42 protein-coding genes and 5 tRNA genes (1 of these 47 running past the window's edge) are annotated in these 57,671 nt (G+C 51.5%); 8 read left to right on the top strand and 39 right to left on the bottom strand.

The genetic code is table 11. The features are described from left to right. Positions 1–286 precede the first annotated feature (286 nt). From SAQUA_RS01005 to trxA, 18 genes are all read right to left on the bottom strand, one after another. Positions 287–363, bottom strand: a tRNA-Pro gene (locus SAQUA_RS01005). A gap of 75 nt (positions 364–438) precedes the next feature. After that, a tRNA-Leu gene (locus SAQUA_RS01000) sits at positions 439–525 on the bottom strand. A gap of 47 nt (positions 526–572) precedes the next feature. Continuing rightward, positions 573–648 (bottom strand) — tRNA-His (locus SAQUA_RS00995). A 57-nt stretch (positions 649–705) separates the two neighbouring features. Then, positions 706–782, bottom strand: a tRNA-Arg gene (locus SAQUA_RS00990). Positions 783–1,004: 222 nt separating this feature from the next. Continuing rightward, positions 1,005–1,745: a lipopolysaccharide N-acetylmannosaminouronosyltransferase gene (wecG, locus tag SAQUA_RS00985; protein ID WP_380673766.1), complete on the bottom strand. Its 741-nt coding sequence runs from the start codon at positions 1,743–1,745 to the stop codon at positions 1,005–1,007. Positions 1,746–1,753: 8 nt separating this feature from the next. Continuing rightward, on the bottom strand, positions 1,754–3,121 hold the full coding sequence (wzyE, locus tag SAQUA_RS00980; protein WP_380673767.1) for an ECA oligosaccharide polymerase: 1,368 nt from the start codon (positions 3,119–3,121) through the stop codon (positions 1,754–1,756). Next, a complete protein-coding gene (locus SAQUA_RS00975) occupies positions 3,118–4,203 on the bottom strand; it encodes a TDP-N-acetylfucosamine:lipid II N-acetylfucosaminyltransferase (protein ID WP_380673768.1) in 1,086 nt (361 codons plus the stop codon). The genes wzyE and SAQUA_RS00975 overlap by 4 nt, the downstream gene beginning before the upstream one ends. Next, entirely contained in the window at positions 4,200–5,450 is a 1,251-nt protein-coding gene (gene wzxE / locus SAQUA_RS00970; RefSeq protein WP_380673873.1) for a lipid III flippase WzxE, read from the bottom strand. The genes SAQUA_RS00975 and wzxE overlap by 4 nt, the downstream gene beginning before the upstream one ends. Position 5,451: 1 nt before the next feature. Beyond that, on the bottom strand, positions 5,452–6,582 hold the full coding sequence (rffA, locus tag SAQUA_RS00965) for a dTDP-4-amino-4,6-dideoxygalactose transaminase (protein ID WP_380673769.1): 1,131 nt from the start codon (positions 6,580–6,582) through the stop codon (positions 5,452–5,454). Continuing rightward, on the bottom strand, positions 6,569–7,288 hold the full coding sequence (gene rffC / locus SAQUA_RS00960) for a dTDP-4-amino-4,6-dideoxy-D-galactose acyltransferase (protein WP_380673770.1): 720 nt from the start codon (positions 7,286–7,288) through the stop codon (positions 6,569–6,571). Before rffC ends, rffA begins: the two co-directional genes overlap by 14 nt. Further along, positions 7,266–8,147 (bottom strand): glucose-1-phosphate thymidylyltransferase RfbA, encoded by an 882-nt coding sequence (gene rfbA / locus SAQUA_RS00955; protein ID WP_380673771.1) that lies wholly within the window; start codon positions 8,145–8,147, stop codon positions 7,266–7,268. Before rfbA ends, rffC begins: the two co-directional genes overlap by 23 nt. Positions 8,148–8,346: 199 nt before the next feature. After that, positions 8,347–9,414 carry a dTDP-glucose 4,6-dehydratase gene (gene rffG / locus SAQUA_RS00950; protein ID WP_380673772.1) on the bottom strand — a complete coding sequence of 356 codons (1,068 nt, stop codon included), beginning with the start codon at positions 9,412–9,414 and terminating at the stop codon, positions 8,347–8,349. Further along, positions 9,411–10,673 carry a UDP-N-acetyl-D-mannosamine dehydrogenase gene (gene wecC, locus SAQUA_RS00945; protein ID WP_380673773.1) on the bottom strand — a complete coding sequence of 421 codons (1,263 nt, stop codon included), beginning with the start codon at positions 10,671–10,673 and terminating at the stop codon, positions 9,411–9,413. Before wecC ends, rffG begins: the two co-directional genes overlap by 4 nt. Then, the gene (wecB, locus tag SAQUA_RS00940) at positions 10,670–11,800 is read right to left on the bottom strand and encodes a non-hydrolyzing UDP-N-acetylglucosamine 2-epimerase (protein ID WP_380673774.1); all 1,131 of its coding nucleotides are present in this window, start codon (positions 11,798–11,800) and stop codon (positions 10,670–10,672) included. Before wecB ends, wecC begins: the two co-directional genes overlap by 4 nt. A 90-nt stretch (positions 11,801–11,890) precedes the next feature. Continuing rightward, entirely contained in the window at positions 11,891–12,943 is a 1,053-nt protein-coding gene (wzzE, locus tag SAQUA_RS00935) for an ECA polysaccharide chain length modulation protein (protein WP_380673874.1), read from the bottom strand. 20 nt (positions 12,944–12,963) lie between these two features. Beyond that, on the bottom strand, positions 12,964–14,061 hold the full coding sequence (wecA, locus tag SAQUA_RS00930; RefSeq protein ID WP_380673775.1) for a UDP-N-acetylglucosamine--undecaprenyl-phosphate N-acetylglucosaminephosphotransferase: 1,098 nt from the start codon (positions 14,059–14,061) through the stop codon (positions 12,964–12,966). 315 nt (positions 14,062–14,376) lie between these two features. After that, positions 14,377–15,636 carry a transcription termination factor Rho gene (gene rho / locus SAQUA_RS00925; protein WP_021181558.1) on the bottom strand — a complete coding sequence of 420 codons (1,260 nt, stop codon included), beginning with the start codon at positions 15,634–15,636 and terminating at the stop codon, positions 14,377–14,379. 525 nt (positions 15,637–16,161) lie between these two features. Beyond that, entirely contained in the window at positions 16,162–16,488 is a 327-nt protein-coding gene (gene trxA, locus SAQUA_RS00920; RefSeq protein ID WP_156293301.1) for a thioredoxin TrxA, read from the bottom strand. Between the two features lie 131 nt (positions 16,489–16,619). On the opposite strand from trxA, the gene rhlB reads away from it, so the two are divergent. Together rhlB and ppx are read left to right on the top strand one after the other, a co-directional pair. Further along, the gene (gene rhlB, locus SAQUA_RS00915; protein WP_380673776.1) at positions 16,620–17,906 is read left to right on the top strand and encodes an ATP-dependent RNA helicase RhlB; all 1,287 of its coding nucleotides are present in this window, start codon (positions 16,620–16,622) and stop codon (positions 17,904–17,906) included. 9 nt (positions 17,907–17,915) lie between these two features. Beyond that, positions 17,916–19,409, top strand: a complete 1,494-nt coding sequence (gene ppx / locus SAQUA_RS00910) for an exopolyphosphatase (RefSeq protein ID WP_380673777.1) — start codon at positions 17,916–17,918, stop codon at positions 19,407–19,409. Positions 19,410–19,428: 19 nt separating this feature from the next. Here ppx and rep read toward each other — a convergent pair whose 3' ends face one another. Continuing rightward, complete coding sequence (gene rep / locus SAQUA_RS00905; RefSeq protein WP_380673778.1) at positions 19,429–21,453, bottom strand: DNA helicase Rep; 2,025 nt, start codon at positions 21,451–21,453, stop codon at positions 19,429–19,431. A 143-nt stretch (positions 21,454–21,596) separates the two neighbouring features. On the opposite strand from rep, the gene ppiC reads away from it, so the two are divergent. Then, entirely contained in the window at positions 21,597–21,878 is a 282-nt protein-coding gene (gene ppiC / locus SAQUA_RS00900; protein ID WP_380673779.1) for a peptidylprolyl isomerase PpiC, read from the top strand. A 30-nt stretch (positions 21,879–21,908) separates the two neighbouring features. Here the strand turns inward: ppiC and SAQUA_RS00895 are convergent, their stop codons facing one another. The 9 genes from SAQUA_RS00895 to bcsR form a co-directional block, all read right to left on the bottom strand. Beyond that, positions 21,909–23,405 carry a M16 family metallopeptidase gene (locus SAQUA_RS00895; RefSeq protein WP_380673780.1) on the bottom strand — a complete coding sequence of 499 codons (1,497 nt, stop codon included), beginning with the start codon at positions 23,403–23,405 and terminating at the stop codon, positions 21,909–21,911. A gap of 293 nt (positions 23,406–23,698) precedes the next feature. Continuing rightward, positions 23,699–24,991: a dicarboxylate/amino acid:cation symporter gene (locus tag SAQUA_RS00890; RefSeq protein ID WP_380673781.1), complete on the bottom strand. Its 1,293-nt coding sequence runs from the start codon at positions 24,989–24,991 to the stop codon at positions 23,699–23,701. Positions 24,992–25,213: 222 nt separating this feature from the next. Beyond that, positions 25,214–26,737, bottom strand: coding sequence for an EAL domain-containing protein (locus tag SAQUA_RS00885; protein ID WP_380673782.1), 1,524 nt, complete (start codon positions 26,735–26,737; stop codon positions 25,214–25,216). Positions 26,738–27,178: 441 nt separating this feature from the next. After that, positions 27,179–30,646 (bottom strand): cellulose synthase complex outer membrane protein BcsC, encoded by a 3,468-nt coding sequence (gene bcsC, locus SAQUA_RS00880; RefSeq protein WP_380673783.1) that lies wholly within the window; start codon positions 30,644–30,646, stop codon positions 27,179–27,181. Then, positions 30,628–31,749, bottom strand: coding sequence for a cellulose synthase complex periplasmic endoglucanase BcsZ (gene bcsZ, locus SAQUA_RS00875; protein ID WP_380673784.1), 1,122 nt, complete (start codon positions 31,747–31,749; stop codon positions 30,628–30,630). Before bcsZ ends, bcsC begins: the two co-directional genes overlap by 19 nt. After that, on the bottom strand, positions 31,749–34,058 hold the full coding sequence (gene bcsB / locus SAQUA_RS00870) for a cellulose biosynthesis cyclic di-GMP-binding regulatory protein BcsB (protein ID WP_380673785.1): 2,310 nt from the start codon (positions 34,056–34,058) through the stop codon (positions 31,749–31,751). Before bcsB ends, bcsZ begins: the two co-directional genes overlap by 1 nt. Positions 34,059–34,122: 64 nt before the next feature. Next, positions 34,123–36,726 carry a UDP-forming cellulose synthase catalytic subunit gene (bcsA, locus tag SAQUA_RS00865; RefSeq protein ID WP_380673786.1) on the bottom strand — a complete coding sequence of 868 codons (2,604 nt, stop codon included), beginning with the start codon at positions 36,724–36,726 and terminating at the stop codon, positions 34,123–34,125. Next, on the bottom strand, positions 36,723–37,460 hold the full coding sequence (gene bcsQ, locus SAQUA_RS00860; protein WP_380673787.1) for a cellulose biosynthesis protein BcsQ: 738 nt from the start codon (positions 37,458–37,460) through the stop codon (positions 36,723–36,725). The genes bcsA and bcsQ overlap by 4 nt, the downstream gene beginning before the upstream one ends. Before the next feature lie 3 nt (positions 37,461–37,463). Next, entirely contained in the window at positions 37,464–37,658 is a 195-nt protein-coding gene (gene bcsR / locus SAQUA_RS00855; protein ID WP_380673788.1) for a cellulose biosynthesis protein BcsR, read from the bottom strand. Between the two features lie 194 nt (positions 37,659–37,852). Here bcsR and bcsE point away from each other — a divergent pair, with 194 nt between their 5' ends. Genes bcsE through bcsG form a run of 3 tightly spaced genes read left to right on the top strand, consistent with a single transcriptional unit; the run spans position 37,853 to position 41,266 of the window. Beyond that, on the top strand, positions 37,853–39,415 hold the full coding sequence (gene bcsE / locus SAQUA_RS00850; protein WP_380673789.1) for a cellulose biosynthesis protein BcsE: 1,563 nt from the start codon (positions 37,853–37,855) through the stop codon (positions 39,413–39,415). Next, positions 39,412–39,618 (top strand): cellulose biosynthesis protein BcsF, encoded by a 207-nt coding sequence (gene bcsF / locus SAQUA_RS00845; protein ID WP_380673790.1) that lies wholly within the window; start codon positions 39,412–39,414, stop codon positions 39,616–39,618. The genes bcsE and bcsF overlap by 4 nt, the downstream gene beginning before the upstream one ends. Continuing rightward, a complete protein-coding gene (bcsG, locus tag SAQUA_RS00840) occupies positions 39,611–41,266 on the top strand; it encodes a cellulose biosynthesis protein BcsG (protein ID WP_380673791.1) in 1,656 nt (551 codons plus the stop codon). The genes bcsF and bcsG overlap by 8 nt, the downstream gene beginning before the upstream one ends. 81 nt (positions 41,267–41,347) lie before the next feature. Here bcsG and dppF read toward each other — a convergent pair whose 3' ends face one another. The 10 genes from dppF to bglF all read right to left on the bottom strand — a co-directional run bounded on the left by dppF (position 41,348) and on the right by bglF (position 54,665). Further along, the gene (dppF, locus tag SAQUA_RS00835) at positions 41,348–42,337 is read right to left on the bottom strand and encodes a dipeptide ABC transporter ATP-binding subunit DppF (RefSeq protein ID WP_380673792.1); all 990 of its coding nucleotides are present in this window, start codon (positions 42,335–42,337) and stop codon (positions 41,348–41,350) included. After that, a complete protein-coding gene (gene dppD, locus SAQUA_RS00830) occupies positions 42,334–43,314 on the bottom strand; it encodes a dipeptide ABC transporter ATP-binding protein (RefSeq protein ID WP_380673793.1) in 981 nt (326 codons plus the stop codon). Before dppD ends, dppF begins: the two co-directional genes overlap by 4 nt. 13 nt (positions 43,315–43,327) lie before the next feature. Next, complete coding sequence (gene dppC / locus SAQUA_RS00825; RefSeq protein ID WP_380673794.1) at positions 43,328–44,230, bottom strand: dipeptide ABC transporter permease DppC; 903 nt, start codon at positions 44,228–44,230, stop codon at positions 43,328–43,330. Between the two features lie 11 nt (positions 44,231–44,241). Next, the gene (dppB, locus tag SAQUA_RS00820) at positions 44,242–45,261 is read right to left on the bottom strand and encodes a dipeptide ABC transporter permease DppB (RefSeq protein WP_380673795.1); all 1,020 of its coding nucleotides are present in this window, start codon (positions 45,259–45,261) and stop codon (positions 44,242–44,244) included. Between the two features lie 290 nt (positions 45,262–45,551). Continuing rightward, positions 45,552–47,159, bottom strand: coding sequence for a dipeptide ABC transporter periplasmic-binding protein DppA (dppA, locus tag SAQUA_RS00815; RefSeq protein ID WP_380673796.1), 1,608 nt, complete (start codon positions 47,157–47,159; stop codon positions 45,552–45,554). A gap of 556 nt (positions 47,160–47,715) precedes the next feature. Then, a tRNA-Pro gene (locus SAQUA_RS00810) sits at positions 47,716–47,792 on the bottom strand. Between the two features lie 127 nt (positions 47,793–47,919). Further along, a complete protein-coding gene (eptB, locus tag SAQUA_RS00805) occupies positions 47,920–49,614 on the bottom strand; it encodes a kdo(2)-lipid A phosphoethanolamine 7''-transferase (protein WP_380673797.1) in 1,695 nt (564 codons plus the stop codon). Between the two features lie 205 nt (positions 49,615–49,819). Then, positions 49,820–51,190: a carbohydrate porin gene (locus tag SAQUA_RS00800; protein WP_380673875.1), complete on the bottom strand. Its 1,371-nt coding sequence runs from the start codon at positions 51,188–51,190 to the stop codon at positions 49,820–49,822. Between the two features lie 179 nt (positions 51,191–51,369). Beyond that, positions 51,370–52,770, bottom strand: a complete 1,401-nt coding sequence (locus SAQUA_RS00795; RefSeq protein ID WP_380673798.1) for a glycoside hydrolase family 1 protein — start codon at positions 52,768–52,770, stop codon at positions 51,370–51,372. Between the two features lie 23 nt (positions 52,771–52,793). Beyond that, positions 52,794–54,665: a PTS beta-glucoside transporter subunit IIABC gene (gene bglF / locus SAQUA_RS00790; RefSeq protein WP_380673876.1), complete on the bottom strand. Its 1,872-nt coding sequence runs from the start codon at positions 54,663–54,665 to the stop codon at positions 52,794–52,796. Between the two features lie 657 nt (positions 54,666–55,322). On the opposite strand from bglF, the gene SAQUA_RS00785 reads away from it, so the two are divergent. Beyond that, on the top strand, positions 55,323–56,072 hold the full coding sequence (locus tag SAQUA_RS00785; RefSeq protein ID WP_380673799.1) for an NAD-dependent epimerase/dehydratase family protein: 750 nt from the start codon (positions 55,323–55,325) through the stop codon (positions 56,070–56,072). A gap of 176 nt (positions 56,073–56,248) precedes the next feature. Here the strand turns inward: SAQUA_RS00785 and SAQUA_RS00780 are convergent, their stop codons facing one another. Next, positions 56,249–56,485: a DUF4282 domain-containing protein gene (locus SAQUA_RS00780; protein ID WP_380673800.1), complete on the bottom strand. Its 237-nt coding sequence runs from the start codon at positions 56,483–56,485 to the stop codon at positions 56,249–56,251. Between the two features lie 491 nt (positions 56,486–56,976). On the opposite strand from SAQUA_RS00780, the gene SAQUA_RS00775 reads away from it, so the two are divergent. Continuing rightward, positions 56,977–57,671, top strand: partial view of a hypothetical protein gene (locus SAQUA_RS00775; RefSeq protein WP_380673801.1) — the 5' portion only. Its footprint extends 1,459 nt past the window's final position; only the first 695 of its 2,154 coding nucleotides appear in the window; it begins with the start codon at positions 56,977–56,979; its stop codon lies off the right edge, out of view.

Raw genomic sequence — 57,671 nt, 5'->3', positions numbered from 1 at the left:
GTACTATCAATCTCTGATCGTCCGCGTAATGCAAGCTTGAAATAACATGACCTGAATCTGGAGCAATGCCAACTTCCGGCTGAAGTGCTCCAGAAGGTCGAGCTTATTTATACTGTTCCAAACCCCACCTTTTGTTCTTCCCAGCACCTTGCATAACAATGAGCTTTAAAATCCCAAAAGCAAAAAAACCGTTCATTGCTGAGCGGGTTTTCAAATTTGGTTGGCCTTCGCGCATCTTAAACTACAGACGTAAAAAAGCCCGCTTAAAAGCGGGCTTTCTTGAAATTGGTCGGCGAGAGAGGATTCGAACCTCCGACCCACTGGTCCCAAACCAGTTGCGCTACCAAGCTGCGCTACTCGCCGATTTCTTGTTGCTGATGCTACTGAATTTTCTAGCTTATGTCTATGTAAATATTAAAATTTATCAGACATTTTGTGTGGTGCGAAGAGAGGGACTTGAACCCTCACGTCCGTAAGGACACTAACACCTGAAGCTAGCGCGTCTACCAATTCCGCCACCTTCGCACAGCCACAAAAACGCTTTCAATTCTTTACTTTACCACCAGGTAAAGTGGGGTGGCTAATGGGACTCGAACCCACGACAACTGGAATCACAATCCAGGGCTCTACCAACTGAGCTATAGCCACCATTACTACTACTTCACGCGGTAATCATACCACCGCAGCTCCTGCGCACAAACTTAATGGCGCGCCCGACAGGATTCGAACCTGAGACCTCTGCCTCCGGAGGGCAGCGCTCTATCCAGCTGAGCTACGGGCGCGTAGCGCCGTTGCGGGTGGGGATACTACGGTTTTATACCAATCCTGTCTAGTGCTTTTTCGCAGAAATGTTGTGTTTGATTACGCTTTGCTCACTATCGCACCATAATGGGCAATCAAGGGCAGCTTCTCTGGCATTATCGCTGATTTTCCGCCCAGTTTTCAAACTGATGTTGTCCGACCAAACCGAAGTAGAACAGCACGGATTTACTCCTGCGCCCCAACTACATCCTGCCGGTGTAGTAGTAGCCAACGAATTTAAGCAGCCTGAGCTGGCGCCGAATACGGCTTGGCTGGCTGAGCAGGCGATAGAGCCACTCCAGGCCAAGATTCTGCCATATCTTAGGTGCACGCTTCACATGGCCAGTAAACACGTCGTAAGTGCCTCCTACACCCATATAGAGCGCCTGTGGGTGTACCTTGCGGCAGTCACGCATCAGGATCTCCTGTTTGGGTGATCCCATTGCCACCGTCACAATTGCTGCACCACTGGCGCGGATCCGTTCAAACAGCGCATCACGCTGTTCCGGTTTGAAATAACCATCCTGGCTCCCCACCAGGTTAACGTTCCATTGGCTACGCAGCTTGTGCTCGGTTTCTGCCAATACCTCAGGCTTGCCACCCACCAGAAACACCGGAGCGCCTTCCTGCCCGGCACGTTGCATCATCGCTTCCCACAAATCTGCCCCAGCAACGCGAGAAACGTCCGCACCAGGGTACTTACGGCGGATCGAACGTACCATGCTGATACCATCTGCATACTTATACTCTGCCTCGTCCAGAAGCGCGTGCAGAGCGGGATCGGTTTCTGCGTTGAGGATTTTCTCCGCGTTCATCGCCACCAATGTGCCCTGTTTTACCTCACCTGCCTCAAACAGAAAATCCATGCACTGCGCCATATTACGAAATCCCCACAGGCTAAAACCACGTAGCTCATATTTGGGAACCGAAATTTTTGCTTCCATTGTTACTCTTACCTTTGCAGAAGGGTACTGACGGTGGGAACCTGTGCACGCTTACGCATGCTGCGTGCTTTGATCAGCCCGGCAGTATCAAACATCCAGTACAATAATTTTGCCAAAACCAGACAGAGACCAAAAATGAGGCAGAAGAACACCACTCGAGAAACGAACGAGTCCACCCCTTCACGCGCCAGCACGATGATATTGAACACCGCACCAAAGCAGAATCCCTGTAAAATAGCCGCCTTATAACGGTTCTGTTCGTTTTTCCCCATTTCATACAGCCAGTCGAACCACTTGATAATCAACCCTACCACGATGGCTCCCAGCGGAATAAACAGAACCCCCCCCATGACCACCAGAGATCCGATCAGCGTAGGCGAGATCGCCAGCCCTGAGTGGTTATCCAGCACTTCCCAAGTAAAGTAGTTAGCGGTATTGAGTACCAGATCCGGTCGCCCAGGCCATAGCCAGGTGGGGATAAACACATAGAAATCGCGCACAATCGGCGCCAGCCCCTGGAAATCGATCTTGTCGTAATTTTGCAGTAACAGTGCCAGATTTTCCCACGGCGAGAAGGTATCGCGAGTCAGATACAGGAAGGTGTAAAACGCCTCCGGGCCGCTGACATCAAGGCTGTAGCGTTTCAGAGCCAGCCAGAACATCCCTACGATACCGAACACGCCGGCGGCCACCAGCATCCACAACGAGATCCAACCACGAACGATACCTATGAACAGGAACAACGCAAAAGCGATGATAATATTGGCGCGGGTGCCCCCCACAATCACATAAGTCAGAATGCCAAAAGCTACCGTCGCCGCCAGGAAGAACAACCAGCCGCGCACATCCTGCCGCAGGAAGTAGACCACCAACATGGCAGGGATGAAGAAGTAGAAGAAGCGTTTGAGCGCCACCCCTGACACATCACTGGAGAAGATCTGGCTGTAGGAATTCAGCTTGAACAGTAGGAAACCGTTTTGCATGAAGAAGATACCAACGGTACCGATCGCCACCAACGCCAGCAGTATCCAGGTCAAATGCGTTTCCACTCTGGTCATGGTGAAAAGCGGCTTCGGAGGTTGGTTTTGTCGTTTACGCAACCGTGTCTTGTAACTAACGTAGTAAATCGCGTAAAAACAGGTAGCAGAGAGAATGGCATACAGCAGAAATTCTACCGGTACCACCTCAACATCGAACCGGAAGACCAGCAGGCAGGTCAGTGGAAAACCAAAGTAAAACGTTAGCAGGTAAAGCAAGGAAAAGAACACGTTAAAGTTAAAACGAACGCGACGAAATTCCTGATAGGTCAGGGTAAGTACAAACAGCGCCCCGATCAAATAGACAACGAATAACCCGCCAAACTGTGCCAGCGTCATGGATTTTCTCCCGCAGCCAGTGTCAATGCCTGCTCCCAGCCAGTAACATAGTTCGGATTGAAAAAGGCAATTGACCGTTTATCCAACGTCGCCAGTTGGCGCTGTGACTCACGAACCACGGCTTCATCCAGAGAGTCGCCATAGAACAATACCGGCAGATGTTGCTCAGCCAAATCTTGCCAAAATGGGTTCTTGCGACTGAGGACAAACGGTACGCCAAACTGGATCAACAGACACAGAGTGCCCACTCCCTGTTGGCGATCAAAAATAAAATAGCCAAGATCGCATTCACGCAGGATATTCAGATAATCATCAAACGCTATTTGCTGGGTCAGCAATTGCAACCGTTGCTCATCAAACAGTTTCAATCCCGCCTCACGCACCTGTGCAATATAGGCGTCGTTATTGGCCGGATAACCCATGGGGACGATCACCCGAACATTGTCACCAAATTGCTGATGGATCGCCTGCAGCGCCTCTATATGGCGGTTGGTCTTATCACCAGAGTTTCCCACCAGGATCGTCATCGGCCCAGCCAGGTTCTTTTCCACCTCAATCCCGGTTAATGCCGGATCCATTCGCGTCGGGAAATAAAGCAATGATGCCGGAACGCGAGCATGCCGCTGATTGTAATGGATCAGATCGCCACGCGTCGCAAACACGCGACCAACCCGCCCCTGAGCAATACGGCGCAGAATATAAAACAGGCGGAATTTCCAACTGGTGGCATTTTCATACAGATCGGCCCCCCAAATATGCCAGCTCACCTGTCGTGCTTTGATTTTGCCACTCAGCAAGGCCAACCACAGCGCTGCGTTAAACTGGCCGTGCAGGAAGAAACGGCTATTGCGGTTAGCCTGAGCGCGAGCAATCACTGCCTCGGCCAAGCGCTTTTTACCTGAAAAAGTATCGATAGTCAGTTTGGGAAATTCGCCTAACGCCGCGACATCCTTGGCTGCCACCATAAAGTGACACACTTGTTCAGCAGGCAGTCGTTCGGCCAGCACATCATTGAAAAAGCGCAGCACCGTCTGATTATGATGCGGGATATCAGATCCCAGTACGTGGATCAGTATGGTCATACTCGTCTACGATAAAGAATGAATACGCAGCAACAAAGCGCGAAATACACGATGTAGGTTGCCATATAGGCCTGAGCAGCACCCAATGCGCCATGCAGCGGGATAAGCCAGTGCGAAAACAGCGTCAGCAAGGTAAATTGGCTGACCTCTGTCAGAATATAAAAGCGCAGCGATGCTTTAGCGATCACCAGATAGCCAAAGACATAAGCGCCAACCTTCAGCACATCCCCCACCAGTTGCCAGGCAAACAGATCGCGCATGGCGACAAATTTTTCTGAGAACAACAGCCAAATGGCGAAATCACGCAGCAGCCAAACGGTAAAACTGGCTGCCGCCACTGCGGGCAACACAAACTTCAGTGAGCGCACGATTTCCTGTGAAATGGCGCTTTTCTCCTGCAGGCGCGACAACGTTGGCAGCAGGTAAACGGTGAAAGAAGCGGTAATAAATTGCAGATAGGCATCGGAGATACTGCTCACGCCTTGCCAAATCCCCACCTCGTCCCAACTGTAGTGGGTCGCCAGCAGGTTACGCATCATGACATAGGCTACCGGCAAGGTCACAGAGGTGATCAGTGCCATAATGGTAAACTTGCCAAGATGGCTGGCCAGGGCTTTGTCCCAGGCCAGTGCCAGATAGCTTAATGGTAACACTTTGCGACGCCACAGCAAGAAACTTGCCGGTAACACCACCAATGCCGGAACCAATGCCAACCCGGCCAGTGCGCCTTCGTAACCGCCCAAGGTAAAGCACAGCGTGAAAGCGACCACGCCGATCAGGCTACCGAGGATCACCGCTAGGGCATTCCCCATCGCGTCGCGGTAACCTTTGAGTATTGCCAGGAAAAGGTTGGCGTAGGCGATCCCCATTTGGATAAAGGCCACTGCACGTACCACATTCACATATTCAGCATGCCCGAACAGGCCGCGGCTGATTGGCTCTGCGGCAAACAGAAAGACCAACGCCAGCAGGGTTGAAAAACCCAGGACAATACTGGAAGCAGTGCCCACGGCCATGCGTAAACGCTGAGGATCCTGATGGTACTCCGCCACATACTTGGTAATACCATTAAAAATCCCGGCCCCGGACAGCACGCCCAACACGGTAATCAGTTGGCGGAAGTTACCCGCCTGCCCGACACCGCTTGGGCCGAAAGCCACCGCCAACATTTTAACCACCAACAGCCCCACGCCAATTTTAATCAGTGTGGAGCCTGCGGTCCAAATCGATGCTTTTGCCAGAGACATATCAGGCAAAGAAGCTCAGGATAGTATTGATCACCGAACGTTGATTGACGTCAGACATGTTATAGAACAACGGCAAACGGGCCAGACGTTCGCTTTCCTTGGTGGTGAAGCGGTCTTCGCCAACAAAGCGGCCAAACTTCTCACCTGCTGGGCAGGCATGCAGAGGAATATAGTGGAAGACCGACATAATCTCCGCCTCTTTCAGGTAGGCAATAAACGCGGTACGTTCCTGTACGTCTTTCAGTTTTACATAGAACATATGGGCATTATGCACGCAGTCCGCCGGGATCACCGGCAAGGTGATACGGCCTGCATCGGCCAGCGGTTTGAACGCGTCATAATAGTTCTGCCACAGTTCAAGACGGCGCTGGTTGATCAGCTCGGCAGCGTCCAATTGCGCCCACAGATAAGCAGCTTGCAGGTCCGACATCAGATAGCTGGAGCCAATATCACGCCAGGTGTATTTATCCACCTGACCGCGGAAGAACTGGCTACGGTTGGTCCCTTTCTCACGAATAACTTCGGCACGGTCGATCAGTGACGGATCGTTAATCAACGTTGCACCACCTTCACCACCGGCGGTGTAGTTCTTGGTTTCGTGGAAACTGTAGCAACCAATGTGCCCGATAGTGCCCAAAGCTTTACCTTTGTAGGTCGACATCACGCCCTGCGCCGCATCTTCAACCACAAACAGATTGTACTTCTTAGCCAACGCCATGATGGTGTCCATTTCGCAGGCTACACCGGCGTAATGAACAGGCACAATCGCGCGGGTTTTGTCGGTAATGGCCGCTTCGATTTTAGTTTCATCAATGTTCATGGTATCTGGACGTACGTCGACAAATACCACTACGGCGCCACGCAGCACAAAGGCGTTAGCGGTAGATACGAAAGTGAAGCTCGGCATGATGACTTCATCACCCGGCTGAATGTCCAGCAGGATAGCCGCCATTTCCAATGAAGCAGTACAGGACGGCGTCAGTAAAACTTTCGGGCTACCAAAACGTTGTTCCATCCACTGCTGGCAGCGGCGGGTAAAACCGCCGTCACCGCACAATTTACCGCTGCTCATTGCAGCCTGCATGTAATCGAGTTCGGTGCCAACAACCGGTGGTGCATTAAATGGAATCATGTAAACCTCTATAGAACCAATAAGCGGTGCTTTCTATGTTGGCACCGTGCCGTTGATAGAGCCGTAACGCGGCAAGATTACTTATCTGCGTCGCGATGCGCAGGCGCTGCAGCCGTTTCTGCTGACACCAGGCAATCGCGGCCGCCATCAGCCGTGAACCGGTCCCTTTCCCTTGTGTTCCGGGGAGTGCCGCCAGCAGACCGATACGAGCCTCTTGCTGGCCAATATCACGCAGGCTGACAAACCCTTCGGGCTTCCCGTCGCTTCCCAGTACCAACAGGCACTGATGATCAAAAGTACCCAGCACCGCTTTCTCAATCCAGGTGGCGTAAAAACGCCCGCTGTCTTGCTGCCCATACCATGGCGCGCGGAATCGGCTGGCGGCAAATACGTTGGCCGCAGCCGCTCGCAGCAGCGGAATATCTTGCGGCTCAGCGATGCGGACTGTCGACGATAATGAAGCACTTTCCGTGCCAATTACCAAAGAAAAATCAACTTCACCTTCCACCAGTCTGAATTGCAGCCTCGCCAGTGCGTCAGCCAAGTCAACGCGCTGCGCTGGGATCTTGGCCTGCACCAGCGCAAAAGCATCCAACTCAGCATCGCTGACCAAGGGCGCAGCATCGTTAAACTGCAGTTTGGCGCTATTAAGGTGGAAAAATTCGCTTTCCCAGCTCAAAGGCTCAATATTGGCGTGGACGGACATGCAATAGATCCAGTAAGTATTTGCCATAGCCTGTTTTGGCTAACGCCAGAGCAGCACGATTCACGCCATCGTCATCCAGCCAACCGTTACGCCAAGCAATTTCTTCCAGACAGGCAACCTTAAACCCTTGGCGTTTTTCAACCGTTTGCACAAAGGTACTGGCTTCGATCAGGCTATCGTGAGTACCGGTATCGAGCCAGGCAAAGCCACGGCCCAACAGTTCAACCTTCAATTCGCCACGCTCAAGATACATCTGATTGATACTGGTGATTTCAAGTTCGCCGCGCGGGGAAGGCTTCACCTGTTTGGCGAAATCAACCACCTGACTGTCATAGAAGTAAAGACCGGTGACCGCCCAGTTTGATTTTGGCTTGGCCGGTTTTTCCTCTATTGAAAGCGCACGGAAATTATCATCAAACTCCACCACACCAAATCGCTCTGGATCCATAACCTGGTAGCCGAATACCGTCGCGCCCTGCAGGCCTTCAACAACACTTTTCAGTTTCGGGCTAAAGCCCTGACCGAAGTAGATATTATCACCCAGCACCAGGCAGCATGGCTCACCACCAATGAAATCTTCGCCGATCAGGAACGCCTGCGCCAGTCCATCCGGACTAGGCTGCTCGGCATAGCTGAGATTAATACCAAACTCTTGACCGCTGCCGAGTAAACGGCGGAACGAAGGCAGATCTTCGGGCGTGGAGATAATCAGAATGTCCCGGATCCCAGCCAGCATCAGTACCGAGATCGGATAATAAATCATCGGTTTATCATAGATGGGCAGCAATTGCTTGGAGACGCCGCGAGTAATTGGGTGCAAACGCGTCCCCGAACCACCGGCAAGAACAATACCTTTCATTTTCACTCCTGACTCACTTTCATTACGTGAAAGTTTTTCTGTCATAGGATAAACAGCCATACCTATTGGAATTCAAGCTACAGCCAGATAACGAATAGATAACCCCCAGCGACTTATCACTATAAGCCACTGGGGGTTACCACAAATCTGTCGGGAACAGATTTGAACACTGTGGACGGCAACCAACAGGCGAAGGTTATTACTGGTTAAGCCCTAAACGTTCGCCAGCATAAGACCCATCCTGCACGCGGCCCCACCAGGTTTCATTGTTCAGATACCAGGAAACCGTCTTGCGGATCCCGCTTTCAAAGGTTTCCTGCGGGCGCCAGCCAAGTTCACGCTCGATTTTGCCTGCATCAATGGCATAGCGCATGTCGTGACCTGGGCGATCCTTGACGTAAGTGATCAGATCGCGATATTTCGCCACGCCCTGCGGTTTATTCGGTGCCAGTTCTTCCAGCAGATCGCAGATGGTGTGAACAACTTCAATATTTTTGCGCTCGTTATGACCACCAATATTGTAGGTTTCTCCCACCACGCCTTCCGTCACTACCTGATATAACGCACGTGCATGATCTTCCACATACAACCAGTCGCGAACCTGCGCACCATTGCCGTAGACCGGCAGCGGTTTACCGGCAATCGCATTCAGGATCACTAACGGGATCAGCTTCTCCGGGAAGTGATAAGGGCCGTAGTTGTTGGAACAGTTTGTCACCAGGGTAGGGAAACCGTAGGTGCGAAGCCAGGCACGTACCAGATGGTCGCTCGATGCTTTGGAAGCAGAATACGGGCTACTCGGTGCGTAAGGTGTAGTTTCGGTAAACAGATCGTCAGTGCCGTGCAGATCGCCATACACTTCGTCGGTAGAGATATGATGGAAACGGAAAGCCTGCTGCTTCTCTTCCGCCAACGCCTGCCAATAGTGACGGGCAGCCTCCAGCATGGTGTAAGTTCCCACCACGTTGGTTTCAATAAAGGCCGCTGGGCCGTCGATGGAACGATCAACGTGGCTTTCCGCCGCCAGATGCATGACGAAATCAGGTTGATACTGCGCAAATACACGATCCAGCTCGGTGCGATCGCAAATGTCCACCTGCTCGAAAGCATAACGCTCGCTGTTCACCACGCCATGCAGTGACTCAAGATTACCGGCATAAGTCAGCTTGTCGACCACCACTACGCTGTCGGAGGTCGAGCTTATGATGTGTCTTACCACGGCAGAGCCGATGAAACCGGCGCCACCGGTGACCAAAATACGTTTCAACGCCAGACTCCTTTGGTGTCCACGATCCAAGGCTGCTTAATATCTTGCGGTTTGATCGCTCTGAACTCTTTATGATCGACCAACATCACGATCACATCGGCCTGTTCCAGCGCGTCCATAATGGTTTTCAACGTTACATGCCCCGCCAGTGACTTAGGCAGGTGATCAACATTGGGCTCCACCGCCAAGGTTTCGCCAATGTGCCAGTCAGCAATCAGGTGAGCTACTTCAACCGCCGGGCTTTCACGCAAATCATCGATATTTGGCTTGAAAGCCAGACCGAAGCAGGCAATTTTTACCTCGGCAGCACGCTTGTTGGTTGCCACCAGGCAGTCCGCCACAGCAGCCTTGACGCGATCGACCACCCACAGTGGTTTGCCGTCGTTTACCAGGCGCGCCGTGTGGATCAGGCGAGCCTGTTGCGGGTTCTGTGCCACGATAAACCAAGGATCAACAGCAATACAGTGCCCCCCCACCCCTGGACCAGGCTGCAGAATGTTGACGCGCGGGTGGCGGTTGGCCAGGCTGATCAATTCCCATACATTGATGTCTTGCTCAGCACAGATCAAAGACAGTTCGTTGGCAAACGCGATATTCACGTCACGGAAGCTGTTTTCCGTCAGTTTGCACATTTCGGCGGTGCGGGAGTTGGTGATAACACATTCACCTTCCAGGAAAATCTTGTACAGCGCGCTCGCGCGCTCAGAACATTTTGGCGTCATACCGCCGATAACACGATCGTTGCGGATCAGTTCGACCATCACTTGCCCCGGCAATACCCGCTCAGGACAGTACGCAATATTGATGTCAGCCTGTTCACCGGCATCCTGCGGGAAGCTCAGATCGCTGCGCGCCTGCGCCAACCATTGAGCCATCTGCTCGGTTGCGCCCACCGGAGAAGTGGACTCTAGGATCACTAGGTCACCCTTTTTCAGCACCGGAGCTAATGACTTGGCTGCCGCTTCAACATAGGCCAGATCGGGTTCATGATCCCCTTTAAATGGCGTTGGCACGGCAATCAGAAAAGCGTCTGCTGCAACCGGTTTGGTCACCGCCTGCAGATATCCGCCATCTACAGCTTCTTTCACCACGCGATCCAGATCGGGTTCAACGATATGAATGGCACCCCGATTAATGGTATCTACCGCGTGCTGATTAACATCCACGCCCACCACTTTCTTCTGACGGGAAGCAAATGCCGCAGCCGTTGGCAAACCGATATAACCCAGGCCAATAACTGAAATAGTGTTAAAACTCATGCTGTCACCTGATGATTCTTTAAAGCTTCGAGGATACGTTGGCAGGCATGCCCGTCACCGTAAGGGTTATGTGCCCGGCTCATGGCGTGATATTCGTTTTGGTCTGTCAACAGCCGAGTAACCGCATCAACAATTTTAACGATATCCGTTCCGACTAACTGCACCGTTCCGGCGTCTACCGCTTCTGGTCGCTCGGTGGTATCACGCATCACCAGCACCGGTTTCCCTAGCGATGGTGCCTCTTCCTGAATACCGCCAGAGTCGGTCAGTATCATATAGGCATGCGTCATCAGATAAACAAACGGTAGGTAATCCTGTGGATCAATAAGAATAATGTTATCAATGCCTTTCAGGATACGATTGACCGGCTCACTGACGTTGGGGTTAAGGTGTACCGGGTAGACCACCTGAACTTCAGGATGCTGAAGAGCAATCTCTGCCAACGCACTACAAATACGTTCGAAACCGCCACCAAAGCTTTCACGACGGTGGCCGGTTACCAAAATCAATTTCTTGCTGACATCCAGGAATGGGTAATGCTGAGCAAGGCTATTACGCAGAGATTCATCGTTGATAACCCGATCGCGCACCCATAGCAGCGCATCAATCACGGTATTACCCGTCACAAAAATGTGATCATCCTGCAGTGACTCCCGCAGCAGATTCTGCCGCGAGTTTTCGGTCGGCGCAAAATGGTACATTGCCAAATGACCAGTCAACTTACGGTTGGCCTCTTCTGGCCATGGAGAATAGAGATTTCCTGTGCGCAGCCCTGCCTCCACATGCCCCACTGGTATACGTTGATAAAACGCCGCCAGGCTGGTTGCCATGGTCGTCGTCGTATCGCCGTGAACCAGCACAACATCAGGTTTGAAGTCCTCCAGAACGTCCTTCAGCCCTTCCAGAATGCGGCAAGTGATCTCACTCAGCCCCTGGCCGGGTTTCATGATATTCAGGTCATAATCCGGTACGATTTCAAACAAACGCAATACCTGATCCAGCATCTCGCGATGCTGTGCCGTAACGCAGACTCTTGACTCAAAGGCTTCATCCTGAGCCAGAGCATGTACCAGAGGAGCCATTTTGATGGCTTCCGGTCTGGTACCAAAAACAGTCAACACTTTCACAGCGAATCTCTTTTGGTCGGTGAACCGCAGGCGAACCTGCAAAGTCAGGCACTCAAGTACCCATCAGCAAAAATTACTCTATTCTTATTATCAACTACGAGGCCGGCGCGCCAAGGCAACTCCCGCGCCCACCAGCGCACCAATCGAACCCCACATAATCAGCCAGAATACCCGGCGTGGGCTGTCGCGTTTTACTGGCTCTTCAGGAGTGCGCAAATAACGGTAAGCCTGAAATTTAGCATCAATCGTTGGGCCGACGTTCAAGGTTGCCAACATTGCGCGATTCTGGTCATAGCTCAAATCAAAGGTTGGCCCGGAGGCCTGTAAACCTTCCAAACGGGCCTTAAGCATCGGTTTGCCAAGCAGGAACAGATCGGAATCAGGCAACTGCTCTGCCGGTGTATCGGTCTGAGTACGGCTAATTCCTTGCTGCTCAGCGATTTTCAATGCATGCTGAACCGTTCGTAACTCACGCTGGTACACTGCATCAGCTACTGCTTCCTGCCGTTTCACTTGTGCTTTCATCGAGGTCGTGCGAGCAGCCCATGCACCTTGGATCTCCTCATTCAGATGCTGTGCAGCCCGGTGGCTGGCAAAGGCAACGTATTGGCGCAGCAGACGGTTTGAATCCGGTGCGGTTTCTGCCGTCAGTTTGACGCTATCGTTAAGCACTTTTTTGTCATCGCGTGGCGTGAACTGAATATTGCTTATCAACTCGTCAAGCAACACCGCATCAGCACGTGCATCACCTTCCTGACGTTGCTTGTAGTAATCGCTTTGCAGCCAGAAATCACGGCGCGTGTCATAGGCAGCCAACTGCATAATGAATTCATTATAGGCTTCATCTGCAATCCCTGGTTGATCGACAGGAACAGTAGGCATAGCCCGTACATCAAGGTTACGTAGAAATTGCTGCTGAGAGTAATACCCACCCAACGAGTTCACCGTTGGCCTGTCGGTAATTGCAGTAGCACTCCACTCCTGTTTCACCAGGTAGGAAACCACCAGGGCGACAGCAGCAAACAGCACCGCGAAACCGATAATCCATTTTTTGCCACGCCAAAGGGTGCAGCACAGCCCACGGATATCGAGCTCGGTATCGACCACCGGGGTATTCTTTTCAGACGTTGTTTCAGGAATCATCACTGCCCTAAAGCCTCAGGTTAAGGTACTTGCTTATTGTTCGTTGAATTCCGTATGCGACGCTTGATACGTTTGATATAACGCGCAACGCGCCACGCACGTTTAATACAATAGCCATAGAAAATGAATGCAAGCAAAAATAATGCCAACATAACCCATTCAGGAATAAAACTCAGACGTTCACCAATGACACCTATCGTTGCCAAAATCGCTGCCGCCAGCGTAATCAGGACAAACGCCTGACGGGGGCTAAAGCCAGCACGCATAATCAGGTGATGAATATGCTGGCGATCTGGCGAGAACGGGCTCATCCCTTTACGCAGCCGCCGATACATGATGGCGATCATATCCATCAATGGGATAGCGATAATCCACAATGCGGTGACTGGCTTGATAGGATGGCTTGGCCCCTGTGAGCTTTGCAGTAACAGCCAGATTGCCGTAAAACCAATCAGCGTACTGCCTGCATCACCCATAAACACTTTATACCGGCGGCCAAGGATGCCGAGGTTAAGCAGAATATAGGGGACAATAGCCGCCAGCATGGCGAAACACCAGAAGGAGAGTTCAAGGTGGCCACTTTGGTACAACAGGATGCCCATTGCGCCGAATGAGACGCAGGAAAGACCACCGAGCAAACCATCAATACCATCAACCATATTAAATGCGTTGATTGCAGCCCAGACAGCAAACAGCGTGACCAGATAGCCAAATGGCCCCAGCAGCATTTCCCAGCCGCCAAATACATAGCCAAAGCTGTGCAAATACAGGCCAGCAAACAACATCATGGCGATGCCGACCAAAGCTTGGATTGTGGCACGTATCTTGACGCTGATGTCGAAGCGATCGTCAAGAGCCCCCACAAATACCAGAACACCTGCACAGGCGAGGTAAAGTTTGCCATGCGCAATCGTTTGGTCTGAGATCAAGAAAGCGAAGCAAATCCCGGCGTAAACGGAAATTCCTCCCACCAGAGGGATCAAACCCTGATGGCGCTTACGATAATTAGGCTTATCAACCAAACCGATCTTTTTTGCTACCTTGCGGGCAACAAATAAAAAAGCCAGAGAAAACAGAAAAACAAAGAGAATTTCAGTACTCATAGTGAGTAAGTTCACGGTTAACAAATCTCTAAAGAAGATGAGGTCACTTAACATAAGCAAAAACTAAGCCATGTTACCAAGCGGCCTTTCAGTAATTTCCTTTGACAACTGACATTCATACTTATTTATGCTTTTAGCTGTCGCCTTTCATGTTGCAGCGGTTTTAGCCGTTCCTGCTTCAACGCATTAACGCGAAAAACAGATATAAATAAGATGAGTTCTCAATAAGCCATAAGAATATACAACTTTTACTGTACTGTTACTTATCGTATCTGCCAAAAGCAAAAAACGCCACGACTAGGCGTGGCGTTCCGAGAAATTTTTACCTGATTATGATCGTTTCATCATGTCGAAGAATTCATCATTGGTTTTAGTCATCGCCAATTTGTTGATGAGGAACTCCATCGCATCGATTTCACCCATCGGGTGAATGATTTTGCGCAAGATCCACATTTTCTGCAGTTCTTCAGACGTTGTGAGCAGTTCTTCTTTACGAGTACCTGAACGGTTGTAGTCAATAGCAGGGAATACGCGCTTCTCGGCGATTTTACGCGCCAGATGCAATTCCATGTTACCTGTACCTTTAAATTCTTCGTAAATGACTTCGTCCATTTTAGAACCGGTATCGACCAGTGCGGTAGCGATGATAGTAAGGCTGCCGCCCTCTTCAACGTTACGTGCCGCACCGAAGAAACGCTTCGGACGATGCAAGGCGTTGGCATCCACACCACCGGTCAGTACTTTGCCTGAAGCTGGTACCACGGTGTTGTAAGCACGCGCAAGACGGGTAATGGAGTCCAGAAGAATGATAACGTCCTTCTTGTGCTCGACCAGGCGCTTAGCCTTCTCGATCACCATTTCTGCAACCTGTACGTGACGCGAGGCTGGCTCGTCAAAGGTAGAAGCAATAACTTCGCCTTTTACCAGACGCTGCATCTCGGTTACTTCTTCCGGACGTTCGTCGATCAGCAATACCATCAGCACGCAGTCGGGATGATTATAAGCAATGCTCTGCGCAATATTCTGCAGCAGCATAGTCTTACCGGCTTTTGGTGGTGCCACAATCAAACCACGTTGGCCACGGCCAATAGGAGCGGCCAAATCCAGAACACGGGCCGTCAGATCTTCGGTAGAACCGTTGCCACGCTCCATACGCAAACGAGAGTTCGCGTGAAGCGGCGTCAGGTTTTCGAACAGGATTTTGTTACGGGCGTTTTCCGGCTTGTCGTAGTTGACTTCATTGACTTTCAACAGGGCAAAATAGCGCTCACCTTCTTTTGGCGGACGAATCTTACCGGAAATGGTGTCACCTGTGCGGAGATTGAAACGGCGGATTTGGCTGGGAGAAACGTAGATATCGTCGGGGCCTGCGAGGTAGGAACTGTCTCCAGAACGAAGGAAACCAAATCCATCCTGCAATATCTCCAGCACACCGTCACCGAAGATATCTTCTCCACTTTTCGCGTGTTGCTTGAGTATTGAGAAGATAATGTCCTGTTTGCGCAGGCGGGCAAGGTTTTCCAGCCCCATATTTTCGCCGAGAGTAATCAGCTCAGAAACCGGCGTATTCTTTAATTCGGTAAGATTCATAGTGGTGGGTTCTTAAACTCGGGGTATGTCTCGAACTAATATCGTGAATGGTATGGCAGCGTGATTTCCACAGGTATTCCACATTGTAGCTATGTTGGGCCCGTCTTGCACCGCGGTAACTCAGTAAACCAAGTTCCGGGAGACTTATCGGTTGCCAGCTTGCCACACCTTGAAATCCATGGGGTATTCGTGCCTGTTTACTAGGCGTTCGATCACCGGATTGCTGAACCGTCCCGGTAAGAAATGGCTTACTTTGGACGTACGCGCTGACGGTTTAAGATCGAAGGTGCCTTAAAAAATGATTTTTTCAAAAACGTTTGATTGCTAAAACATGGGCGGAGCTCAAACGAGACTTCGTTACCGATGCTTCAACACAGAGTAAAGCTTAGATTCAGACTCTTTAGGTTTAATACTTAGGGCAAGTTCTATATGCAGTATGGTTAAACTTAACACGCTTCTTGGCAGGCGTCTAGCGGTGAATTAAATACCCACCTCCAGACGCCCGTCACAGGGCTTCCCGCCCGATTACAGATTCGCGTTAAGGAAATCTTTGAGCTGACCTTTGGACAGCGCGCCCACCTTGGTCGCTGCCACTTCACCGTTCTTGAACAGCAACAGCGTTGGGATACCACGGATGCCATATTTAGGTGCGGTAGCCGGATTTTGATCGATATTCAGCTTGGTGATGGTCAATTTGCCTTCGAACTCCTCGGCAATCTCATCCAGAATCGGAGCAATCATCTTGCACGGACCACACCATTCAGCCCAGAAATCGACCAGAATTGGCCCTTCGGCTTTCAGCACATCGGTGTCAAAGCTGTCGTCAGTCAGGTGAATAATTTTATCGCTCATGTTCTACTCCACAGGATTATGTCTACCTTGTTGGTGTAGCATCAAACCAACTCAGGTGATTTTATTTCACCGTTTTTATTTCAACGGATATGCTTTCGTAAAGCAATAGTTAGCTGATATTCTACCACACTATGAGCAAAACACACTTGACCGAACAGAAGTTTTCCGACTTCGCCCTGCACCCGTTAGTCCTTGAAGCCCTTGAGAAAAAAGGGTTTCACCACTGCACGCCCATCCAGGCGTTAGCATTGCCACTCACGCTCGGTGGACGTGACGTTGCAGGTCAGGCGCAAACCGGTACCGGAAAGACGCTAGCTTTTTTAGCGTCTACTTTTCACTATTTGCTGTCCCATCCGGCGAAAGAAGGTCGCCAGACCAACCAGCCGCGCGCCTTGATCATGGCGCCAACGCGTGAACTTGCCGTACAGATCCACTCCGATGCAGAAGCCCTGTCACAATCCACTGGGTTGAAGCTTGGCCTGGCCTATGGCGGCGATGGCTATGACAAACAACTCAAAGTACTGGAAAGCGGTGTAGATATTCTGGTCGGAACGACTGGCCGCTTAATCGATTACGCCAAACAGAACTACATCGATCTGGGTGCTATCCAGGTTGTGGTTCTGGATGAAGCCGACAGGATGTACGATCTTGGCTTTATCAAAGATATCCGTTGGCTGTTCCGCCGCATGCCATCGGTCAATCAGCGCCTGAACATGTTGTTCTCTGCCACCTTGTCCTACCGCGTACGCGAGTTAGCTTTTGAGCAGATGAACAATGCTGAATATGTCGAGGTCGAACCGGAACAGAAAACCGGCCATCGCATCCAGGAAGAGCTGTTCTACCCTTCTAACGAAGAAAAAATGCGTTTGCTGCAGACGTTGATCGAGGAAGAGTGGCCTGATCGCTGCATCATCTTCGCCAACACTAAGCACCGCTGTGAAGACATTTGGGGCCATTTGGCTGCCGATGGTCACCGCGTCGGCCTGCTGACAGGTGATGTTGCACAGAAAAAACGCCTGCGTATTCTGGATGACTTCACCAAAGGCAATCTGGATATTCTGGTCGCTACCGACGTAGCAGCACGTGGCCTGCACATTCCGCTGGTAACCCACGTCTTCAACTACGATCTTCCTGATGATTGCGAAGACTATGTTCACCGTATCGGGCGAACGGGTCGTGCGGGCGAAAGTGGCCATTCTATCAGCCTGGCCTGCGAAGAATATGCCCTTAACCTGCCAGCAATCGAAACCTATACCGGCCACAGTATTCCTGTGAGCAAATACAACAGTGACGCGCTGCTAAACGATTTGCCTGCGCCTAAGCGCCTGGTGCGTCCACGAGGCAACAACGGCCCACGCCGTAACTCTGCGCCACGCCGTGGCGGAGCGCCACGTGGCACCCGTAAACGTTCAGGCTGACGGATAATTATGCTTGGTTCCAGCCCCCTCTATGCTGCCATCGATCTTGGCTCCAACAGCTTCCACATGTTGGTGGTACGCGAGGTGGCTGGCAGTATCCAGACCCTGGCACGCATCAAGCGTAAAGTGCGCCTTGCTGCGGGGCTGGATAAACATAACCACCTTTCCGAAGAAGCCATGCAGCGTGGCTGGCAATGTTTGCGGCTGTTCTCAGAACGCCTTCAGGATATCCCACGCGAACAGATCCGCGTAGTTGCGACCGCAACATTGCGCCTTGCCAGCAATGCACAAGAATTCCTGCAAACCGCTGAAACTATCCTCGGCTGTTCTATCCAGGTCATCAGCGGTGAGGAAGAAGCTCGTCTGATATATCATGGGGTTGCCCATACCACCGGCGGCCCTGACCAGCGCCTAGTGGTCGATATTGGCGGCGGCAGTACGGAACTGGTGGTTGGTACCGGTGCGCAAGCCGCCCAGCTCTACAGCCTATCCATGGGCTGTGTAACCTGGCTTGAACGTTTCTTCAGCGATCGCAGTCTGGAACGGGATAACTTCGAAGCCGCCGAACTTGCTGCCAGCGAGATGGTGCGCCCTATTGCCCAGCAACTTAAGCAACATGGCTGGCAGATTTGTGTCGGTGCCTCAGGGACCGTGCAGGCGTTGCAGGAAATCATGGTGGCGCAGGGCATGGACGAACGCATCACGCTGCCCAAACTCCGCCAACTGAAGCAGCGAGCCATTCAATGTGGCAAACTCGAAGAGCTGGAAATCGAAGGCCTGACGCTGGAACGGGCCTTGGTCTTCCCGAGTGGTCTGTCGATACTACTGGCCATTTTCCAGGAGTTGGGTATCGAAAGTATGACACTGGCCGGTGGCGCACTGCGCGAAGGATTGGTGTACGGCATGCTGCATCTGCCGATCGAACAGGATATCCGTAGCCGGACACTGCGCAATCTTCAGCGCCGTTACCTGCTTGATACCGACCAGGCGGAACGCGTCAACCAGTTGGCAGCGAACTTCTGTTTACAGACTACCGACGAATGGCAATTGGACGCGCGATGTCGCGAGCTTCTGCGTGCGGCCTGTCTAATCCACGAAATCGGCCTGAGCGTCGATTTCAAACAGGCGCCACAGCACGCCGCCTATCTGATCCGCCATCTTGATTTGCCTGGCTTTACCCCAGCGCAGAAAAAACTGTTAGCGACCCTGCTGCAAAACCAGAGCAATACGCTTGACCTGCCTCTACTAAGCCAACAAAACGCCGTACCACCACGTATGGCGCAGCGTTTATGCCGGATACTGCGTCTGGCTATCATCTTCGCCAGCCGCCGCCGTGACGATACCTTACCCGCCGTGCGGTTACGTGCCTCTGACGAAGAATTGCACGTGATCTTGCCGCAGGGTTGGTTGGCCAGCCATCCATTACGCGCAGAAGAGCTGGAACAGGAGAGCCGTTGGCAAAACTTTGCTCACTGTCCACTGTTTCTGGAAGAGCGTCACTAGAGGGTGCTTTTGGCACCCTTTACTTGGCATCCTTGGCCTTCGCCAACATCGCTTTCATGCTGGCCAAATGACTCTGCCCTTTCTGCATCCGTTCTTGTGGGCTAACCACCTTACGTTCCGTCTCCCAGGCTAAATCATCCTGTGGCAGTTCCAGCAGGAAACGACTGGGCTCGGGACGAACCAATTCACCGTATTGACGGCGTTCGCGGCATAAGGTGAAAATCAGTTCTTTCTGCGCGCGCGTAATCCCAACATAGGCCAAGCGCCGCTCTTCATCGACATTATCTTCATCAATACTGCTCTGATGGGGCAAGAGCCCCTCTTCCATCCCCACCAGAAACACATAGGGGAACTCCAAACCCTTTGAGGCATGCAGCGTCATCAACTGCACCTGATCCAGATCTTCGTCACTTTCACCGCGTTCCATCATATCCCGTAGGGTAAAGCGCGTAACGACCTGCGTCAGCGTCATCGGTTCATCCAACTCACTGCCTTCCAGCATCTCGGTCATCCAGCCAAACAGCGTGTCGACGTTTTTCATCCGCATTTCAGCCGCTTTTGGGCTGGGTGAGGTCTCAAACAACCAGCTTTCATAGTCAATACCACGGATCAGGTCACGCGCCGCGGCGACAGGTTCACGTTCCACCCGTTGAGCGATCCCCTCCATCCAGTGAGTGAAACGTTGCAATGACTCGAGCCCACGCCCAGTAAGGTGTTGACCCAACCCCATGTCGAAGCTGGCACGATACAGGCTTTTATTACGCTGGTTTGCCCACTCGCCCAATTTTTGCAGCGTGGCCGGGCCGATTTCACGCTTAGGGGTGTTGACGATACGCAGGAACGCACTATCGTCATCTGGGTTGGTCAAAACCCGCAGATAGGCTAGTAAATCTTTAATTTCCGGGCGTGAGAAAAACGAAGTGCCGCCAGAAATCTTGTAGGGAATGCGGTTCTGCATCAGCATTTTTTCAAACAGCCGAGATTGGTGATTGCCACGGTAGAGGATGGCATAATCCCGGTAGTTGGTTTTCTTCACAAAGTGATGCGCAATCAGTTCGCCAGCCACCCGCTCGGCCTCGTGTTCTTCATTGTTGGCCGTCACCACCTTCAGTTCTTCGCCATAACCCAGCTCTGAGAACAGGCGTTTTTCAAACACATGTGGGTTGTTGGCAATCAGGATATTGGCCGCTTTCAGGATGCGTTCACTGGAACGATAGTTCTGCTCCAGTTTGATTACTTGCAGATGGGGAAAATCTTCCTTCAGCAACACCAAGTTCTGTGGGCGCGCGCCACGCCAGGAGTAGATTGACTGATCGTCATCCCCCACCACAGTAAATCGCGCTCGTTTTCCCACCAACAATTTCACCAGCTCATATTGGCTGGTGTTGGTGTCCTGATATTCATCCACCAGCAGATAGCGAATACGGTTCTGCCAGCGTTCTCTCACCTCTTCGTTACGCTGCAACAGTAACGTAGGTAACAGGATCAGATCGTCAAAATCCAGCACGTTACATGCTTTCATATGGGCATCGTACAACCCGTAGCAATGCGCAAACAGTTTATCTCTCTCAGAGCGCGCCAACGCCATCGCCCGCGCGGGGTCCACCAAGTCATTCTTCCAGTTGGAAATCGTGGAGATCAGCTGTGCAACCAGGGTCTTATCGCTTTCTAACCACTTTTCAGTCAATTCTTTCAGTAACGCCAGTTGGTCTTGATCGTCGAACAATGAGAAGTTGGATTTCATCCCCAGCGCAACATACTCGCGTTTAATCACCTCCAATCCCAACGTATGGAACGTCGAGATCATCAATCCACGTGCCTCTTTGCGACCCATGGTTTGTGCTACACGCTCTTTCATTTCGCGTGCCGCCTTGTTGGTAAAGGTTACGGCTGCGATATGCCGTGCCTGATAACCACAATGGTGGATTAAATGGGCGATTTTATTGGTGATGACACGTGTTTTGCCGGAACCGGCACCGGCCAGCACCAGGCAGGGCCCGGTAACGAATTCGACGGCTTGTTGTTGGCTGGGGTTTAATCGCATGGCGTTTTATTGCTCAGTATTTATTGCGTGGGGAAGAAGATTGTAGCAGAAAGCCTTTGCGAGATTTACCCCTATGACCCTGCACAGCATGGTGAGAACAGGTACAATAGCGGCATTCTCTGTACGACAAAACGGACAAAATAATGGCCAAAACGGCTTGTGCCCTGCACATCCTGGTGGATAACGAAACGCTGGCGAACGAACTGCTGGCAAAACTTAAACGAGGCGTCAGCTTCGATACGCTGGCGCGTAAGTACTCAAGCTGCCCGTCGAAACGTAACGGTGGTTCATTGGGTGAATTCAATAAGGGCACCATGGTGCCCGCATTCGATAAGGCGGTTTTCAGTATTCCCTTGCTGAAACCCTATGGCCCGGTGAAAACCCAGTTCGGTTACCATATCATCAAGGTTCTGTATAGAAATTAGCCAGTGCGCAGCAATTGCTGCGCACATTGCTTACTGTGCGCTGGTTTCAGGCACAGCGGCATCGGCCCGTTTCACGTCTTCACTGGCCACCGCAGGCGCAGGCGCAGGCGCCATGATACCGTTGTAGATTGCCTGTAACTGCTTCATGTTCATTTCCGGTTCACCTTTCGGCTGCATTAACACCAAGGTGGCATCCTGCGATAATTGCAGCTTCAACTCTTGATTCAGCGATTCCAGCGTCAACGATGTCAGAAACGCCTGACGCAGTTTCTGGTATTGCTCCGGCGCGATGTCCACAACGCCGCTTTGCTGAGAACGTAGACGCTGGCTCATCAGCACGTCAGTGTCTGTGTGAGCATAGGTAGCAAACAGTTTGCTTAGCTGATCGGTTTTCTGCGCAAGCAACGCGTTAAACTCTTCCTGAGAAAGGCCGTTTTTACGCACATTGGCCAGTTCGCGAGCGATAAAGGTCAGGCCGGTGTTCAGGTTATCATTCGGCGTAACCAGATGGATCGCGCATTGGGCACGTTGATACTGCACTCTGCAGTCAAACCCTAGCTGGAGATTTTTCTGCTCGCTCTTTTGTAGCGCCTGCTGCATATGCCAGAACAGTGCTTCACGCGCGATATCACTATGCCAATAGCGGCTCAGGCTTTGCGAGTCGCGGATAGGATGCCAGGGGGTATCCCACATGATCGAAAGCGTATCTTGCTTGACCTGATCGCTCATCAGACTCACCGGCTGCGGTAGCAATGGAGTCAAGGTTGGCATGGTCGCCGGGGTCTCGCGCTTGCCCTTAAGTGGCGAAAACGCCTTATTGATCTGCTCACTCAGGCTGCGGCTATCCACTTTACCCACCACGTACAACGTCATGGCGTCGGGTGTATACCACTGCTCATAGAATTTTTTGAGTTGTTCAATACTGACGGGTTGCTTTACTTGCTGACCCGGATCGTGAGCCAGCAACGTTGAGCCTTTCAGACGATAGCGCCACCAGGAATCTTTAGGATTCGGTGGGAAAGTTCCGATAGGATCATTATCGGCATTCATCACGGCATGTACAGTATTCTCATCGATCGCCAGCCTGCCAGTGGTATCAGCCAGCCAAGTCAGTGCACTTTTCAGTAATTCAGGGCGGTTATTCGGCAGGCTCAAGCTGTAGATGGTGAAATCATAAGAACTGATAGCCGGAGGCAATGGCCGCTCACTGTCTACGCTCTGCTGCCACAGCGAGCGTAGCTGCGGTTCAGTAAAGCTTTCACTGCGAGTGAGTGCAAGACGCGGCAAAAGATGTGCAAAACCAACCTGTTGGGAAGACTCAACCAGCGATCCAGTGTTGACTACCAGCCGAAGCTCAACGCGATCGCTTGGGCGTTGTGGCGTATCAAGGATTTGCCAGGAAAACCCGTTATCCAGTTGCCCCTGCTGCCAGGCAGGATCAGGTTGTAGTGCTTCAGCTTGCACGCTGCTGTTGGCCGCAGCCAACAGCAGCCCACCCACTAAAAGACGAATTCTGGTGCCCTGCATGTGAACCCCTACTTGATGACTATCCAATTTTTCTATGCAAATACCGATATTCCATTCAATGGAATATAAGACTATGCCCAAACGGGTATGTAGCATAGCCAACAGTTACGCCCTAAGTTTTAACGTTGGGCGTAAAGCACAAAGTGTACCATTCTGTTAGACCACGCGCCCTTGTGGATGTCACTCATCAGAATGAAAAAAAGTGCATAGTTGCGTTTTATCTAGAAAAAATGGCTGAGAAGCAAGAGGAAATGATGTCGGCTGCTGTTGCAGCCGACTTTTTGCAGGGAAAATCAGGCAGAAGGGAGGGATTTCTCAACGGTAACCGCACCAGGTTTGCTATCCAGCACTTCTTTCAGCTTTTTCTCATCCAGTTGGTTACACCATTTCGCTACTACAACAGTTGCTACACCGTTACCAACCAGGTTAGTCAGCGCACGGGCTTCAGACATAAAGCGGTCGATGCCCAGGATCAAAGCCAGACCTGCCAGCGGTAAGTGCCCTACCGCAGAAATCGTGGCTGCCAGCACGATAAAGCCACTTCCAGTGACCCCCGCAGCGCCCTTCGAAGACAGCAACAAGACAACCAGCAAAGTCACCTGATGCATAATGTCCATCTGGGTGTTAGTCGCCTGGGCAATAAACACCGCCGCCATCGTCAGATAGATCGAGGTGCCATCAAGGTTGAACGAATAGCCGGTAGGAATAACCAAGCCCACCACCGATTTCTTACACCCCAGTTTTTCCATTTTGTCGAGCATACGTGGCAACACCGACTCAGAAGACGACGTTCCCAGCACAATCAGCAGTTCTTCTTTGATATAACGAATAAATTTAAAGATATTGAAGCCGTTGTAACGGGCAATGGATCCGAGAACCAGCACCACAAACAGCAGGCAGGTGATATAGAAACAGGCGATCAACTGGCCCAGTTGCACCAGAGTACCCACCCCATATTTACCGATGGTGAATGCCATGGCACCAAATGCACCCAGTGGAGCCAGACGCATGATCATATTGATGATGCCGAAGATCACGCGGGAGAAGCTCTCGATCACGTTGAAGATCAGTTGGCCCTTCTCACCCAAGCGATGCAGAGCAAAACCGAAGAGTACGGCAAACAGCAGCACCTGCAAAATATTACCGCTGGCAAAAGCACCAATCACGCTGCCTGGAATAATGTCTAACAGGAATGGCACTATGCCTTGCTGTGCTGCCTGATCGGCATACACCGCCACCGCTTTGGCATCCAATGTGCCAGGATCAACGTTCATCCCGGCTCCAGGTTGCACCACGTTCACGATCAACAGGCCGATCAGCAACGCGATGGTACTGACAATCTCAAAATACAGCAGTGCGATTGCCCCGGTACGACCAACCGCCTTCATGCTTTCCATACCCGCAATACCGGTAACCACGGTACAGAAGATCACTGGAGCAATAATCATTTTGATTAATTTAACAAATCCATCACCCAGAGGCTTCATCTGGGCACCAAGTTCAGGGTAGAAATGGCCAAGCAGGATACCTAGCGTAATCGCCGTCAGTACCTGAAAATAGAGGCTCTTAAAGATAGTTGTTTTCATAAGACATCCTTTGGGGGAGACAACGCAGCAGGCGGACGTTCACTCGTCCGTCTTGTTTAACGCTGCGCGGAAAATAACACCCACATAACAACATGGAAATAATTTGTTGCGCCTACTCCCCCCCATTGATACGAATTTAAGAGCTGAAACGCGTCAGCCTAGCTGCAAACTTGAAATATAGATAAGAGATTCTTCTAACTAACACAAAAGAGGTGAAGCCTATTAGTGGCTTTCAAGAATAGGAAAAAGCAGGCGGTATTGCACTTCGAATTCTTCGAGTGATAAAGGCTTGGCCAACAGGGAACCTTGACCGTTGCGAATACCGTGTTGTAACAGCCAGTCTCGTTGTGATGCGGTTTCCACACCCAGTGCCATCACCGGCAGATTCAGTATTTCAGAGATTGAGATGACAATACGAACCATCGCCTCATCCTTGGGCAGGCCTGCAATGAAACGCCGATCGATGTTAATCAGATCGAGCGGCAAACATTTGAGGCGATTAAGATCATGCAAACTGGCGTAACCGATGCCAAGGCCATCCAGCGCAATCGACAGCCCTGCATCTTGCAACTCTCTGAGTAAAGCCAATAAATGGTCAGGGTCATTGATCCACGCTGTTTCCGTGATTTTCAGCCGCATTTTACCTGGGTCAACCCTATGTTCCGCCAGTAACCGCTTCAGATGAGCGCCGAAATCTTTATGCTGGATATGTACCGCAGAAATATTCACCGTTAGCGGCAACGGAATTGCTTTGGTTTGCCACTCAGCCAGAATATGGCATGACGCCTCCAGAACCCAGTTAACGAGCGGGAGATTCAGCTCCTTCACCTCAACAGAGGTGGTAGAGATGCCGTCAGGCTGATGCCAATGCAATAGAGCTTCAGCACCAATAACCCGCTCGGTCTGCATATCCAACTGCGCCTGAAGAATTAGTCTGAACTGGTGTTGCTCAATGCCGAGCAGGATTTCATTTTCCTGAATCATCGGCTTGTTGCCTTCACGCATCGGGCGATGTTGGCTTTGACGGTTCAATGCGCCATACGCCTGAGCCAGCATTTGCTGGTTACGATTGTAATTGCGAACCAGCAAGCCGAGTTCATCGTCCTGATGCTGTGCAGGCGGCGTCAGTTGGTGATAAGGGAGGTCTCCCTGAGACACATTTTCCAGTTCGCGCGCGATGGCACGCAACGGATAAACCAACAGCCGGTTCATACACCAGGTTATGGCTATCGACAAAATCAATGCCAGTAGCAGGTAAGTCGATAACAACGTAGAAAACGTGCTGAGGATAAACTGATACATCCGGTAGGAATCAACCTGTAGCACCAGATAAGCCAGCGGTTGAGGATTGGCAGATACTCGCTCCAAAGAGTAGAGGGGAACAGTAATCTGGACAGGCAGATCAAAAATACGCACCACCAGAGCGGGGACTGGGCGCTCAGGAGGGAAATTGGCGTGCAATGCCTGAAACTCATTTGGCAGCACGATATCTGCACGAGTGAGTATCCCCACAGGCAACAGTGCATTGAGCGCACGTTCGGTTTCCGGTACATCCATCCGCAGTACTGTTTGAGCCAGCGGCTGGCGAACGGAATGGGCAATATTCTCCAGTTGTTTGACGTAGTCATCCCTGCGCTGCTGCACAAAATGGAATAACTGAATCACGATAAAGATACAGATCACCACGAGTGCCACACTCGATACGATTGTCATCTGCTTAATCGTTAATGAACGTCTGACCCGCAAAAACCTGCTCTCCGCTAATACACCCTGAAAAGGACCAATATATATTCGATAACGTTCAGGTTACCGACAGCCACAAATAGGCTGGCCCCCAAAACGCCAAGCCACCGTGGGCAGCCAATAACGCTGTAGTTTCAAAGATAGGAAGTACAATCCACCCCCTCTCAGCCACATCGAGTATACTCGATTGCTGCTTGTTTTTAACTTATCAAACGCTGGTTGCCGGAGGAAAAGCGCGGGGTTCAGTACTATCCTGGCTGGAATGACCACAGGGTAGCAAAACTACCCTGTGAGTGACACTCCGAATGTATCCGATTTCCCCCGTAGCCATTCAAAGTGTGGTGTGCTGGCTGCGCGAGTAGGTCCCGGTCACTTCGTTAACTATTCCTCTGGGGACTTACTCGCTTACCATCTATTTGCAACTTGAATGAATTTGGGTATTTCTCATTTGAATTCGGCGTAAGGCGTCAATGGTCGTGGTGGCAAATCGAGATCACCCTGCCAACCGGCAAGTGAATAGCGCAAATACAGTAACATATGGCTAGGCGTATAATCTTTGGCCTGCTGAATGTCGATACTGGCTCCCATTGTCCAGTGTGAGCTGAGACGGCGCTCGACAATCGCCCGCAGGGTATAACCCACGCCTGAAGAAGAACTGCCACTTTCAATGGCGTTCTTATCCGGCAATGAATCAGGGATCATCCCCTGAAGCGGGTAACGCTTTTCATCATTGGTTTTGCTATGGGAAACGGATACCGAGCCGCCGACTTCCCACGACCAGTTCTCAGTACGCTGGCGATAATTCACCGGTATTGCCAACGAGACATACTCTTGCGGGCTGTAATAGCCACCGTGACCAAGGGAGTAGCCGCTCAAATCCTTCTGGTAATGCCAGAGCATAGAACTCAGCCCGATGGTAGCACGGCGGTTATCTTCGTTAATCAGCTTGTAGTAATAACCTGCCATCAATCGTTGACGCAGATTATCCTCAACGTTCTGACCGGTTAACTGATGAGCGCTGAGATCGGCCCAAACGCCGTTGGCTTCACCGCGATCGTAGCTGGCGCTCAGGCTGATACCGGTCGCACGTACCCCACCCCAAGTGATCCCGGTATTAGGATCGCGGGTCCCGCCAAACGCTAACAGTGAACTGCCAACAGGCCTACGTGAAGCCCCAACAGTCCAGCCGATACCATTCCAGTCACCGCTATAGGCTACACCGCCAACCCAGTCGACAACCTCAAAGCCCATCGGTGTCGTTCCAATATCGGCTTGCCAGCGATCGTTGGCCCAACCTGCAGCTATGCTGGTCCCAGTGGTTTTCTGACGTTCATCACCACTGCACCCCACCGTGTTACAGGTGCCAAAGGTTTCGAAGTGCTGCCCACCATCGGTAGCAAAGGTGCCCGCATTAAGTTGAACCGTATCGGTGCGGAAAAACGCGCGACCATCATAAAAGGGCATATCCACCTGCAACATGGTGTTATGCGCCTTAAAGTCGGAGATCCCACCGGTTCCGCTCGAACGCATATAATCGTGATCGAGGGTGACTGTCACATCCTGCTGGCGGTAAAGATCGGCCGCGTCGGAACGGATGCCGCGTTTAAGCCAATCGTCGGCCATATTATTACGGGTCAAACGGGTGTAGCTGTCATTATCCAGTGGCAGCGTCGGTGCAATGCCGCTGGCCACCATTGCCTGGCGATAATCCTGTTCGGCCTGTTCCGGCCGCCTGCGTGCCTGTTCAAACCTGGCAGAATCACGGTACAACAATGCTTTGACCTGGCTTGGGGGTTCTTGCTGCGCTTTTGCTTTCAGTTGAGTAAAAATATCTGCGGCTTTCTCCTGCTCGCCGACCAAAGACCAAGCATTAGCAACCCGCCGCTGGCTGTTGAGCGATTCGTCCTTCTGGGGTGTTGTTTCCTGCAGTTGCTGACGAGCCTCAGCCAGTTTACCAATTGCCAGAAAGGCTTCAATCTCACCCAGACGCGCATCCGGGTTATTCGGTTCGCGCGCGCGTACCCGTTGATAATCCGCCAGTGCTGCGTCGTATTCCGCCCTTTCCAAGGTCCAATCTGCCAAGGTCAGCTCGATAGCAGTATCAGGCAGTTGCTGATGCAAATACGCAATTGCTGCAGGTTCATTACCAGCAGCACGGAGTTGCTCAGCATGAGCGAGCGCTGCCTGCCGTTGCAAGCGTTGCGCCATATCGCGAATATCATCGTTCCACTGCCCTTTAGGCAGAGCATTGAGATGCGCCAATGCTTGACTCTCGCGCTCGCTGGCAGACAGATACAAGGCATAGGCGTAAACCTGCTGCGGATCGGTAGGTTTTTTCTGCACAAGTTGACGGAATACGGCGTCCGCCCTCTGCGGCTTCCAGGCCTGACGCAGCGTTTGAGCATAGCGGTATGTCAGCCAGACATCTTCGGGATCTTTCAGGTGAGCTTGCCGGTATTTTTCTGCAGCCTGAGGCCACTGTTGCTGCTGCGCCAGAGCTTCAGCCTGCTGTTTCAGCATGTCCAATTGCAGGCTGTCCAGCGTACTGCGCAACTGGTCTTGCATCCCACGTGGCAGACTGTTGAGATAGTCCAACGCCTTTTGCGGTGACTGCCGCTGATAGATATTCACCAAACCACGTACCGCACTGCCGCTGCCCGGCTCCAGCCTCAGGGCCTGCCGATAATAACGTTCAGCAGTTGCATCATCTTTGCGAGCGACGGCAACGTCACCCAAACCAATCAACGCACTATTGTCACTGTTATCAAGCCGCCTGGCCCGCTGATACTGTTGTTGCGCCAGCGGCAGATTATTAGCCTTCAGGGCGCTGTCCCCCAGGGCAATCGTCAACCAGTAGCGCGTACTATTGATTAGACTCTGCCATTTATCGCTATCAAAGTTATTCTTGTCCGCTTTCTGCGCCTGCTTGAACAGGCTTAACGCCTGTTGTCGATTACCAGCGCGGGAATAAGCCAAACCCAGCGCGCCGAGCACTTCAGCATCGTCGGGCTTACTGGATAACGCTTTTTTCAATTCCGGGATCGCGGATCGGCCTCCCCCTTTGTCTACGCGCGCCAATCCGGCCATACGAGCCTGATAAGCAGGATCGGCCAGCAAGGCCTTTTGTCGGATCAACTCCTGTTGAGCGCTCTGTGCCTGATCGCCGCTTTCAAACACCCCAAGGAAACGGTTTAATGCCGCGACACTCTGCGGGCTGACCGGCATCGCTTTGATCTTTTCCAACCACAAATCAGCCGCTTCGTTACGGCCTCCAGGATCGGCTGCGACTTTCTGCAGTAAGTCATAAGCCTGTACCGCACGATCCTGATTGAACAGCATCCTCACCAGTGCCATACGCAACGTAACATTACCGGGATACTGCTGCTCCAACGCCTGCAACTTCTTCACTACCTCCGCTTCCTGGCCGGGCAGACGCGCTACCAGCTTCCAGTATTCCGCAGCCAGACTGGGTGTTGGAGGAACACCCTGGAATAGTTCATCGTACAGGGTTTTAGCCTCCTGCAAGCGGCCTGCGGTGGCCATCAGGCGTGCCTGTTGCAGCTTCTGACGAGTTTCCGGCCGGGTCAATTGCATGTTCATTTCGGCCTGACGGAAAATCTCTGACTGCGGAGCTACCCCCTTGAGCTTATCCAACTGCTGCTGTGCCAGCACCTGATTACCCTGACGCAACGCCAGACGCATACGTGCGGCAATCACGTCTGGATTATTCGGATCAATCAATTCAAGACGATACAGTGACTGGCGAACCAACTCCTCTTGATTCATGGCCTCCCCGATCCGCACCTGCTCTAACAACCACCGTTCAGGAGCCACGTTAGCCCCCTGCGCCTGCGACAATATCGCCAAGCTTAAAGGAAACAGGCTCAGCCAGCCTAGTCTGAAGTTACGCATTGGCCGCTCCAAGAGGGCTGAAGTTCGCCCTGACGATTGAAACGATAACGTTGTTGGTCCCATCCCTGACCAAATAACAGCAAGGACGCGTCGTAATAAGCTTTGTTACTCAACGGATTATCTTCGATACGTTGCCGTTGTACCGCTAATGCCTCCGGATGATCCGCCAAGAGTGGTAACAAGGCAGCGGAGAATCCGGCCGGGCCTTCAGCGGTGGTTTTCCCCGTAGCCGTATCAACTTTTTCCGGTGGAGCCGCTTGCTGTACCACGAAATTAACCATTGGTTGGAACTGCTTCACTAATGCGGCTTTGTGCGGGTCATCCTCAGCCAGCATACCCGCCCAGAGATAGACCCTAATGGCATCGTAGCTGCCAATATTGGGTTTGACGCTATCCGGTAACCAACCTTTGTCGGGCTGCCAGACTACCCAATCCGGTGAGAAACCGCGTGGTGCCGTCTCCAGCAAAAGTCGTTGGCTAGTTTTTTGTACGGCTTTCCAAGGACCATTGATTGAAGAAAAACGGGCCATCAGCTGTGGCGGAAGATAGCTGGGATTGAGCCGCCATTGGTTATCTGCGACAAAACCGATCTTGCCTGGTAACACCATCGTGCCCAAGCCAGGAATATCAACGACCTCTTCGCGCCCAATCCGCTGCAGGACCTGTGTTCCTAGCGTTTGATAACGCGGGTCCTGCCATAAGCGCCCCGCTTCCAGCAGGTTGTATGCGATCCACAAGTCTGAATCAGAGGCGGTATTACTATCCAACACCTTCCAGTTTTTTTTATCATCCTCCCCCCACAGCCAGGCAGGCAGATGCTCATTCAAATCACCCGCAGCCAGATTGTTTTCTGTCCACGTCAGCAATTTGTCAAACATCGGCCGATCGTTGGCGACCAGCGCGAAGAACAGCCCGTAACTTTGGCCTTCCGAAGTAGTAATGCGCTTCGGACTGCTAGGATCGATCACCCGCCCTTCATCACTGATGTACAACTGTTTGTACTGTTGCCAGCCAGGCCAATCACAGGCCGCTACTGCGGGCAAACCCCACAGTAGCAACAGGCTCGGTAAGAAACGCTTCAGGAACGCCGCTGTCATAGTCATTAATCCCGATCTTCAGGTGACAGACGGCGGCGGCTGATTGCCTTCAGGCCATAGCGCAACAGCAGTGCCATGATCACCACCACAACTGCCGCCATTGCAGCAAGGACCAACGGACGCGTTGAGAGTGTAAACCAGAGCCGTTCCCACCATGGCAGATAACCAACGTAGTAAACATCTCCCACTCGCAGGCTATAGACACCCGATTCACGTATCACGGCAACAGAGCCGAACACCGCAGCACGCTTGCCACTGTCGAGCATCGCGTTATTCAACAGCTCGTAGCCACGGGGGCTATCGGCCAGCAATGCCACAATGCTACGTTGATCATTGAACGGTGATTGCACGCCGATAATCGCCGACATCGCCCCTTGAGAACTAATGGTCGTTTTGCTGTCTGGCGTCGCATCATCCTGCTCCACCGTCAGACTCGGCAGAGGTAATTGGCGCATAGGCTGTTTTACCCAACTCAGCGTCGCCTCTACCAACAAATTCATTTTCTTGTCATCACGCAGTTCTGGCGGGATGGTACCAATAATCAGAATATCGGCATCTTTGTCTTTCGCCTGCGACCAGTCATCGGCCAGCGTAAATGCCAGTGCTGGATAGCCGGTTTGCGCTCCGATATTACCCAAGGCGTTCAGCAACGCACTCACCTGAGACTGATGTGGCTGTTTATTTACCAACACTAACGTTTGCGAAAGGTCGGCCAACCGGCTGAATGGAAAGGCGGCATTGGAGAAAGCTCGCAGGTCGGGCATGGTAATGAAGTGGCGATAACCCGAGAAGTCTATCGTTGAGCTACTGTCAATCACCGCATGGTTAGGCACCAGCGAATAAGTTTCACAGCGCCCTTCCTCACCGCTGGCCAACAGCGTGGTGTAATTAAAATCAAAACGCAGTTGGTTGGCGGCCCCCAGCTTAAGTACCGGGATGTTGACCACCTTATCGGCGTCAAGTAACCCCTGCAGCAAAGGTAAACGCAACAATTGCGTTCCCCTTTCATTTTCTGGTACCAAAGCATAGGACTGTAAAAACTGGTCGTTCAAGCTGATGCTCAGGCGAGAGCCATCCTGAATACGCGGCGAGGTATAGCGGTACTTCAACTGCATATCAATGCCGGTACTATGCAGCAAGAACAGGTCCGGCGGCAGATTCATATTCACTGAAATCGGCCCAGGCTCAACGCCGCTAGTCTGTAACTGGTCCACGTATTGCTGTAGTTCACTAAACTTGATGGCGCGATCGGTTCGCACCCAGTTTGGCGCATCATACGGCTGGCGCTCTGCCAACTGTTCCACTTTATCTACGGTCAGACTCTGGCCACGGAAAAGAATATTGCCCTGAGCGATCCCCTTCACTGCAGTGATCAGATCGTTGTCATCACGCCCCTGAACCAACAGTAATTTCACATAGGGGTTATCAGGGTGGCCGATCATCTGTACTGTGGGGCCGTTTACTGCCGGATAGTCCTTCATGAAGTCTGGACGCTGGCTATTGGTAGCAAACACAATGGCATGCTGGTTAGGTAATTGATTAAATAACGTCGGGAAATGCTGACCGCGCCACTGTGCCTTGGTACCGAACCAGGAAGCAAGAATACCGGCTGCACGCTGTTGTTCCAGATCAGGCTGCCCGGCAAATACCATTGGCAGGGTTAGTGGCCGCTTGTCACGGCTATCAAAAAACGGTTCTGGGAAATGCGCAAGTTCGTTTTTCAGCAGCAACTTCTGGAAGCTCAGGTTCAAAGAACTGGACTTACCGACATCCAACCATAGGGAACTGTGAGCCGGGTTTTCGCAGATATTCCGGTAGTGGCCAACGAACACCAACCTTAAGCGGTTAAAGTCAGTGATATAGCGGGGATCAATTGGCACTTGAATGTTATTGGGTTTCCCCATCTGCTCTTTGGCAAGGGTGATCACCCCCATTAACTCATCGTTAAGATACACCTTAACCTGAGACTCTACCGGGATCAGTGCAGGAGAAGGGGTAAAATTCAGATTAAGCACCGCCTGCGAAACCACTTCGTCGCTACGCACACTAAACTCGACTTGTCCTTCAGGGCTGGTACCACGCAGAATAAAGGTACCTGGCGGTGGCACAACTTCAGTAAAAAAGAGTTGCACATCACGCACCGGCGCATTGGAAATTTCAGGTGCCGCGGCTCCCATAGGTGTAGTGACCGGCGTTCCCGTCATCATGGTTGCTGCCGGTTGCGCGATAACCATGGGTGCCGTTGCTGTTTGCGCCTGAGACAATGTACTGATGCCTAAGGCCAATGCGGTAAACCAGTTTATTTTTCTCGTCATCGTATCATCATCAATGTTAGAGCCTGTTCACCAGGCATGTGAACAGGCGGTTTCGACACACAGCCTATGCCACTGTTCCTTTTGCAACTGAATTTCGCCCATTCCCCACGCCATGGGGAACAAATGACATTATCCAGAGAGATACCGTGGTAAAACCGAGAAGAATGCGGCGAAAAACTGGCGGAGCGTAATCTGACATATGCTGATAGCCGTGTAAGCCCAACATCAGCACGTCGCGCAAACTATCCAATGGTTTGTCTTCAGGAAAACCATCCTGCCACAGTGCCCATGTATCGGCGCGCGCAAAGGTACACTGAATAAAGTCAGTGTACTGCCGCGTAGAAAGCCCAACCAGACGCACCCCCACATACAGGCCATTGGCACGCGTCACCACACAGGGGAAACTGAACTCTTGCTGGCCCCGTTTTAGCAGCAATACCACCTGTTCACCATCTTTTATCTGATCCGGTACGCGCATTTTTATCCCTACCCCCCCATCAGAATAATCCTGCAGTGTGCAAGGAAACATATGCCCGTTGGCACGCGCCAACGCCGCAGGCATGGCAATTTCTACGCGGTGCGACTGCCGCACTTGCCTGGCTTCCACGGCTACCGCCATAGCGCCGCCAAGGACCGTCATGTTGTAAAGTACCCAGACCAGGCTGATGAACACCGTCATTATCTCATCCACTGGGCCGTAGAAAAGACGCCAAAAGCCAAATGCCAGACCAGCCAGATTGAATGCCACTAACAACAGATACGGGCGGCTGATAACCCAGTCAACGTGTTCCTCATTCACCAACCCACCTTTGGCAGTCACGTTAAACTTGCCTTTATGGGGATTGAACAGCGCGATAGTGGTTGGCCGGGCGATATACCAAGCCAGCACGGTTTCATAGATTTCACTCCAGAAAGAGTGGCGATATTTACCCTGTACACGCGAGTTGGTCATGCTGGCATGGACCATATGCGGAAGAACATAAAGCACGATAGCCAGTGCCGGGGCAAAAATGATGTAGGCATGCAACAGCAGAAACGCCAATGGAGCCGTCAGGAAGATCAACCGAGGAACACCGGACAGGAAGTGCAGCATCGCATTGGCGTAACACAGTCGCTGAGCCAGTTTCAGTCCTTTTCCCAATAATGGGTTATCCAACCTGAAGATTTGCACCATACCCCGTGCCCAGCGAATACGCTGGCCAATGTGTGCAGACAAGCTCTCTGTCGCCAACCCGGCGGCCTGAGGGATACGGATATAGGCCGACGTGTGCCCACGGCGGTGAAGACGCAGCGAAGTGTGGGCGTCTTCCGTTACGGTTTCCACCGCAATTCCGCCTATTTCGTCCAGTGCGGTTCGCCGCAGAATGGCACAGGAGCCACAGAAGAAGGTGGCATCCCACATATCGTTTCCATCCTGAACCAGCCCATAGAATAGGGTGCCTTCGTTCGGTGTCTGGCGGAAGCGGCCCAGATTGCGCTCGAACGGGTCGGGCGAGAAGAAATGGTGTGGCGTTTGCAGCATCGCCAGCTTTTTATCTTTAAAGAACCAGCCCACGGTCAATTGCAGGTATGAGCGGGTGGGAACGTGATCGCAATCGAAGATGGTGACGAACTCACCGGTAGCGTGCTTCAGTGCGTTATTGATATTCCCCGCCTTGGCATGCTCATGGGTGGGGCGCGCGATGTATCTTACTCCCACCTCTTCAGCAAAGGCCTTGAATTCCGGGCGATTACCATCATCAAGAATATAGATATTGATTTTATCTTTAGGCCAGTCGATACCCAGCGCTGCATAGATGGTCGGTTTCACCACGCTCAGATCTTCGTTATAAGTCGGCACCATCAGATCGACAGTTGGCCAAGTACTAATATCTGCAGGCATCGGTACTGGCTGGCGATTTAGCGGCCAGATAGTCTGAAAATATCCTAACACCAAGACTACCCAGGCATAGGTCTCGGCCAACAGCAACAGCAGGCCACAAATGAGGCTGACAGGATCGTCCCAGTTCAGCGTGGAGGTATAACGCCACCATAGATAGCGGCAGGAAACGGTCAGCGACAACACAATCAGCATCAAACGCGGTAATCGCCCCGGGATCCGCCGCACTATCATGGCAATGCCCCACAGCAACAGCACGAACACAAACTGGGCAAACAGTTCAAGCGGTTGGGAAATGCATAACAGAGCCAACAATCCGGCAAATACTGAGGCCACTATAAACAACGCCCGGCGCACCCGCTTGTTCATTCGGCTGAGACGCTGCACCGAGCGCTCCTTCACACCAGAGTCCTGGAGTTGCTGCGGTAAATTTTGCAGCCAGTTGGCATAGCGCTGTTGCAGTTTAGACCAGCCAGCAGAATAGTTGCGCTCCTTGAGTAGAGGTTCACTACGCGTTATCAGCAGCCACATCACCTGAAGGAAGTAACGTACGATGTCAGCCGGGCGCGGACGACGGGATGAGATATGCGGGAACCAATAGTCACGATCAGCCAGCACTTTTTGCCAGGCAGGCGACTCAAAGCGCAGGAATATCCACCCCATCGTCACCAGCGAAGTAGTAAAGAATGCGGTAAAGACTGGAACCCCAGCGCTGCGATAGCCGCGATAACGCGCCTGAACCGCCCGGTGGACGGGAGGTACCAGCAGCAGGTTCGGCACCCAACTCATACAGCCTCTTCCGGCAGATTGAGCAGACACCAGTTGGCCAACGTCAGTATCTCATCGGCGGCCAGGCTCTCGGGCCGATATTCGCCCAAAGGTTGTTTCACCGCCTGCGCTTCTGCCACCGCCTCATCACGATGGATCACCAAAGGCAACAGGCCCGCCAGTGTTTTCTGCCACAACTGGTGCAAATCCTGTTGCAGCAGGCTGCTTGAGGAGTATCGATTAATCAGGAAGTAGCAACCCTCTGGCATCGGTTGCTGATGCAGCCGCGCATGACAGCCAGCATCAGGATTCAGTAACAGCAGCACGCCGTCGACGAGTGCCAATTGCTGCTCAATAAGAGGGGTGTTGCCTGCCGGGATATCCAGCAAGATCCAGCGATACTGCTCGGATGCACGCAACAACGCCAGATAATCCTGCCAACGCGCGGGGTTTTCAATGTGTTGCTGACCGCTCAGCCGCTGTTCATTCACGCTCAGACGACCAAACGGCAGAAAATCGAGTTTTTTGCAGTACCGCATTGCTCCCTGCTGCCAACCAATACCGTCCAGTTCCGCACGGGCCCAGCCCCGGCTAGATTCGAAGGGCATATTGAAATGCAGACGCAACAGGTTATCCGGTGAAAGGTCGATAGCCAACACCGATTCCCCCAACTGCTGTAATGCCCAGGCAAGCGCCGCCGTCACTGACGTGGCACCAAGACCGCCCCGTACCCCCTGCAGCGCAATGACCGGCATAAATCAAATACTCCCCATTTTTGTCGCCAACTCTGCCAGCAACGGCCATCTAGCCATCATTTTCGTTAACCGTTCCTGACGTGAAATATCAACATAACTGAGCTTGGGCAATGAAAAAGCACGGCTTAGCGCCTGTAGGTCATCTTCTATTTCCACCGAAGCTTTGGCATGAAAGCGCGGTAACTCATCATTATTCATTCTGCCGCCTTAAAAAATAGGCTAATGTTAAATGACTATAGCAACGATCAGAAAAAGCAGGGGCAATAAGATGAATCTAAACGAAAAAATATCCGCCGCAAACCTACGTTTGCTATGATGATTTTAACGTTGCGATTTTAGTGCGACTGAATCTGGTTGGTCTGCGACACTTTCAACGAAAGTAGAATAAATCTATGGCGCAATCTTTCTCATTAGGTATTCAGCGTATTTGGCATGAGCTGTCGGTCATGCAGGCCCCAGGATTCTATTGGGTTAATTTTGATCGCCAGACAGACGCCAATTTGCTGTGCCAGCAAATCATCGCTGCCCAGACAGAGGACAGCCAATTAGCCCTGATTTGCAGCGGTGAACAACCGGATAAATTGCAGGTCAATACGCTTTCCCCTGCAATCAAGAAATTCCCCCTATATGCTTTGCCGGAAAAAAAAGCGGCCTTGTTATATCTTGCTGACGATCTGATGCGCGCCTTGAAACCCAAAAACCGTCTGCTGATCCTGTTCGCACCAGCCAGTGTGTGGCAGGCTTTCGGTGATGATGAACTATCCGTTTGGGTCAGCAACACCGCTAGGTGGCTCCGCCAGAGGCAATGTACGCTGATAATACTCAGCCATGGCACCGGCGTGAACAAACTCAAGGGGCAACTCAGTACAGAGCATCGCACCCTTAATGGTTTGGCCAGTATGCAATGGCTACAAGACAGAGCAAAATATCTGGTCAACTGGTGGAGCACGGCAACCGATATCAATGCCAACCAGTTGTTCACGCTTCATAGCAGTGAGCAGGGTTGGCAAGTGCTAGATGAGGGTAATACCCCCGCTCAGATAACAGACCTCAACGACGAAAACATGTGCCTGGCTGAGCGACGGATCCTGGAAGGAGCACCGCCACTCTCGGCAAACTGGCAACTGTTTGACAGCAACGCACAACTGATGCAACAAGGCTTGTTGACCAAAGCCGCCACGCTGATTTTTTCGCTGTTTCAGAATGACGAGATTGATGAATTGGCTAAGCAGATCCACACCCTGCGACGCAGCCAGGGGGGTGGATTGAAGATCGTGCTACGCGATATGAGCGCCAGCCTGCGTTATAGCGATGAGAGGCTGCTGCTGGCCTGCGGTGCCAATCTGATTGTGCCGTTTGTTGCCCCACTCTCCAGATTTTTGACCATGCTGGAAGGCATTCAGGGCCAACGCTTGACGCGCCACGTTCCAGCAGATATCAGCGGCCTGATAGCCGGATTGCGGCCATTACAGTCAAAAGGCTATTTACCGTTGGAAGACTTCCTCAAGGCAGTGAAGTCATTGATGGAAAATACGCTTTTACCCAACGATGGCAAAGGTGTAATGGTTGCCCTACGCCCCGCTCCCGGATTAAGCGCCCGCCAGTCGATGACGCTGTGCCATCAGCGGCGTTTCGGGGATATCATGACCGTTGCTCAAAACCGGCTATTCCTGTTCCTTTCCACTTGCCGGATTAACGATCTGGATACTGCACTAAAATTCATTTTCCGTTTACCGATCAATGAGGCGTTCAGTAACCGGGTGGTGTGGCATCAGGATGTGGATATTTCAGCCCAAATCAGGCTGTTGACTCAGGATATTGCGTTTTCGGCTCCGGCAACCAAGCTGCAGCCCAGCGTAGCCAAAATCGTTAACAAGGTGGCAGAAATACAGATTGAACGTCGTGAGCCCATCCCCTTTACACTTCTGAGCCACGGGCGGGAGGAGCAAGCATGAACAGCGCAGGCGATATCGTGCAATTGGTTGTTTTGTGTGCACTAATCTTCATCCCCTTGGGGTACCTGTTCCATCGCCGTTTTCCGAACTGGCGCCATACTTGGCAAAATCTATTTCTTTCACCGCGTTATTTAAAGCCAGTTGGGCTATGGGTGCGCGAAGCTTCTTCATCTCAGGTTAAAAGTAAAAATAACAATGACTGACAAAGAAACTACGCAACCCGAAAATACGCTATGGCGCTATTGGCGAGGCCTCGGCGGCTGGAACTTCTACTTTTTAGCCAAGTTCGGTCTGCTCTGGTATGGCTATCTGAATTTCCATGCACTGTACAATCTGGTGTTCCTGGCATTTTTGCTGATGCCGATACCTTCGCCACGCTGGCACCGCTGGCGTCATATTATCGCCATCCCTATCGGTATTGGCCTGTTCTACCATGACACCTGGCTGCCTGGAGTTAACAGCATCCTGAGTCAAGGTTCTCTGATTGCCAGCTTCAGCGCACAGTACATACTTGAATTGACTGGTCGTTTTATCAATTGGCAAATGGTGGGCGCAGCCTTCGTATTGTTGATTGCCTATCTGTTTGTAACCCAATGGGTAAGACTGACGGTCTTTACCATTGCAGCACTGGTATGGTTGAACGTGGCCAATATTGCCGGCCCGGCTATGGCCTTATCGCCAACAACCAACACGCCAGCAACATCTGATACATCAGTGGTATCGGCTTCAACGGCAAACCCTGGCAGCAACCAGCCCGCCGCTAACGGCGCACCGACCGAGGCTAACCTAACCGCTTATCTGGAGCAGTTTTATCAACAGGAGAAAGCGCGAGTAACAACCTTCCCAGACACATTGCCCAGCGATGCGCAGCCGTTCGACCTGCTGATTATCAATATCTGCTCCCTGGCCTGGTCCGATATGGAAGCCGTCAATCTGCAGAACAATCCATTATGGTCAAAGATGGATCTCATGTTCACCCGTTTCAATTCGGCAACCGCCTATAGTGGGCCAGCGTCCATTCGCCTGTTGCGTGCCAGCTGTGGTCAACCCTCTCATTACGACCTTTATCAGCCGGCCAATCAACAGTGTTATCTGTTTGATAACCTGGCTAAGCTAGGCTTTAAGGAACAGTTGATGCTGGACCATTCAGGTGTATTCGGAAATTACCTGAAAGCCCTGAGAGAGCAGGCTGACATACAGGCTCCTTTAATGTCACAAGCCGGTATCGGTAATGAACTGGCATCGTTCGATGGGGAGCCGATATACGATGACCTGCAATTGCTCAATCGCTGGCTTGAACAACAGAAAAAAGGCAGTAATGCGCGCACGGCAACGTTCTTTAATGTTATCCCATTACACGACGGTAACCGTTTTGTGGGTGGCAACAAGGCTGCAGATTATCAACCCCGGGCGCAAAAGTTGTTCGACCAGTTAAATACTTTCCTCGATGAGTTGCAAAAATCCGGCCGCAAAGTGATGGTGGTGTTCGTGCCGGAACACGGGGCGGCACTGGTGGGTGATAAGATGCAGATGTCGGGTCTGCGAGATATTCCAAGCCCGGACATCACGCATATTCCAGTAGGTATCAAGTTAATCGGGATGCAGGCCCCGCACCAAGGCGGCCCATTGGAAATCACCACGCCGAGCAGCTATCTGGCCTTGTCGGAGCTGATCTCCCGGTTGGTTGATGGCAAGGTATTCTCTGCACCCAGCGTAGATTGGAAAGCGCTGACTCAGGGCCTGCCGCAAACTGCCGTTATCTCGGAAAATGACAACGCAGTGGTGATGCAATACCAAGGCAAATTCTATATTCGCCTTAATGCTGGCGACTGGGTGTCTTATCCACAATAGAAAAAAGGCGCCGGTATCAATATACCGGCGCCTGGTTTTTCTGAACGATGTGCTGGGGATTAGCCCGCCTAAAGAACCGCTTTAGGTACCGGGGGCTTCGTCCTGATCGACAGCAAAACAGGCCACCATCTGATCACCATACTGCTTCAGTTGCGGCTGTAGCTGGGTGCATGTTCCAAACGCACGGCGGCAACGGGCGTTGAAGGCACAGCCCGGCGGTGGATTCATCGGACTTGGCAGTTCACCGGTCAGTTTAATGCGTTCACGACGCATATCCGGGTTCAGACGCGGCGTGGCAGAAAGCAATGCCTGAGTGTACGGATGGCGCGGGTTGTTGAAGATCGCGTCTTTACTCCCCTTCTCCACACAGCGGCCCAGGTACATCACCATCACTTCGTCGGCAATATGTTCCACCACTGACAGATCGTGGGAGATGAACACGTAAGACAGCCCCAGATCTTGCTGTAGATCCATCATCAGGTTCAGTACCTGTGCACGTACTGAAACATCCAGTGCAGAAACCGGCTCATCGGCAATCACCACGTCCGGGTTGAGCATTAACCCGCGTGCGATAGCGATACGCTGGCGCTGCCCGCCGGAAAACATGTGCGGATAGCGATCATAATGCTCAGTTTTCAGACCGACCTTGGCCATCATCTCCAACGCTTTCTCACGCCGCTCTGCGTTGCTCAACGGCGTGTTGATCAGCAGTGGCTCCTCAAGGATCTGCCCGACCTTCTTGCGTGGGTTGAGCGAACCATAAGGATTCTGGAACACGATCTGGATCTTCTGGCGGCGTAGCTTCTCTGCGGTAACATCCGGTTTGAGCAGATCTTGCCCCTGATAATACAGTTCACCGCCGGTCGGTACTTCAATCATGGTCAGCAGGCGGCCCAGCGTGGATTTCCCACAGCCAGACTCCCCTACCACCGCCAGCGTCTTGCCACGCTCCAGGGTAAAGGACACACCATCCAGCGCTTTCACCAACTGTTCCGGGGCAAACATCCCCTTTTTGACTGGGTAATGTTTTCTCAGGTCGATAGCCTGCAGTAAAGGTTGGTTCTGGCTCATACGGTCGGCCTCCCCGCATCATCCAGCGGTGTGTGACATTTAACCTGACGGCCAGGAATACCGCTCAGTTCAGGCTCCTCAGTACGGCAACGCTCGTTGGCATACGGGCAGCGGGGGTTAAGCAAGCAGCCCTCAGGCCGGTCATACTTACCCGGTACCACACCAGGCAACGATGCTAAGCGAGCCTTTTCGGCAGCAAACTCCGGCAGGGCACGCAATAGCGCTTGTGTATACGGATGGCGCGGCGCGCGGAAAATTTCCGATGCCTTGCCAGACTCCACCACCTGCCCGGCATACATCACAATAATGTGATGCGCGGCTTCAGCCACCAGCGCCAGATCGTGGGTAATCAGCAACAGCGCCATATTTTCACGCTGTTGCAGTTCAAGCAGCAATTCAATGATTTGAGCCTGAATGGTCACATCAAGCGCCGTGGTCGGTTCATCGGCGATCAGCAATTTGGGGCGACAGGCGATGGCCATCGCGATCATCACACGCTGGCTCATCCCACCGGAAAGCTGGTGCGGATAAACATCCAAGCGCGAAGCCGGATCGGGGATCCCCACCAGCGTCAGCAAATCGATGGCACGGCTACGGCGAGTGCTACGGTTGCCGCCCTGGTGTACTTTCAAGGCTTCCATAATCTGGTAACCCACTGTGTAGCAGGGGTTCAGACTGGTCATCGGATCCTGGAAAATCATCGCTACTTCAGAACCCACTAACTGGCGGCGCTCTTTTTCAGAGATTTTTCGCAGATCCTGGCCATTAAACTCCAGTTTGTCGGCCATAACTTTGCCAGGGAAATCAATCAGCCCCATGATCGCCAGCGAACTGACGGATTTACCGGAACCAGATTCGCCGACGATGCCGACCACCTGCCCCTGTTCTACGCTGTAGCTGATTCGGTCTACCGCGCGGAAGGGCTCACCTTCGTCACCAAAGTGCACCGAAAGTTTGTCTACATTTAATAACGCCATGATCCGTTCCTCGTTACTGCTTGAGTTTGGGGTCGAGAGCATCACGCAGGCCGTCCCCCATCAGGTTAAATGCCAGAACCGTCAGCAGAATGGCGACCCCAGGGAAGGTCACAACCCACCAGGCGCTTTGCGCAAACTGCAGCACGTCGGAGAGCATGGTGCCCCACTCCGGCGTTGGTGGCTGAGCGCCCATACCCAGGAAGCCGAGAGCGGCCATATCCAGAATGGCGTTAGAGAAACCAAGAGAGGCCTGCACGATTAACGGTGCCAGGCAGTTTGGCAGAATGTTGACGAACATCTGGCGCAAGGCTCCCGCCCCCGCCACGCTGGAGGCCGTGACGTAATCACGGTTTACTTCCACTAATACCGCCGCTCGCGTCAGACGGACATAGTGCGGCAGGGCAACAAAGGTTATCGCCAGCGAGGCGTTAACGATTGAAGGGCCAAAGACCGCCACCAGCACCAACGCCAACAACAGGCTTGGCAGTGCCAGCATGATATCGACAATACGCATGATAATGGCATCAACCACGCCACCAAAATACCCGGCCAGCAGGCCGAAAACGACACCCAGGATCAGCGAAAGTACCACTACCAGACAACCCACCAACAGCGAGAGTCTTGCACCGTACATCAGGCGCGACAGTACATCACGGCCCACATCGTCGGTTCCCAGCAGATACTGCCAGCTACCGCCCTCCTGCCAGACCGGAGGTCTTAACAGGGCATCGCGGAACTGTTCGGCGGGAGCATGAGGAGCCAGGAAACCTGCGCCCAGTGCAACCACTAACATGATAATGATATAGGCCAAGCCAACAACGGCCCCTTTATTGCGCTTGAAATAATGCCAGAACTCCTGGAACGGGGTCATCGGCTTAGGCGCAGTTTTAACAACAGACTCAGTCACTTGAGACATTAGAGCGCCCCTTATTTCTTGTGGCGAATACGCGGGTTAACAACGCCATAGAGCACGTCCACCAGCAGGTTAACCAGAATAATCATACAGGCGACCAGCAGGACGCCGCCCTGAACGACAGGATAATCACGGCGTTGCAGCGCATCCATCAACCAGCGGCCCAGACCCGGCCAGGAGAAGATGGTTTCAGTCAGGATTGCCCCTGCCAGCATGGTGCCCACCTGGAGGCCAATCACCGTCACCACCGGCAACAGCGCGTTACGCAGCGCATGCACCACGATCACCCGTATACGGCTTAGGCCCTTGGCACGCGCGGTACGGATATAGTCCTCACTGAGAACTTCCAGCATCGAGGAGCGGGTCATACGCACAATGACCGCCAATGGGATAGTCCCCAATACCACGGCAGGCAGGATCATGTGCATCACTGCATCTTTGAAATCGCCTGGTTCGCCCCAAATCAGGGTATCGATCAGCATGAAACCGGTCAGCGGCATGCTCTCGTCCAGAAACACCGTGTCGCTGACTCGCCCCGATACCGGAGTAAGGTTGAGCTGCACCGACACCAGCATGATCAACATCATGCCCCACCAGAAAATCGGCATCGAATAGCCGGTTAGTGAGATCCCCACCGCCGTGTGGTCAAAGACCGAACCTCGCTTGACCGCAGCCAGCACCCCCACAGGAATACCAACCAGCACGGCAAAAATCATCGCGCAGACACCCAATTCCAGCGTGGCTTGGAAGCGCGGAACAAACTCTTCCCAGACGGAAATACGGCTTTTGAGGGACGTACCCAAGTCGCCATGTAGCACATTGGTTACGTAATTGAAATATTGTTGATAGAGCGGTTTGTCCAGCCCCATCTCTGTCATGAGTTGAGCATGACGCTCTGCGGAGATCCCGCGTTCCCCGGCCATGATGGTCACCGGGTCACCGGGGATCATATGGACGAATGCAAAAGTCAGCAACGTTATGCCGATAAACGTTGGGATAACTAACCCCAAACGTCGGAGTATGAACTGCAACATATCCCGAACTCTCTGTATAAAATGCCCAACAGCTCATTGTCCGCCAGGCTTATTAAGGCTCACAGTCTTAACAACATTCCTCTGGGGACAGGAATGCAGGGGCGCAACGTATTGCGCCCCTGCCTATTAACTATACCTTATGGGTTCCAAGTTGCTGCCAGAAAGCCAGTTGGCTCATCCCCAGCAGCTTGCCTGGAAATGAGTCAGAACAGCAGATTGAAAGTGGCAGGTATATTCCGGTCCCTTAACCAGCCTTACCGGGGCAGAATGTCACCTGCCCCGCATCAGGCTTAGTCCATAGAAACGTTCTCAAAGTGGTGCTTGCCAAGTGGATCCACAACATAGCCCTTCACTTCTTTACGCACAGGTTCGTAAACGGTTGAGTGTGCAACAATCAACGCCGGAGCCTGATCGTGCATCACTACCTGAGCCTGCTTGTAAAGTTCTACGCGTTTGTCGTGGTTGGATTCGGAACGAGCCGGTTGGATCAGATCTTCAAACGGCTTATAGCACCAGCGGGCATAGTTGGAGCCATCTTTAGCAGCCGCACAGCTAAACAGCGTGGCGAAGAAGTTGTCCGGATCCCCATTGTCCCCAGTCCAACCCATCATCACCGCCTGATGTTCACCGTCTTTGGCGCGCTTGAGGTATTCACCCCACTCATAGGAAACAATCTTGGCGTTGACACCTATCTTCGCCCAGTCAGACTGGATCATCTCTGCCATGCGGCGAGCATTCGGGTTATACGGGCGCTGAACCGGCATTGCCCAAAGGTCGATAGAGAAACCGTCTGGCAGGCCAGCTTCTTTCAGCAGCTCTTTGGCCTTGGCAGGATCATAAGCATAGTCCTGCACTGCGTCGTTATAGCCCCACATGGTTGGTGGGATCAGGTTCTTGGCTGACTGACCAGCTCCCTGATAAACCGCATCAACGATAGCCTGCTTGTTCACCGCCATGGTAAGTGCCTGACGCACCTTCACGTTATCCAGCGGTTTCTTCTCAACGTTGAACGCCACATAACCCACGTTCAGACCTGGTTGTTCCATCAGTTCAATGGTTTTGTCCTGCTTCATACGAGCGATATCAGCCGGGTTCGGGTACGGCATGACCTGGCACTCGTTTTTCTGCAGCTTGGCATAACGCACTGAAGCATCTGGGGTAATGGAGAAGACTAGGCGATCAATCTTCGGCTTGGTGCCCCAATAATTTTCAAAGGCTTTGTAGAGGATTTTGGAGTCTTTCTGATACTGCAAGAGTTGGAACGGGCCGGTACCCACTGGGTTGAGGTCCACTTTCTCTGGCGTACCCGCTTTCATCATATTCTCAGCGTATTCCGCAGACAGGATAGAGGCGAAGTCCATACCCAGATCGGCTAGGAAGGGAGCTTCAGGGCGGGTTAACTGGAAACGGACCGTGTGGTCGTCTACTTTTTCAATTTTAGCGATCAGATCGCCCATTCCCATGCCCTGGAAGTACTCATAAGTACCGCCAGAAACCTTGTGGAAAGGATGGTTTGTATCAAACTGACGTTGGAAAGAGAACACGACATCGTCGGCATTGAAGTCACGTGTCGGTTTGAAATCTTTGCTGCTTTGCCACTTAACACCTTGGCGCAGGTGGAAAGTATAGGTTTTGCCGTCTTCGCTGACGTCCCACTTCTCTGCCAGCCCCGGCTCCAGTTCAGTGGTACCCAACTTAAACTCAACCAGACGGTTATAAATTGGCACTGAGCTGGCATCATAAGTGGTGCCGGAAGTGAACAACTGCGGGTTAAACCCTTCAGGTGCACCTTCAGAACAGTAAACCAGTGTTTTTGCTTGTACGCTGGCCGCAACGGTCAACGCAATCAGCCCAATACCGAATTTCAGAATCCCTGATTTGCCCAAGGAACTTGTCATCGCTAGTGCTCCAGTGTGGTGTGGTGTGTGCATTATTACTGCCAGAACCTATATTTTTTTATTGCGCGGTCTGTGCAGGTGGTACCCGAAGGCAAGAGGAATATAGCGCGAGAATGCCGGATGAAAAGCGTCACGGCAGGGCGTTTGAGCGCGTGGAATCCACTCTCAGACCTCTTGCTCCTATCCCTTAGTTTACCAAATTGCCAACTGTTTTGGGTGCCGTCAATATAACCATCAGGGATTTGCTGAGACTGTGAGAAACAGCTAATAAACATAAAAAACACATTCAATTAACAATTACGGAATTTAAATTTGTGCCATCGGCTTATTTTTAGCGTATTTATCCTAATAACATTATTTAATCAGCGTTAAATTCTGGTTTAAAACTAAAAAAGTTTGTTACTGAATGATGAATATATGAGCAGTTATTTTTGTGAATAAGCCAAAAAACAGGAGGAAATGCTGGAGCGCGATTCGAAGGTGTAGGTGTAATCGTGCATTTATTCTTGAACTTCAGACGTAAAAAAGCCCGCTTAAAAGCGGGCTTTCTTGAAATTGGTCGGCGAGAGAGGATTCGAACCTCCGACCCACTGGTCCCAAACCAGTTGCGCTACCAAGCTGCGCTACTCGCCGATGCGGGGCGCATATTACTGCCGGGGGTTATATGCGTCAATCACTTTTTTAATCAGGCCTGACGAGTGGTGGTAAAAGCGGCAGAAAAAGCGATATATGAACGAAAGCCCCGTTTCTGGTGGGCCAATTACAGCACACTACTGGCAGATTTACTTTCCGGCATACGGCACCAATTGTTGTTATCCACAATGCCACCATCCGGTGAAGTGAAGCCAAGACAGCCCAGAATGGAATCAAACAGCTCAACGTGGCGATGGGTTTTTCCCGTACGTTGCTGCGCCCGTAATTGCTCAAATGCCGCTGTATTCTTGGGATCTTGCAGATATTTGTCGGATGCCCACACCAGCAGAGGAACATGGAACTGTTCTGGCGGTGCCATTTCTCGTGGCGTACCGTGCAAGTGTGAATTTTCACCGATCGATTCACCATGATCGGCGGCATAAAATACAATAGCTTTCTTATCACGTACCTGATTGATTACATTATCAATAAAGGTATCGGTATACAGCACCGAGTTGTCATAGGCATTGATTAACCGCTCCTTGGAACAGAATTCATCAACCCCCATACATTCCGGTTGGTAACGGGCAAAACTGCGCGGGTAACGCTGTGAATAAAGATAATGCGAACCCTTGGTATGAAGCACCACCAGATGTTTACCGCTGGGATAACGTGCTAACGACTCTTTCAGTTCATCCACCAGCAGCATATCGTCAACAGACTTGCCGTCGTTACGCTTTTCTGAGGCGATCATCTCGCGGAAAGAGTAATTATCGGCATTGGTATTGTTGTAGAACCACACTTCACTTTGCATCGCGAACAATTCGGACGTGAAGCCCAGCCCTTTCAACACAGCGAAAATATTCTGTTCTTTCAACGTACGCTGCGGGTTATCCAGAGTTCCCCCTTCGCGTACAAACATACATCTTAGGGAAAGCTTGGTTGAGGTGTCACAAGACTCTCCGCGGAACGCCACCAGATTTTTCTCTTGCGACAACTTCGGCGTAGTGTCTCGCGGGTAGCCAAGCAGACCCATGTGATCCCAGCGGGTTGTTTCACCAATGATGAAGACAACATAGGTATCATCAATACCGGCAGGAGCAACATAGGTGAAATTTTTAACTGGATCCAACAGATTAGCCTTATCCTGACTTTCGTCGTAACGGGTGTAGGCAAATAGCCCTAACGCCGACAACCAGTTAGATGGTAGATAAGAGTGTGCAACAACACCGCCGTAGCTTGGCAAATCGATATTAGTGATTTTTTCCAGCGCACTCTGGTTTTTATCCAGCATACGTAACGGGACCCACACCAGTGCTACCACCACCAGCATGATCGATAGCGGCCGCAACCGCTGCCCTGGGGTTTTCAACTGTTCAATCAAGGTATGCCGCAGGTTGTTCTGCCAGATAAACACTAACGGCAAAGCGCTGACCGTAATCATCCACAGCACAAAGTGCAGTCCGACCACTTCTCTGGAAAGATCGATATCGGTCGTCATCACCGAAACGATGATCCCATAGCCAATTACCACGTTGAAGAACGTCATGTAATAGCTGGCTGCCACAGATATCAATACCAAAAAAGAGGCGATAATACGGTAGAACAACCGGCCACAAAGCGATATCAGACGCATGATAAAGAAAGTGAACAGCACAATAGCGATAACCTCGGTTATCGCTGCAATAACCTTAATCCCTTGAATACCATGCGAAAAAGAATCAAAACGACGATAGAAAACAGAAAGGTTTAAAAAAATACCAATATAGATCGCTAACAATAACGATAAATTTTGCTGTGATAGCGATTTAACTTTGTTCATGCAACGTTGCAGCTCCGACGCTTTTAGGTTCTGACTCCATCAGACAGTGGATGCGCCCTCTGGTTCAGCCGATGAACAGTAAGCCTTACTCTACATTACAGAATCAAGACAAAAATCACTAAACAGGCAATTTACCTTTTTTGGCGTCATGCTGCCGGGGCATAACATCCCGGCAGCATGACTAGCAAACCATGCGCTATGAAAATCAGAATGTTACAACGGTTTTCAACGCTGTCACCCACGCATCCTGCGTCTCACTGACGCCTCCTGCGTGATGCCAGTATTGCAGCCCCGGTTGCAGCTCCATCCATGGCGTGACTTTAAAGCGATAATAAAGCTCTGCCGTTACCGAATGGCCAGGTACTGGATGGTAGTTGGGATCTTGATAGTCCGTCGCATTACTAAGTTGGTTCAGGTAACGCTGATTGTCCTGATAGTGGTCGCTCAGCTTCACCAGTGATACGCCTAAACCGAGCCAATCGTCAGGACGCGCATCAAACAAACCGCGGTAACGGATGCCCGTCGCGGTGGAGTAATGCATATAGTTGGAGCGCTGATCGGCCAGCCCCAGACTGTAGAACACGCTCAACCCACGTTTGGCATCATCCTGATGACGCGTCACCTGCTGGTTGAATCCGGTGTACAGGAACCAGGTGTTACCATGGCTGCGGTAGCCGTTCGGATCGCTGGCCCCAGGCCCACCAGAGACGCCTTCATATAAGTCCTGCTGATCGGCATTGGTGTACAGCACGCCAAGGTTATAAACACCCGGTAACTGATTAACGGCCTGGGTTTTCAGTTCCAACTCGACCGGCACCAGAATGCCTTTACTGCCTTTGGTCGACCAACTCCAGGCACGACTGCGGCTTGGCGCCTGCGGATTCTGTTCAAGAACACCGGTTTTCAGTGTTAGTTCATCGGTCAATTTGTACTGCAGAGTAGTGCCCCAATAGTGCACATTCCAGTTGTACCAAGTGAGCGAGTTAGCAGACTTGCCACCGCATAGCGACAGCGTCTGGAAATCACAGGGGATGATTTGGTCAAAGTCCTGAACCTTATTCATCATACCGACACGCCAATGCAGTTTACGATCCATAAAACTGCGGCTGAAGGTCAGCCAGCCTAATCGCGTAATGGATTGGCCACCATAACTTTCCTGCGATAAATCAGTGGGATTGACCCGAGGATCCTGCAGCCGGTCGCGCGTCAGGTTATTATCGTGGTTACGATTGACAATATTACCTTCAATCGCCGCATCTGGAATGCCAGTCCACATTTCCAAGTCCTGGCTGAAGGTCAGCGCAAACTGATCGATGTAAGACACTTGCTTATCGTGGTTGTACCCACCACCAGCGTTGTATGAAGTCTGGCTCAGGTAACCCAGGTTATAGTGAAAACCATGATCTTCGAAGATCGGTCTGATCCCCAGCATGTCACCCAACAGCCCGGCTTGCGGCGGCTCGAAACCTAACACATCCCCCTGCCACTGTGGGGTAGAGGTTTCCTGGTCTTTGCTGCTTTGCAATGCTTCGGCCTGCGCGCTACTGGCCGTCAGCCAGAGCGCAGCTAATATCATCGAATAAGAAACGGAGTATTTCATTATTACTTTGTTCCCCTGGCAGATCTGCTGCATGTAAATAACCACCAGCCTGATTTTGGGTAATAGCGATCCTTGGGAATAATTAACCCAACAAAGGTGGTAATCGATTTTTTATTGATGCCCGGCCGTTGCGCCGGGCTGTTTACAGAAAGAAATTATCTTTTTTTCAGGCTGTTGCCATTACTCTGGATCACGTCACGATACCAGTAAAAACTCTTCTTGCGGCGGCGCTCAAGGGTACCGTTACCCGCATCATCACGGTCGACATAAATAAAACCATAACGTTTCGACATTTCGGCTTTTGAAGCGCTGACCAAATCGATCGGGCCCCAACTGGTATAACCCATCACTTCAACCCCATCGTCAATCGCCTCGGCCACCTGCACCAGATGATCGTTAAGGTAATTGATGCGGTAATCGTCATTGATGCTGCCATCGGCTTCGATACTATCTTTCGCCCCTAAACCATTTTCCACAATGAACAGCGGTTTCTGGTAGCGGTCATACAACACATTAAGCAGATAACGCAGGCCAATAGGGTCGATCTGCCAACCCCACTCGGAGCTTGCCAGATGCGGGTTTGGCACCATATTGAGAATATTCGCTCGGGCGGTGTTGTTCTGTGCTTCATCAGTCGTGACACAGCCGCTCATGTAGTAACTGAACGAGATAAAGTCGATGGTTTCACGCAGTGCCTGTTTATCTTCCGGCGTAATCGTCACCTGGATGTCATTCTCACGGAAGAAACGTGTCATATAAGACGGGTAGGCACCACGGGCCTGCACGTCACCGAAGAATAACCAGTCACGGTTCTGCCGCTGGGTTTCCAGCAGATCTTCCGGTTTACAGGTTAGCGGATAAAGAATACCGCCCAACAGCATATTGCCGATCTTCCCACCCTGTACAATCTCATGACAGGCCTTCACCGCTTTGGCGCTGGCCACTAACTGATGGTGGATCGCCTGATAAATATCGCTCTTGCTACTCTCTTCCGGTAGACCAACTCCGGTAAACGGCGCGTGCAGTGACATATTGATTTCATTAAATGTCAGCCAGTGTTTGACCTTGTGCTTGTAACGCTCAAACACCGTGCGCGCATAACGCTCGAAGAACTCAATGGTCTTGCGGCTGCCCCAACCACCGTACTTTTGGGTCAGGCCATAGGGCATTTCGTAGTGGGAAAGCGTAATCAACGGCTGGATACCGTATTTCGCCATCTCATCAAACACCCGATCATAAAATGCCAACCCGGCTTCATTGGGGGCTTCTTCATCCCCCTGGGGGAAGATGCGTGACCAAGCTATCGAAGTACGCAGGCATTTAAAACCCATCTCGGCAAACAGTGCGATATCTTCCGGGTAGCGGTGATAGAAATCGATAGCCACATCCTTAATACCACTGTCGCCAGCAACACGCGGCGTAAGTGCACCAAAAATCCCTTGGGGTTGCAGATCTGACGTTGAAAGGCCTTTGCCATCCTCCAGATACGCCCCTTCCACCTGATTGGCCGCAACTGCCCCGCCCCATAGAAAATGCTCTGGAAATTTGCAACTCATCACTTTCTCCTCAATGATCCTGATTAACGTAATAAAGTCAGCAGCGGTGACTGTTCCTGCACCGGAGTCTGGCCGCTGGCAAGCACGTCGAAATAGTCGTCACTGTTACTGACGATAACGGGGGTCGTGGTATCAAAACCCGCAGCACGGATGGCCTCCAGGTCAAATTCGATCAACAGATCGCCCTGTTTAACGCGATCGCCCTCTTTGATATGCGCGGTAAAATGTAAACCATCGAGTTTGACGGTATCGATACCCACATGGATTAACAGTTCAGCACCGTCATCTGATTCAATACCAATAGCGTGACGGGTTTTGAACAGTGACGCCACGATGCCATTGACCGGGGCAACCACCCTGCCCTGATGCGGCTGAATGGCGACACCTTTACCCAGCAGGCCGCTGGCAAAAGTGGCATCCATCACCTGTTCAAGAGGGATCAGGTCGCCAGCAATCGGGCTGGTAACCTGCTGTTTGCGGCTGAGCGATGCGTCTACTGCTGGGGCTTCTTCGGCTTTCTGCTCTACCGTCGGCACGATGCCGAACAGATAACTGGCGATGGCGGCAAACACAAACGCGAACAGCGTACCGCCGATCGCCCCCCATACCGTAGCGTCAAAGCCGCTTGATGGAATAATCTGGGCAAACGTGAAGATACTGACCAAACCAAATGAATAGGTTGCGGTATGGAAATACCCGATAATCGCGCCACCCAATGCTCCGCCGATGCAGCCGAAAATAAACGGACGCTTATTCGGTAATGTGACCCCGTACACTGCTGGTTCGGTTATGCCGAAGATCCCGGCCGTGACTGCCGACCCCGCCATCACACGCAGTTTGGCGTCGCGAGTACGCAGCATTACGCCCAGCGTGGCCCCCACCTGCCCCATTACCGCTGGCAACAGTAGCGGCACCATAGTGTCACGCCCTAACACACTCAGGTTGTTGATCATCAAGGGTACAAAGCCCCAATGCAGGCCAAAGATCACACAGACCTGCCACATTGCGCCCATAAAGGCCCCGGCAATGATCGGGTTAAAGCCGTAAACGGTCTGATAGCCATGAGCCAGCAGATGGCTTAACCAGGTTGCCAGAGGCCCTATCAGCAGGAAGGTCAAAGGTACTGTGACCATCAGACACATCAGTGGTGTCACGAAATTACGCAACGCACTGTGGATCACCCGATTGAACAACGGTTCCAAACGGCAAGAAACCCAGGCAGCAAAAATGATCGGGATAACCGACGAGCTGTAGTTGATAAAGGTAATCGGGATACCGAGAAAATACTCTGGCTGAGCCCCCGGCTGCTGAGAAGCATCAAAGGCCCCCATTATCAAAGGATGCGTCAACGCTCCACCTATCGCCATAGTCACAAAGGTATTGCCGCCGAATTTCTTACCTGCGGTATAGCCCAACATAATAGGGAAGAAATAGAACAGCGCGTCGCTGGCAGCAAACAACAGTTTGAAAGTGCCACTACTTTCCAGCAGCCAACCGCAGGCCAGGCTTAATGCCAGGAATCCTTTCAAGATCCCCGAAGCCGCCATCACACCGAGCAATGGATTAAAAATGCCGGAAACGATATCAATAAAGCGGCTGAACAGGTTTTCCTTTTTATCCTCATCAGCAGTATTTGGGGCTTCATCACCTAATTCAGTCAGTGTATTCAAAGCCTTATAGACCTCACCGACGTGGTTGCCCACTACTACCTGAAACTGGCCGCCGCTTTCCACTACCATGATAACGCCTGGGTTCTTCTTCAGCGCCTCCGCGTCCGCTTTACTCCGCTCACGCAGTTTAAATCGCAGACGTGTGGCGCAATGCACCAGACTTTTCACATTGTCGCGGCCACCGACGCCGGCCAAGATCTCACTGGCTACTTCCTGATATTTCATCATTCAATCCTTAACCACTTGACTTTACTACCCTAAACCAGCAGCGATGGCCAATCGCCGCCACGGAATTCGGTCCAAAAAAAAAACCTAAACCTTGAGCCTCTGTTCCCAATACGGAATACAGATGCTCAAGGTTTAGGTTTTGCCTGCCAATGCAGTGACAACCCTAAATCGGTTGAATCGAGACGGTAGCATTCTATTTTTCAACGCGGCAAGGTTTTCCGCCAAAAAGTTATTGAATTGTGATCCAGAATGCAGAATTGGTTGGTTCAGCCGGATTAAGTGAGAATGAATATCATTAAACCTTAATGGGTGCTTGTTGCGGAAACATTAAGCATTCTAACTAAATATCTGAATGTAATTAATGGTAAGCATACATAAAACCTAGCAGGTTAAACTGAGTAATAACCAATAAAATACATATAAAACATAGCTATAAATAAAATTATTTGTTTTACTGGCAAACTATTCACATATTTTTAATATTAAAATTAATAGGAGGATTCTTACTGAATTTTGCATTAGTAGCAAACGTCAGTAAGATAAATCTGTTATTTTGAGAAAAACACATCAGAAATATTAATTAAAAGTGGACAAAAATAGTCCGCAGTATTAATACTAATGCCCGGCAAATTTGATTTAGGGATGGCAATCGCCATGGCATTACGTACCAAACTTGGGCGGGTGTTGATAACTGGTGCAGGTGGCCGAGTCGCCTCGGCATTCAGGCAGCTTGCTGGCGAGCGTTACTCTTTTCGGTTGGCAGACAAAGAGATTGGCCTGCTTGCTCATCTTCGCCCGGATGATCAGGCGCTGGCGTTTGATATCACCGATATTCAAGCCTGCCGCGCAGCCTGTGCCAATATCGACACAGTGTTACATCTGGCAGCAGATCCTTCTCCGAAGGCAGAGTTTCGCTCATCGTTGATGAATAACAATATTCTTGGCACCTTCAATATGTTCAGGGCAGCAAAAGACGCCGGTTGCAGGCGCGTGGTTTTTGCCAGTTGCGCACAGGCGGTTGAAGGTTACCCATTAAGTTACCAGGTACGTACTGGGGATGCGCCAAGGCCAAAGAATATGTACGGTGCCAGCAAAGCATTCGGTGAGGGTATTGCCGCCTATTTTGCCTACCAGGAGGGAATTTCGGCATTGACAGTACGCATTGCCAACTGTACTTCGCTTGAGACTGGCAAACAGATCACAGCTAGAGATATGAGCTCATTCTTAAGCCATAGGGATGCAGCCGATCTGCTAGATCGCTGCATCCGGATCGATGATGTGCAATATGCCGTGGTACACGGCATCTCTAATAATCGCTACAAGAGACTATCGCTGGAAGAAACCTCACGCTTGCTCGATTATCACCCGAAGGATGATGCATTCACCCTGCTCGGCTTTATCTAAGCGAAATGTTTGGCATAGCCAATAGGCCCGCCAGCTCCCCAAGAAACCCGTTCTCTGTGTTGTCGGGCTTGAACAGAGGGCCACTCTGCCCTTCGCCCTCCGCCTTGATAACGGGCTTTTGGGTCTGCGACGGCACCACGGGCAATTGGGACACAGCCTAGGTTAACCGCTCAACGTTATGGTTTTTCGGCGATCCTGCGCAGATATTCGTTGTTCTTGAACGCAATGATGACCATTTCAAAACAGACACGGGTGAACACACCAACAATAATAATGCCCACCAGCCCTGCTAAAAACTGGCCATGGATCATGACGCCAATCCCAATGACGACAATACCTAGCAGGCAGATCCAATAGACAGCGGTGATAATTTTAGGTGTAAGCATTGCGTCAAAAAATAAAACATTCTTCACAGTGTATCCTTTATTCACTAGTTAGAAATATTCCAGAGAGGGTAAATGTACCTCACACCGGAAAGCAGTATTTAGATACTAAGTATACCCTTCATACTTCAAGTTGCTTGGTTGTTGGCTGCGCTTACTCACCCCAGTCACATAGTTATCTATGCTCCTGGGGCCTCGCAAGCTTGCCGCCTACAAGCAACTCGAATTATTTTGAGTATATACTTTTTAAATTTTACAAAAATGAGTGCAGATCCTGACCAAAGCGTGCTTGAGCATTGGATTAATCCCATCCCCCCTTCTGTCACTACCCTACTGACCGATTTTATGCATCCAATCTCCCCTTTCTCAAGTACAAGGGACACCCATGCTCAAAGAATTGCAGGTAAAATAGCGTCTTACGCTTCACTGGGAGTCCAAAATGTTTTAGCCTGACGGTTCGGGTAAAAAGTAGGCAGCATTATCTGTCACAGGGAGCATTATTGTTAAGGAATATACCTACAATGACGAAAAAAATTCCGACTTACCTTCTGCTTGCAGGAGCATTAATTAGCACACAGACTTATGCCTCATTTGACGAGGCAAGCTGTTCCTGGGGGGAAGATTACTGTCTGTTGCTCGGGGTGCCTTATCTCAGCGAGAACAACGATTCCCGCGATAACCTGTTGCGTCTCATCAGCGAAAGTAAATCCTTTGCATTACCAGTACAACCATTGCCCAAGGATATCTCCCGCTCACGTGATTATTATTTTGCCTGGCACCCACAATGGAATAACTACGAAAGCTCACCTGACGGCATCATTTATGAGTCAAACAATGCAGAGTTACCTCTTGCTCAACAAATTTCTGCGCTAGGCCTTGATCCTGCCCCCTTTAATGCAATTGGTCAGTACAATGTCGAGCTAACGAATCGATTTGTTTCCAATAATCTTGATAGTATTTCGAATTTTTACGGTGCCTTACTGGCCACTAAAGACCTCTCTGACGATCAACGCCAACAGTTGGCTAACGCTCGGCTGATCATCGCCCAGGGAGTCAATAGCGGCACGCCTGCTGAAATAGACACACTGATTCACGATTTTCCGGCAGATTCTACGGCGAGCCTGTTTCATACCTATCTGTCCGGTGCTACGCAGTTTTACCTGGGTAACTATGCTTTAGCCAATCAGTTATTCACCACGTTGAAAGCCTCCGCTCA

It is taken from the genome of Serratia aquatilis, from assembly GCF_044865145.1.
Lineage (GTDB): Bacteria > Pseudomonadota > Gammaproteobacteria > Enterobacterales > Enterobacteriaceae > Chania > Chania aquatilis.
Note: the sequence above shows the minus strand (reverse complement) of the source record. Positions and strands in the feature narration are given on the sequence as shown.

What these genes read in the sequence shown, in the direction of transcription:
- wecG (WP_380673766.1), bottom strand. Translation starts at nt 1,745, where the DNA reads ATGGAAGCAAAAATTTCGGTTCCCAAATATGAGCTACGTGGTTTTAGC.
- wzyE (WP_380673767.1), bottom strand. Translation starts at nt 3,121, where the DNA reads ATGACGCTGGCACAGTTTGGCGGGTTATTCGTTGTCTATTTGATCGGG.
- SAQUA_RS00975 (WP_380673768.1), bottom strand. Translation starts at nt 4,203, where the DNA reads ATGACCATACTGATCCACGTACTGGGATCTGATATCCCGCATCATAAT.
- wzxE (WP_380673873.1), bottom strand. Translation starts at nt 5,450, where the DNA reads ATGTCTCTGGCAAAAGCATCGATTTGGACCGCAGGCTCCACACTGATT.
- rffA (WP_380673769.1), bottom strand. Translation starts at nt 6,582, where the DNA reads ATGATTCCATTTAATGCACCACCGGTTGTTGGCACCGAACTCGATTAC.
- rffC (WP_380673770.1), bottom strand. Translation starts at nt 7,288, where the DNA reads ATGTCCGTCCACGCCAATATTGAGCCTTTGAGCTGGGAAAGCGAATTT.
- rfbA (WP_380673771.1), bottom strand. Translation starts at nt 8,147, where the DNA reads ATGAAAGGTATTGTTCTTGCCGGTGGTTCGGGGACGCGTTTGCACCCA.
- wecC (WP_380673773.1), bottom strand. Translation starts at nt 10,673, where the DNA reads ATGAGTTTTAACACTATTTCAGTTATTGGCCTGGGTTATATCGGTTTG.
- wzzE (WP_380673874.1), bottom strand. Translation starts at nt 12,943, where the DNA reads ATGATTCCTGAAACAACGTCTGAAAAGAATACCCCGGTGGTCGATACC.
- rho (WP_021181558.1), bottom strand. Translation starts at nt 15,636, where the DNA reads ATGAATCTTACCGAATTAAAGAATACGCCGGTTTCTGAGCTGATTACT.
- trxA (WP_156293301.1), bottom strand. Translation starts at nt 16,488, where the DNA reads ATGAGCGATAAAATTATTCACCTGACTGACGACAGCTTTGACACCGAT.
- rhlB (WP_380673776.1), top strand. Translation starts at nt 16,620, where the DNA reads ATGAGCAAAACACACTTGACCGAACAGAAGTTTTCCGACTTCGCCCTG.
- ppx (WP_380673777.1), top strand. Translation starts at nt 17,916, where the DNA reads ATGCTTGGTTCCAGCCCCCTCTATGCTGCCATCGATCTTGGCTCCAAC.
- rep (WP_380673778.1), bottom strand. Translation starts at nt 21,453, where the DNA reads ATGCGATTAAACCCCAGCCAACAACAAGCCGTCGAATTCGTTACCGGG.
- ppiC (WP_380673779.1), top strand. Translation starts at nt 21,597, where the DNA reads ATGGCCAAAACGGCTTGTGCCCTGCACATCCTGGTGGATAACGAAACG.
- SAQUA_RS00895 (WP_380673780.1), bottom strand. Translation starts at nt 23,405, where the DNA reads ATGCAGGGCACCAGAATTCGTCTTTTAGTGGGTGGGCTGCTGTTGGCT.
- SAQUA_RS00890 (WP_380673781.1), bottom strand. Translation starts at nt 24,991, where the DNA reads ATGAAAACAACTATCTTTAAGAGCCTCTATTTTCAGGTACTGACGGCG.
- bcsC (WP_380673783.1), bottom strand. Translation starts at nt 30,646, where the DNA reads ATGCGTAACTTCAGACTAGGCTGGCTGAGCCTGTTTCCTTTAAGCTTG.
- bcsZ (WP_380673784.1), bottom strand. Translation starts at nt 31,749, where the DNA reads ATGACTATGACAGCGGCGTTCCTGAAGCGTTTCTTACCGAGCCTGTTG.
- bcsB (WP_380673785.1), bottom strand. Translation starts at nt 34,058, where the DNA reads ATGACGAGAAAAATAAACTGGTTTACCGCATTGGCCTTAGGCATCAGT.
- bcsA (WP_380673786.1), bottom strand. Translation starts at nt 36,726, where the DNA reads ATGAGTTGGGTGCCGAACCTGCTGCTGGTACCTCCCGTCCACCGGGCG.
- bcsQ (WP_380673787.1), bottom strand. Translation starts at nt 37,460, where the DNA reads ATGCCGGTCATTGCGCTGCAGGGGGTACGGGGCGGTCTTGGTGCCACG.
- bcsR (WP_380673788.1), bottom strand. Translation starts at nt 37,658, where the DNA reads ATGAATAATGATGAGTTACCGCGCTTTCATGCCAAAGCTTCGGTGGAA.
- bcsE (WP_380673789.1), top strand. Translation starts at nt 37,853, where the DNA reads ATGGCGCAATCTTTCTCATTAGGTATTCAGCGTATTTGGCATGAGCTG.
- bcsF (WP_380673790.1), top strand. Translation starts at nt 39,412, where the DNA reads ATGAACAGCGCAGGCGATATCGTGCAATTGGTTGTTTTGTGTGCACTA.
- bcsG (WP_380673791.1), top strand. Translation starts at nt 39,611, where the DNA reads ATGACTGACAAAGAAACTACGCAACCCGAAAATACGCTATGGCGCTAT.
- dppF (WP_380673792.1), bottom strand. Translation starts at nt 42,337, where the DNA reads ATGAGCCAGAACCAACCTTTACTGCAGGCTATCGACCTGAGAAAACAT.
- dppD (WP_380673793.1), bottom strand. Translation starts at nt 43,314, where the DNA reads ATGGCGTTATTAAATGTAGACAAACTTTCGGTGCACTTTGGTGACGAA.
- dppC (WP_380673794.1), bottom strand. Translation starts at nt 44,230, where the DNA reads ATGTCTCAAGTGACTGAGTCTGTTGTTAAAACTGCGCCTAAGCCGATG.
- dppB (WP_380673795.1), bottom strand. Translation starts at nt 45,261, where the DNA reads ATGTTGCAGTTCATACTCCGACGTTTGGGGTTAGTTATCCCAACGTTT.
- dppA (WP_380673796.1), bottom strand. Translation starts at nt 47,159, where the DNA reads ATGACAAGTTCCTTGGGCAAATCAGGGATTCTGAAATTCGGTATTGGG.
- eptB (WP_380673797.1), bottom strand. Translation starts at nt 49,614, where the DNA reads ATGAACAAAGTTAAATCGCTATCACAGCAAAATTTATCGTTATTGTTA.
- SAQUA_RS00800 (WP_380673875.1), bottom strand. Translation starts at nt 51,190, where the DNA reads ATGATATTAGCTGCGCTCTGGCTGACGGCCAGTAGCGCGCAGGCCGAA.
- SAQUA_RS00795 (WP_380673798.1), bottom strand. Translation starts at nt 52,770, where the DNA reads ATGAGTTGCAAATTTCCAGAGCATTTTCTATGGGGCGGGGCAGTTGCG.
- bglF (WP_380673876.1), bottom strand. Translation starts at nt 54,665, where the DNA reads ATGAAATATCAGGAAGTAGCCAGTGAGATCTTGGCCGGCGTCGGTGGC.
- SAQUA_RS00785 (WP_380673799.1), top strand. Translation starts at nt 55,323, where the DNA reads ATGGCATTACGTACCAAACTTGGGCGGGTGTTGATAACTGGTGCAGGT.